The 57671-nt window shown below is 42.3% G+C and carries 52 protein-coding genes and 1 pseudogene (1 of these 53 running past the window's edge); 36 read left to right on the plus strand and 17 right to left on the minus strand.

Going from position 1 to position 57671, the window contains the following annotated elements; all coding sequences use genetic code 11:
- A pseudogene (locus CRJ00_RS05140) lies at positions 1 to 236 on the plus strand (IS110 family transposase); the annotation flags it as partial.
- A 119-nt stretch (positions 237 to 355) separates the two neighbouring features.
- Here CRJ00_RS05140 and CRJ00_RS05145 read toward each other — a convergent pair.
- The gene (locus CRJ00_RS05145; protein WP_099365812.1) at positions 356 to 631 is read right to left on the minus strand and encodes a hypothetical protein; all 276 of its coding nucleotides are present in this window, start codon (positions 629 to 631) and stop codon (positions 356 to 358) included.
- Positions 632 to 869: 238 nt separating this feature from the next.
- Here CRJ00_RS05145 and CRJ00_RS05150 point away from each other — a divergent pair, with 238 nt between their 5' ends.
- Positions 870 to 2726, plus strand: a complete 1857-nt coding sequence (locus CRJ00_RS05150; protein ID WP_099365813.1) for a DNA topoisomerase IV subunit B — start codon at positions 870 to 872, stop codon at positions 2724 to 2726.
- A gap of 79 nt (positions 2727 to 2805) precedes the next feature.
- The gene (locus CRJ00_RS05155; RefSeq protein WP_099365814.1) at positions 2806 to 4587 is read left to right on the plus strand and encodes a hypothetical protein; all 1782 of its coding nucleotides are present in this window, start codon (positions 2806 to 2808) and stop codon (positions 4585 to 4587) included.
- 79 nt (positions 4588 to 4666) lie between these two features.
- On the opposite strand, the gene CRJ00_RS05160 is transcribed toward CRJ00_RS05155, so the two are convergent.
- The 3 genes from CRJ00_RS05160 to CRJ00_RS05170 all read right to left on the minus strand — a co-directional run bounded on the left by CRJ00_RS05160 (position 4667) and on the right by CRJ00_RS05170 (position 7156).
- A complete protein-coding gene (locus CRJ00_RS05160) occupies positions 4667 to 5569 on the minus strand; it encodes a class I SAM-dependent methyltransferase (protein ID WP_257213692.1) in 903 nt (300 codons plus the stop codon).
- Positions 5570 to 5657: 88 nt separating this feature from the next.
- Positions 5658 to 6416: an ABC transporter ATP-binding protein gene (locus CRJ00_RS05165; protein ID WP_099365816.1), complete on the minus strand. Its 759-nt coding sequence runs from the start codon at positions 6414 to 6416 to the stop codon at positions 5658 to 5660.
- Positions 6417 to 6421: 5 nt separating this feature from the next.
- A complete protein-coding gene (locus tag CRJ00_RS05170; protein ID WP_099365817.1) occupies positions 6422 to 7156 on the minus strand; it encodes an MlaE family ABC transporter permease in 735 nt (244 codons plus the stop codon).
- Positions 7157 to 7313: 157 nt separating this feature from the next.
- Between CRJ00_RS05170 and CRJ00_RS05175 the strand changes: the two genes are divergently transcribed.
- Complete coding sequence (locus CRJ00_RS05175) at positions 7314 to 8216, plus strand: LiaI-LiaF-like domain-containing protein (RefSeq protein WP_099365818.1); 903 nt, start codon at positions 7314 to 7316, stop codon at positions 8214 to 8216.
- A 28-nt stretch (positions 8217 to 8244) separates the two neighbouring features.
- A complete protein-coding gene (gene ispG / locus CRJ00_RS05180; protein ID WP_099365819.1) occupies positions 8245 to 10251 on the plus strand; it encodes a (E)-4-hydroxy-3-methylbut-2-enyl-diphosphate synthase in 2007 nt (668 codons plus the stop codon).
- A 259-nt stretch (positions 10252 to 10510) separates the two neighbouring features.
- Here the strand turns inward: ispG and CRJ00_RS05185 are convergent, their stop codons facing one another.
- Positions 10511 to 11293 (minus strand): META domain-containing protein, encoded by a 783-nt coding sequence (locus CRJ00_RS05185; RefSeq protein WP_099365820.1) that lies wholly within the window; start codon positions 11291 to 11293, stop codon positions 10511 to 10513.
- Between the two features lie 176 nt (positions 11294 to 11469).
- Between CRJ00_RS05185 and CRJ00_RS05190 the strand changes: the two genes are divergently transcribed.
- The 10 genes from CRJ00_RS05190 to CRJ00_RS05235 are packed head-to-tail and all read left to right on the plus strand — an operon-like array spanning position 11470 to position 22018.
- Positions 11470 to 12543 (plus strand): complex I subunit 1/NuoH family protein, encoded by a 1074-nt coding sequence (locus CRJ00_RS05190; RefSeq protein WP_099365821.1) that lies wholly within the window; start codon positions 11470 to 11472, stop codon positions 12541 to 12543.
- A 17-nt stretch (positions 12544 to 12560) separates the two neighbouring features.
- Entirely contained in the window at positions 12561 to 13124 is a 564-nt protein-coding gene (locus tag CRJ00_RS05195; RefSeq protein WP_099365822.1) for a 4Fe-4S binding protein, read from the plus strand.
- Positions 13124 to 13666 (plus strand): NADH-quinone oxidoreductase subunit J family protein, encoded by a 543-nt coding sequence (locus tag CRJ00_RS05200; protein WP_099365823.1) that lies wholly within the window; start codon positions 13124 to 13126, stop codon positions 13664 to 13666. The genes CRJ00_RS05195 and CRJ00_RS05200 overlap by 1 nt, the downstream gene beginning before the upstream one ends.
- On the plus strand, positions 13663 to 13968 hold the full coding sequence (gene nuoK, locus CRJ00_RS05205; protein WP_099365824.1) for an NADH-quinone oxidoreductase subunit NuoK: 306 nt from the start codon (positions 13663 to 13665) through the stop codon (positions 13966 to 13968). The genes CRJ00_RS05200 and nuoK overlap by 4 nt, the downstream gene beginning before the upstream one ends.
- 7 nt (positions 13969 to 13975) lie before the next feature.
- Complete coding sequence (gene nuoL, locus CRJ00_RS05210) at positions 13976 to 16006, plus strand: NADH-quinone oxidoreductase subunit L (RefSeq protein WP_257213694.1); 2031 nt, start codon at positions 13976 to 13978, stop codon at positions 16004 to 16006.
- Position 16007: 1 nt separating this feature from the next.
- Positions 16008 to 17612 carry a complex I subunit 4 family protein gene (locus tag CRJ00_RS05215; protein ID WP_099365826.1) on the plus strand — a complete coding sequence of 535 codons (1605 nt, stop codon included), beginning with the start codon at positions 16008 to 16010 and terminating at the stop codon, positions 17610 to 17612.
- Between the two features lie 7 nt (positions 17613 to 17619).
- On the plus strand, positions 17620 to 19227 hold the full coding sequence (locus CRJ00_RS05220; RefSeq protein ID WP_099365827.1) for an NADH-quinone oxidoreductase subunit N: 1608 nt from the start codon (positions 17620 to 17622) through the stop codon (positions 19225 to 19227).
- A 15-nt stretch (positions 19228 to 19242) separates the two neighbouring features.
- Positions 19243 to 19848 carry a DUF4254 domain-containing protein gene (locus CRJ00_RS05225; RefSeq protein ID WP_099365828.1) on the plus strand — a complete coding sequence of 202 codons (606 nt, stop codon included), beginning with the start codon at positions 19243 to 19245 and terminating at the stop codon, positions 19846 to 19848.
- 6 nt (positions 19849 to 19854) lie between these two features.
- Positions 19855 to 20865: a glycosyltransferase family 9 protein gene (locus tag CRJ00_RS05230; RefSeq protein WP_099365829.1), complete on the plus strand. Its 1011-nt coding sequence runs from the start codon at positions 19855 to 19857 to the stop codon at positions 20863 to 20865.
- A gap of 37 nt (positions 20866 to 20902) precedes the next feature.
- Complete coding sequence (locus CRJ00_RS05235; protein ID WP_099365830.1) at positions 20903 to 22018, plus strand: glycosyltransferase family 4 protein; 1116 nt, start codon at positions 20903 to 20905, stop codon at positions 22016 to 22018.
- Here CRJ00_RS05235 and CRJ00_RS05240 read toward each other — a convergent pair.
- The 4 genes from CRJ00_RS05240 to CRJ00_RS05255 are packed head-to-tail and all read right to left on the minus strand — an operon-like array spanning position 22015 to position 26276.
- Complete coding sequence (locus CRJ00_RS05240) at positions 22015 to 22680, minus strand: glycosyltransferase family 32 protein (RefSeq protein ID WP_099365831.1); 666 nt, start codon at positions 22678 to 22680, stop codon at positions 22015 to 22017. The two genes, CRJ00_RS05235 and CRJ00_RS05240, sit on opposite strands and share 4 nt — an antisense overlap.
- 55 nt (positions 22681 to 22735) lie before the next feature.
- Positions 22736 to 23998, minus strand: coding sequence for a glycosyltransferase (locus CRJ00_RS05245; protein ID WP_099365832.1), 1263 nt, complete (start codon positions 23996 to 23998; stop codon positions 22736 to 22738).
- Complete coding sequence (locus tag CRJ00_RS05250; RefSeq protein WP_099365833.1) at positions 23998 to 25032, minus strand: glycosyltransferase family 2 protein; 1035 nt, start codon at positions 25030 to 25032, stop codon at positions 23998 to 24000. Before CRJ00_RS05250 ends, CRJ00_RS05245 begins: the two co-directional genes overlap by 1 nt.
- An 11-nt stretch (positions 25033 to 25043) precedes the next feature.
- The gene (locus CRJ00_RS05255; protein WP_099365834.1) at positions 25044 to 26276 is read right to left on the minus strand and encodes a hypothetical protein; all 1233 of its coding nucleotides are present in this window, start codon (positions 26274 to 26276) and stop codon (positions 25044 to 25046) included.
- A gap of 180 nt (positions 26277 to 26456) precedes the next feature.
- Here CRJ00_RS05255 and CRJ00_RS05260 point away from each other — a divergent pair, with 180 nt between their 5' ends.
- From CRJ00_RS05260 to CRJ00_RS05280, 5 genes are all read left to right on the plus strand, one after another.
- Positions 26457 to 26942 (plus strand): SixA phosphatase family protein, encoded by a 486-nt coding sequence (locus CRJ00_RS05260; RefSeq protein WP_099365835.1) that lies wholly within the window; start codon positions 26457 to 26459, stop codon positions 26940 to 26942.
- Positions 26943 to 26962: 20 nt separating this feature from the next.
- On the plus strand, positions 26963 to 28972 hold the full coding sequence (locus CRJ00_RS05265) for a thioredoxin domain-containing protein (RefSeq protein WP_099365836.1): 2010 nt from the start codon (positions 26963 to 26965) through the stop codon (positions 28970 to 28972).
- 20 nt (positions 28973 to 28992) lie between these two features.
- On the plus strand, positions 28993 to 29496 hold the full coding sequence (locus CRJ00_RS05270; RefSeq protein WP_099365837.1) for an FKBP-type peptidyl-prolyl cis-trans isomerase: 504 nt from the start codon (positions 28993 to 28995) through the stop codon (positions 29494 to 29496).
- A gap of 253 nt (positions 29497 to 29749) precedes the next feature.
- Positions 29750 to 31216, plus strand: a complete 1467-nt coding sequence (locus CRJ00_RS05275) for a sulfatase family protein (protein ID WP_218962188.1) — start codon at positions 29750 to 29752, stop codon at positions 31214 to 31216.
- A 120-nt stretch (positions 31217 to 31336) separates the two neighbouring features.
- Complete coding sequence (locus CRJ00_RS05280) at positions 31337 to 32101, plus strand: hypothetical protein (protein WP_144038105.1); 765 nt, start codon at positions 31337 to 31339, stop codon at positions 32099 to 32101.
- Here CRJ00_RS05280 and mnmD read toward each other — a convergent pair whose 3' ends face one another.
- Positions 32102 to 32767 carry a tRNA (5-methylaminomethyl-2-thiouridine)(34)-methyltransferase MnmD gene (mnmD, locus tag CRJ00_RS05285; RefSeq protein WP_099365839.1) on the minus strand — a complete coding sequence of 222 codons (666 nt, stop codon included), beginning with the start codon at positions 32765 to 32767 and terminating at the stop codon, positions 32102 to 32104.
- Positions 32768 to 32837: 70 nt separating this feature from the next.
- Between mnmD and CRJ00_RS05290 the strand changes: the two genes are divergently transcribed.
- The 5 genes from CRJ00_RS05290 to CRJ00_RS05310 all read left to right on the plus strand — a co-directional run bounded on the left by CRJ00_RS05290 (position 32838) and on the right by CRJ00_RS05310 (position 39549).
- On the plus strand, positions 32838 to 34070 hold the full coding sequence (locus tag CRJ00_RS05290; RefSeq protein ID WP_099365840.1) for a dicarboxylate/amino acid:cation symporter: 1233 nt from the start codon (positions 32838 to 32840) through the stop codon (positions 34068 to 34070).
- Positions 34071 to 34167: 97 nt separating this feature from the next.
- Positions 34168 to 34587 carry a cytochrome c maturation protein CcmE domain-containing protein gene (locus CRJ00_RS05295; protein ID WP_099365841.1) on the plus strand — a complete coding sequence of 140 codons (420 nt, stop codon included), beginning with the start codon at positions 34168 to 34170 and terminating at the stop codon, positions 34585 to 34587.
- Between the two features lie 47 nt (positions 34588 to 34634).
- Entirely contained in the window at positions 34635 to 37109 is a 2475-nt protein-coding gene (locus CRJ00_RS05300) for a heme lyase CcmF/NrfE family subunit (RefSeq protein WP_099365842.1), read from the plus strand.
- On the plus strand, positions 37106 to 37888 hold the full coding sequence (locus CRJ00_RS05305) for a Rossmann-like and DUF2520 domain-containing protein (RefSeq protein ID WP_099365843.1): 783 nt from the start codon (positions 37106 to 37108) through the stop codon (positions 37886 to 37888). Before CRJ00_RS05300 ends, CRJ00_RS05305 begins: the two co-directional genes overlap by 4 nt.
- A 107-nt stretch (positions 37889 to 37995) precedes the next feature.
- The gene (locus CRJ00_RS05310) at positions 37996 to 39549 is read left to right on the plus strand and encodes an FMN-binding glutamate synthase family protein (protein ID WP_099365844.1); all 1554 of its coding nucleotides are present in this window, start codon (positions 37996 to 37998) and stop codon (positions 39547 to 39549) included.
- Positions 39550 to 39563: 14 nt separating this feature from the next.
- Here CRJ00_RS05310 and CRJ00_RS05315 read toward each other — a convergent pair whose 3' ends face one another.
- Entirely contained in the window at positions 39564 to 40004 is a 441-nt protein-coding gene (locus CRJ00_RS05315; protein ID WP_099365845.1) for a MarR family winged helix-turn-helix transcriptional regulator, read from the minus strand.
- Between the two features lie 120 nt (positions 40005 to 40124).
- Between CRJ00_RS05315 and CRJ00_RS05320 the strand changes: the two genes are divergently transcribed.
- Complete coding sequence (locus CRJ00_RS05320) at positions 40125 to 40559, plus strand: hypothetical protein (RefSeq protein WP_099365846.1); 435 nt, start codon at positions 40125 to 40127, stop codon at positions 40557 to 40559.
- A gap of 1 nt (position 40560) precedes the next feature.
- On the opposite strand, the gene CRJ00_RS05325 is transcribed toward CRJ00_RS05320, so the two are convergent.
- Positions 40561 to 41337, minus strand: coding sequence for an amidohydrolase (locus tag CRJ00_RS05325; protein ID WP_099365847.1), 777 nt, complete (start codon positions 41335 to 41337; stop codon positions 40561 to 40563).
- Between the two features lie 56 nt (positions 41338 to 41393).
- On the minus strand, positions 41394 to 42371 hold the full coding sequence (locus CRJ00_RS05330) for a polyprenyl synthetase family protein (RefSeq protein ID WP_099365848.1): 978 nt from the start codon (positions 42369 to 42371) through the stop codon (positions 41394 to 41396).
- A 109-nt stretch (positions 42372 to 42480) separates the two neighbouring features.
- Here CRJ00_RS05330 and CRJ00_RS05335 point away from each other — a divergent pair, with 109 nt between their 5' ends.
- Positions 42481 to 43650, plus strand: coding sequence for a glycosyltransferase family 4 protein (locus CRJ00_RS05335; RefSeq protein WP_099365849.1), 1170 nt, complete (start codon positions 42481 to 42483; stop codon positions 43648 to 43650).
- A 10-nt stretch (positions 43651 to 43660) separates the two neighbouring features.
- A complete protein-coding gene (locus tag CRJ00_RS05340; RefSeq protein WP_099365850.1) occupies positions 43661 to 43990 on the plus strand; it encodes an iron-sulfur cluster assembly protein in 330 nt (109 codons plus the stop codon).
- Between the two features lie 31 nt (positions 43991 to 44021).
- On the opposite strand, the gene uvrC is transcribed toward CRJ00_RS05340, so the two are convergent.
- Positions 44022 to 45821 (minus strand): excinuclease ABC subunit UvrC, encoded by a 1800-nt coding sequence (gene uvrC / locus CRJ00_RS05345; RefSeq protein ID WP_099365851.1) that lies wholly within the window; start codon positions 45819 to 45821, stop codon positions 44022 to 44024.
- 11 nt (positions 45822 to 45832) lie between these two features.
- Entirely contained in the window at positions 45833 to 48100 is a 2268-nt protein-coding gene (locus tag CRJ00_RS05350) for a penicillin-binding protein 1A (RefSeq protein WP_099365852.1), read from the minus strand.
- Positions 48101 to 48229: 129 nt separating this feature from the next.
- On the opposite strand from CRJ00_RS05350, the gene CRJ00_RS05355 reads away from it, so the two are divergent.
- Positions 48230 to 49450, plus strand: a complete 1221-nt coding sequence (locus tag CRJ00_RS05355; RefSeq protein ID WP_099365853.1) for a TCR/Tet family MFS transporter — start codon at positions 48230 to 48232, stop codon at positions 49448 to 49450.
- On the opposite strand, the gene ispF is transcribed toward CRJ00_RS05355, so the two are convergent.
- Together ispF and CRJ00_RS05365 are read right to left on the minus strand one after the other, a co-directional pair.
- Positions 49423 to 49896 (minus strand): 2-C-methyl-D-erythritol 2,4-cyclodiphosphate synthase, encoded by a 474-nt coding sequence (gene ispF / locus CRJ00_RS05360; RefSeq protein ID WP_099365854.1) that lies wholly within the window; start codon positions 49894 to 49896, stop codon positions 49423 to 49425. The genes CRJ00_RS05355 and ispF overlap by 28 nt on opposite strands.
- 220 nt (positions 49897 to 50116) lie before the next feature.
- On the minus strand, positions 50117 to 50938 hold the full coding sequence (locus CRJ00_RS05365; protein ID WP_099365855.1) for a glycogen/starch synthase: 822 nt from the start codon (positions 50936 to 50938) through the stop codon (positions 50117 to 50119).
- Between the two features lie 144 nt (positions 50939 to 51082).
- Between CRJ00_RS05365 and panC the strand changes: the two genes are divergently transcribed.
- The 7 genes from panC to CRJ00_RS05400 all read left to right on the plus strand — a co-directional run.
- The gene (gene panC / locus CRJ00_RS05370) at positions 51083 to 51928 is read left to right on the plus strand and encodes a pantoate--beta-alanine ligase (protein WP_099365856.1); all 846 of its coding nucleotides are present in this window, start codon (positions 51083 to 51085) and stop codon (positions 51926 to 51928) included.
- Positions 51929 to 51995: 67 nt separating this feature from the next.
- Positions 51996 to 52343, plus strand: coding sequence for an aspartate 1-decarboxylase (gene panD, locus CRJ00_RS05375; protein WP_099365857.1), 348 nt, complete (start codon positions 51996 to 51998; stop codon positions 52341 to 52343).
- A 357-nt stretch (positions 52344 to 52700) separates the two neighbouring features.
- The gene (locus CRJ00_RS05380) at positions 52701 to 53063 is read left to right on the plus strand and encodes a hypothetical protein (protein ID WP_099365858.1); all 363 of its coding nucleotides are present in this window, start codon (positions 52701 to 52703) and stop codon (positions 53061 to 53063) included.
- Positions 53064 to 53166: 103 nt separating this feature from the next.
- Positions 53167 to 55512 carry a TonB-dependent receptor gene (locus CRJ00_RS05385; protein ID WP_099365859.1) on the plus strand — a complete coding sequence of 782 codons (2346 nt, stop codon included), beginning with the start codon at positions 53167 to 53169 and terminating at the stop codon, positions 55510 to 55512.
- On the plus strand, positions 55512 to 55985 hold the full coding sequence (locus CRJ00_RS05390) for a thioredoxin family protein (protein ID WP_099365860.1): 474 nt from the start codon (positions 55512 to 55514) through the stop codon (positions 55983 to 55985). The genes CRJ00_RS05385 and CRJ00_RS05390 overlap by 1 nt, the downstream gene beginning before the upstream one ends.
- Before the next feature lie 77 nt (positions 55986 to 56062).
- On the plus strand, positions 56063 to 56692 hold the full coding sequence (locus tag CRJ00_RS05395) for an FKBP-type peptidyl-prolyl cis-trans isomerase (protein WP_144038106.1): 630 nt from the start codon (positions 56063 to 56065) through the stop codon (positions 56690 to 56692).
- A 103-nt stretch (positions 56693 to 56795) separates the two neighbouring features.
- Positions 56796 to 57671: the 5' portion of an NAD+ synthase gene (locus CRJ00_RS05400; protein WP_099365862.1), read on the plus strand. The gene runs 765 nt beyond the window's last position; the window shows 876 of its 1641 coding nt (coding positions 1-876); the start codon lies at positions 56796 to 56798; the stop codon falls past the right edge of the window.

Consider the following 57671-nt stretch of genomic DNA (forward strand, 5'->3'; position numbering starts at 1 on the left):
GTGTAAGGGGAAAGGGACATATCTGCAAGATGGGGATGGGCCAGGTCAGAAAGGTGCTGTACATGGCGGCAATATCCGCCATCAGGAGCAACACCGCCTGCAGCGGGCTTTATGGGAGGTTGATGGAAAAGGGAAAACCCTACAAGGTCGCAATCATAGCAGTGGTGAACAAACTGATCAAACAGGCATTCGCCATCGCAAAATCTGGAAAGGGCTACATCGCAAAAGCGGCCTAATCAGAATATTATTTGGAGAAAATTTAATTTATTATTTGGATATATACACAGTTCATTGCGAGGCCTACCGTCATTGCGAGGAGGCACGACGAAGCAATCTTTCTCTTTGTCATACTACCTTACCCTTTGTCATCCTGAGCGCAGTCGAAGGATCTGTACGGTTGTACACGAACAGATGGTTCGACTACGCTCACCATGACAGAGACAGAAAGATTGCTTCGTTCCTCGCAATGACGCTTTTTTTGTCTTATTCCTTCCCCTACACCTCCCATCACCAATCCCAACATCCCCTCTACCATCTCCTCCACCATCCCTTCCACCACCGCCCAACACCACCTTCTTCCACCATCCCCTTTCCATCCCCTCCACCATCCCCTCCACCTCACCCCTTTCACCGCTTGACCTTCGATGCAAAACCATACTGAAAGTAACCTAAAAGTATGCTTTTCCTATGCAAACCATACAAAAACCCTACTAATACCCTATTAAACCCATACTTTCAGCTTGAAGCATAGGAACAAGTCCTACCACTTCATCAACCATAACAAAATGACTCAAAAAATTTTATATTTTTGCGAAGGTTCATAAATCAACCAAGAAGAATATTCCAGCAAACTCAAAACAACACAACAAATGACAGCATATAACGAAGATAGTATACGTTCGCTCGATTGGAAAGAACATATCCGCCTAAGACCGGGTATGTATATTGGAAAATTGGGTGATGGTTCTGCCTATGATGATGGAATCTATGTCCTTTTAAAGGAAGTGGTAGACAATTCCATCGATGAATTTGTTATGGGTGCTGGAAAAACCATCGATATCACCGTCAATGAGAATCGGGTAACCGTTCGGGATTACGGGCGCGGAATTCCGATCGGTTCTGTGGTGGATGTGGTATCAAAAATAAATACCGGAGGTAAATACGACAGTAAGGCCTTCCAAAAATCCGTGGGATTAAACGGGGTGGGTACCAAGGCTGTCAATGCCCTGTCCAATCAATTCACGGTACAATCCTACCGCCAAGGGGTTACCCGTATTGCCCAATTCAGCAAAGGCGAGCTGTTGGCCGATGAGCAAAAAGACACTACCCAACGAAATGGAACATCCGTCACCTTCTACCCAGACGATTCCATTTTCAGAAACTATAAATACCGTTCCGAATTTGTGGAGAACATGATCTGGAATTATGTTTTTCTAAATTCTGGACTCACCATCAATTTCAATGGTCAGAAGTTCATTTCCGAAAATGGATTAAAGGATTTGTTGGAAAGAAATGTCGACACGGAAAGCATGCGCTATCCAATCATCCACTTGAAAGGGGAAGATATCGAAATAGCGATGACCCACGGCCAGGGTTATGGTGAAGAGTATTATTCCTTTGTGAATGGTCAACATACCACCCAAGGTGGTACCCATCAGGCTGCTTATCGCGAAGCGGTGGTAAAAACCATCCGTGAATTCTATAAAAAAGAGTTTGATGCATCCGACATCCGTTCATCCATCATTGGGGCCATTGCCATCAAGGTGCAGGAGCCGGTATTCGAATCCCAAACAAAAACAAAATTAGGATCCCAGAGTGTAGGCCCAGAAGGACCAACCGTTCGTACCTTCATCAACGATTTTGTGAAGAAGGCTTTAGACGACTACCTGCACAAGAACCCTGCGACCGCAGAAGCCCTGCAAAAACGTATCCTTCAATCAGAAAGAGAACGCAAGGATATCGCGGGGATCAAGAAATTGGCAAACGAAAGAGCAAAAAAAGCCTCTCTACATAATCGAAAGCTCCGGGACTGTAAGATTCATTTCAGCGATAAACACGAGCGTAATTTAGAAACAACCCTATTCATCACCGAGGGTGATTCGGCGAGTGGATCCATCACCAAATCCAGGGATGTACAAACACAAGCCGTATTCAGTCTGAAAGGTAAACCGTTGAACTCCTTCGGGTTGACCAAAAAGATCGTGTATGAAAATGAGGAATTCAACCTTCTTCAACATGCCTTGAACATCGAAGATGGTATCGAAGGGCTACGTTATAACAATATCGTGATTGCAACAGATGCCGATGTGGATGGTATGCACATCCGTTTGCTGATCATGACCTTCTTCCTTCAGTTCTTCCCCGATCTGGTAAAAGCCGGACATGTGTCCATCCTTCAGACGCCATTATTCCGGGTTAGGAACAAGAAAGAAACCATTTATTGCTATTCCGACGAAGAAAGAATCCGAGCCATCAACAAATTAGGCGCAAAACCAGAAATTACCCGATTCAAAGGACTTGGTGAAATCTCGCCGAGTGAATTCGGACTGTTCATAGGTGGCGATATGCGTTTGGAACCGGTTATCCTATCCAAAGACAATAGATTGAGCCAGTTGTTGGAGTATTACATGGGCAAGAACACACCGGATAGACAGCATCATATCGTCAATAACCTGCGTGTGGAATTGGATACCGAAGAAGAAATGACCAAGGAAGCGGTTGTGTGATGAAGATCACTTTTCCTTCCTAATTATCATTACTTTTTAATCCAGGATTTCTTTGCTATTTGCGTCAGTTTAAAATTACATGACGCATTCATTCCATATCCCTGTTTTAGGTTTAGCTTTTTCCGTAGATACGGCCATTAAGGTCGCCCAATTTGGTATTTCATCCGTTGTATCCATTGTGGATGATGAATTACTGGAGCGACTTCGCGCCTACTATTCCAACGAAAACCAGCTTGAATACGAAGCCATTGGGGAACACATGGAAGATGCTCGGGCAAGAAGAATAACCGCCTACCTCAATATGATCCAGGTATTGGTGGACAAGCAACTTGTACACTTAAAAAACTGTGATTGGTTGCAGGATGAAACCGCCAGCAAATATTTTTCGCTGCTACCGGAGCAACATCATTCCAGAAACCTTTTTCAGCAATGGCGGGATACCAATTCTTCAGGCGAAAAGGAAAGATTAAAAACAGCGATCTGCGAGGCCATGCTACCGGGCGATATTGATGTCAACATCATGTCCAAGGTAGATAAGATCAATTATTCCAAAGATGGCGAGATGCTTTCGGAATATTATTCCGATGCTACAGCAGCCGTTCGAGGTTTTGCCAACAGCACCTTACGATCTTCCGTTGTGTTGTCGGCCGGAATGAACCCGAGATTATATGGTCAACTCCAGGAATTCCCCCAATTCTTCCCAGACGAGCATGGGAATTTCACCAAAAAAATAACCTTAAAAGTGTCTGATTACCGATCAGCACTGATCCAAGCGAAATATTTAGCAAAACGAGGTATTTGGATTTCCGAATACCGGATAGAATCGGGCCTTAATTGCGGAGGTCATGCGTTTGCCACCGATGGTTTCTTATTAGGGCCGATTCTTGAAGAATTCAAAATAAATAAAGCTGCCCTGTCGGAAGAGATTTTTCCGTTGTACCAGGCAGCACTAAGCGAAATAGGTCGAGAAATTGAACATGTTCCTGGCATTCGGTTTACCGTTCAGGGTGGCGTGGGAACTACCCAGGAACATCAATTTCTTTTAGACTATTATGGGTTTGATGCCGTAGGATGGGGTTCCCCTTTCCTATTGGTGCCCGAAGCAACGACCGTTGATGAGGAAACCCTGAACAACTTAGCGAATGCCGCTCCAGAGGATTTCTATATCAGCAATGCCTCCCCATTGGGTGTTCCGTTCAATAATTTCCGGAAAAGTACGGCCGAACAATCGCGTTTATCCCGAATAGCCAAAGGTCGCCCGGGATTCCCTTGTACCAAGAAATACCTGGTCTCGGATAGCACCTATTCCGATGAACCCCAATGTACCGCTAGCCGGGTATATCAGGTGAACAAGATCAAGGATTTAGACCAGGCAGGATTGAATGCCCAGGAATATGAAAAAGCCTATCAGAAGATTGTAGAGAAACAATGTCTATGTGAGGGGCTGGCCACACCAGCCTACCTGAAGTACCAGATTCTCAAACCTAGGGAAAGATCGGCAGTGGCCATCTGCCCAGGTCCTAATACGGCTTATTTCAACAAGATCTATACCCTTCAGGAAATGGTAGACCATATCTATGGCAGAATCAATGTTCTTAAGGGGGTCAAAAGACCGTCCATGTTCATTAATGAACTGGAATTATACGTCAACCACCTAAGTAGCTATATACAGGAGAACCTGTTGGATCTGGATGTAAAAAAGAAAAAGTATATCTATAAATTTCAAAATCAATTGGTCGAAGGCATTGCCTATTACAGGTCCTTACAGGATCGGGTGAGCCAGGTTTTTGGAGAGTCTAAGGCAGCTTTTCAGGAACAATTGGCCAATTATGAAAATCAGCTTAAACCGCTCATTGTGTAATTTAATTGCCTACTGTGAAAAATGGAAAGCAGCCGTCGTGATGATGGCTGCTTTTATTTTTTAAGCTATATAAAGCTGTTTATTTAGAGAATTTGCGGAATTTTCCGAATACGCCTAAAGGAAGTTTAGGACCGGCAGTTGCCTGCAAATACAATTCGCCGATTTCCAGGTTCTCCACCTTTGGAAAAGAAGTCTTGATCAGGTTTTCCACGATTACGGATGAGAAACCTAACGAATAGGTATTCAGAATCAGGAAGTGTTCCTTTGGATCCAATAGTTTAACGACGTCCTGCATCATTTCCATGATATGGTCTTCCAACTTCCACTTCTCCCCTTTTGGACCATGTCCATAAGCCGGCGGATCCAGGATGATCCCATTATAGGTATTGCCCCTTTTCAGCTCCCTTTTCACAAATTTCAAGGCATCTTCTACCACCCAGCGGATATCGCTTATGCCGGAGATTTCCTGGTTTTCGTTCGCCCAAGTTACCACCTGTTTGATCGAATCCACATGCGTCGTATCCGCTCCTGCTGCTTTAGCAATCAAGGAAGCCCCACCCGTATAGGCAAATAAATTCAATACTTTTGGATTTGGGGTTTTGAATCCTTTCACAGATTCTGAAATATAATCCCAATTCACGGCCTGCTCCGGAAAAATCCCTACATGCTTGAAGGAGGTCAATCCCAATCGGAATTTAATGGCTACATCCTTGTTTTTGTATTGGATATGCCACCTATCTGGCGATTTAGGGTTCTTTTTCAACCATTCTCCACTTGTTGCAGAACGACCTTTGAATTTGATGTGGTAGCGTTTGTTCCATTCGGCATCGCCTAAAGCTTTCGGCCATACAGCCTGTGGCTCCGGACGGATCAGAATCAGCTCGCCGAATCGTTCCAATTTTTCAAAATCACCACAATCGATCAGTTCATAATCTTTCCAGTGCTGTGGTGTCAGTAATTGTATGGGAGAATTTGTATTCAAAACAGTAAATTTTGGCAAAGATAGCAAATAAGGAATAATATCCTCTATGTACGCAGTTCTACTTCCTCAGGTTCTACTTCCTCAGGTTCTACTTCTTCATGGTATCGCGAGCTGCTTTCATCAAAGGACTCGCAAATACAAATTCGTTCAGCTCCTTATTGTCCGATTTCAGCATATCCTGATTAGAACCTTCCCAATATTTCTTCCCTTTGTACAGGAACATGATATATTGACCGATCCCCATCACGGAGTTCATATCATGGGTTACCACTACAGTGGTGGAATTGTATTCTTCGGTCAGTTCTTGGATCAGTTCATCAATGAGGATGGAGGTGGCTGGGTCTAATCCGGAATTGGGCTCATCACAAAAAAGGTATTTTGGGTTCATGGCGATCGCCCTGGCAATACCCACCCGTTTTTTCATACCTCCGGATAATTCCGCCGGGAACAATTTGTTCTTTCCAGCAAGATTCACCCGCTCCAAACAGAAATTTGCACGATCCAACTTTTCAGATTTGCTCATCTCCGAGAACATATCCAAGGTAAAAACGATGTTCTGTTCTACGGTCATGGAGTCGAAAAGCGCTGAGTTCTGGAAAAGCATACCTATTTCCTTACGGATTGGCACCTTTTCCTCAAAGTCCATCTTGGAAAATTCCTTACCATCAAAAAACACCTTTCCCTTGTCTGGTTGATGCAGGCCGACGATACATTTCAGCACCGTACTTTTTCCAGATCCGGAACCTCCAATAATGAGGCTGACCTTTCCTGGTTCAAAAGTAGCACTGATCCCGTCCAATACGAGGTTATCCCCAAAAGATTTATGAATATCTTGAATTTCAATCATTTACATTACAACATTAAAGCAGTTATCAAATAGTCACAGGCAAGAATGGTAATACAACCAATCACAACTGCTCTGGTACCTGCTTGTCCAACTTCCAAAGCCCCACCACGTACATTAAAACCTTTGTATGCCGGCACCGAAGTGATGATAAAACCAAACACAAAAGCTTTTACCATAGCAACAGCTACCGTAAAACCATTGAATCCGGATCGGATACCTTCATTATAATCATCCACGGTCACAGCTCCGGAGAGCGACCCGCCGATAAGACCACCTACGATAGCACAAAAGATAGCCACCGTTACCAAAACAGGAACCATGATGACCCCAGCTATGATCTTCGGAAGGATGAGGTATCCTGCCGCGTTTATCCCCATGATTTCCAATGCATCGATCTGCTCGGTTACCCGCATGGAACCAATCTGGGAAGAAATGGAGGACCCCACCTTTCCCATCAATACCAAGGCAGAGATGGTAGGTCCAAGTTCCAGAATATTGGAGTCACGGTTTATCGATCCGATAACCGAGGTTGGGATCAGGTCGGAAACCAATTGAAAGGCAATCTGCATGGTCATTACCGCCCCGATAAACGTGGAAATAATCAGGATCAAGCCCAAAGAACCCACACCAATATCACTCATCTCATGGAGGACTTCCTTCCAGTAAATTTTCCATTTTTCGGGTTTCCGAAAAACCTTCTTCAACAACAATATGTAGTCGCCTATATAGTAGAATATCATATCAATATATTTAGCATCCGTTCAAGATAACAATTCTGTGGAATTATTTCACCGACAAATCTAATTCATTTACCGAAAATTTAGGCAACATAGCCTATTTTCAGTTAATTAATTTGTATAATCGTACTAGTTTTGACGACAACAAAACAAATAAACAATGAACAACAAAATAGCAACGGGCATCTGGTTAGTCTTTATTGGACTGGTTGTCCTCCTTCATAACCTACATATCATCGACTTTAACTTTATTGGCGCCATTAAATATTGGCCTTTATTGTTGGTATCCATTGGTATAGGTTTTTTATTGCAGAACCGCAAGAATACCGCTTGGATCCTTGCTGCCTGTAACATCATCATCTGTTCCTTTATCTTTTATCAGGGCGTAACTTCAGAAGACACCATCTTTGATTCGTTTACAGCAGTTAGTGATGATGCCGAATTTATTCCTGCCAACTCGATAGGAAAATCTTCGGAAGGAATCGCTGAACGTATTACCCTTAAATTCAATGGTGGGGCGGCTAAGTACATCATGAATACTGACGTCAATACGGATTCCCTTTTCCGTGCAAGCACCGATAGCCCTAACTCTTCCCTTTCGTTGAGCAATACGGATGAAATCAATAACTTCACTATAAATACGCAGATCAAGTCCAGCAAATACGCCAAGAACAAGATTTTTGTAGGTTTGAACCCGAATCATATCTGGGATCTGGAATACAATATCGGTGCGGCCAGCATCAGTGCTGATTTCAAGAAACTGAAATTGGGATCCTTGAGCATCAATTCGGGTGCGACCAGTTTGGACATGTACCTTCCTGTTCCGATCGAGGGGGATCATTTAATCGATATCAACACCGCTGCTTCCAGCATCAAGTTATTTTTGCCGAAGGGAGCAGATTGTAGCGTTGAAACCGACTCTTTTCTGTCCAGCAATAAATTTGAAGATGTGGATATCAGCGATGATAAGATCCGAAAAACTTCGGGATACGATAAATCCAACAGCCGCTATACGATCAAAGTGGATGGCGCAGCAAATTCATTGACCATTTTACGCTATTAACTTTTAAAAATAGCTAACTTTGTGCGGTATGGACAGCTTGAAATCATCAGAATTAGCAGGGGGATATTGTAATTCAAAAACATCGTATAGTAGGTTTTTGACGAGAGAAGTACAGATTGGGGATATTCCCATGGGTGGAAATCAACCTATCCGCATCCAGAGTATGACGACAGTGGACACCATGGATACCATGGGTTCGGTGGAACAGACCATCAAGATGGTGGATGCAGGATGTGAGTATGTCCGCATTACGGCTCCTAGCATCAAGGAAGCCGAAAATCTAGCAATCATCAAGAAAGAATTACGCTACAGGGGTTATCAAGTCCCTTTGGTGGCGGATATACATTTCACGCCGAATGCTGCGGAAGTAGCGGCGAGGATCGTAGAGAAAGTGCGCGTGAATCCGGGTAATTATGCGGATAAGAAGAAGTTCGACCAGATCGATTATACCGATGCTGCTTATCAAGCGGAATTGGATAGGATCTATAAGAAATTCGCCCCATTGGTGGGTATCTGTAAGGAATATGGTACTGCCATGCGGATCGGAACTAACCATGGTTCGTTGTCTGACCGCATCATGAGCCGTTATGGGGATACCCCAGAAGGCATGGTGGAATCGGCCTTGGAATTCATCCGGATCTGTGAAGATCTGAATTACTACAACCTGGTGGTTTCCATGAAATCTTCCAATCCGCAGGTGATGGTGCAGGCTTATCGCTTGTTGGTCGAGAAAATGGTTGCCGAGAACATGAATTATCCTTTGCATCTTGGCGTTACGGAAGCTGGTGATGGCGAGGATGGCCGGATTAAATCGGCGGTGGGGATCGGGACCTTGTTGGAAGATGGACTTGGCGATACCGTGCGTGTTTCTTTGACGGAAGAACCGGAGAAGGAAGCTCCAGTAGCCATTGCTTTGGTAAACCGCTACAGCAATCGGAAAGCAGCCCTTGTATCTGAACCCAAACGGGAAATCCTGCAATTGGCGACGGTGTCAAAAGAGACCAAAAGATATGAGTCTTCGGAGGTTAACGCCTTTATTGGGGGTTCTTTGGTGCCGAGGATTGTGGTGGATATCACACAGAAAAACCTAAAAGATCCTTTTATCCTTACGGAAGTAGGCTATAAATACGATGCGGTGTTGGATAAATACCATATGGGCGACCAATCGGTAGATTTTGTTTACCTGGGCGATCAATTGCCATCGTTTACTATGCCTGGCAACCTGAAACAGCTATATAATTATAAAACCTGGTTGGGTTTAAGCAATAAGGCGAACATGCATCCGATCTATTCTTTGGAGGAATTTAATGAAGCCAAGGAAAAGGATGCTGCCATGAACCTGATCCATATCAGCAATGATGATCTGCAATCGGAAGCTTTTGCGCAATTGGCCATTGATAAAACTTTGGTTTTTATCTTGGAGACTGATCATCTGCATGGTATGGCGGATCAGCGTCAGTTTTTTGCGAATCTTCAGGAAATCGGAATTGATAATCCGGTGATTTTGAAGAGAAGTTATGCGGTGGAAGAATTTTCGGGACCATTGGGAGATATTATGGATCCGGAGGAACCGATCTCGAAGATACAGCTCTATGCTGCGACTGATTTTGGTGCTTTATTGATCGATGGATTGGGATCTGGGATTTGGTTGGATAGCCCAGCGACTCCAACTGATAAGATTGCTTCAGTATCTTTTGGGATTTTGCAAGCTACAAGGTCTAGGATCTCTAAAACGGAATATATTTCTTGCCCGAGTTGTGGTAGGACTTTGTTTGATCTGCAGGAAACTACGCAGATGATAAGAAGTAGAACTAACCACTTGAAAGGCTTGAAAATCGGGATTATGGGTTGTATTGTGAATGGACCGGGTGAGATGGCTGATGCGGATTATGGGTATGTAGGTGCTGGCCCGGATAAGATAACGTTGTATAGAGGGAAGCAGGTGGTGAAGAAAAATGTTTCTTCGGCGAATGCATTGGATGAGTTGATTGAGATTATTAAGTCTGATGGACTTTGGGTGGAGATGGAAGGGTAGAAAGTATAGGTTATTGGGAGGTTTTAACGTCATTGCGTGTATTTATACGTCATTGGATGGAACTATACGTCATCGTAAGTTTTAACGTCATTGCGAGGAACGAAGCAATCTTTAACCATGTCATGGTGAGCGCAGTCGAACCATCTGTTCGTTTACCAGCGTACAGATCCTTCGACTACGCTCAGGATGACACGGAAAGAAAGTCTAGCTTATCCTAATCGAAAGATTGCTTCGTCGTACCTCCTCGCAATGACGAGAATTACTTCCTCTTAAACCTCATCACCGCAATATCGCCAATTATCAACGTCATTGCATCCCCGTTCACACTCATCACATTCACCTTCTCCAACGTTGAAAAATACAAAGGCTCTCCATCACCCTTACAAGCCATCTTCGTAGAAAAAATTCCACTGAAATTCACTTTCCTACCATCCAAGCTCATATTACTTCCATAATTATTGCATCCCCCATTTCCTGAAACCTTCGAAGATCCAGCCTGAATCACCATAGTCGGCTTCTTCCCTGGAAACAATTCATTGAAAGGTTTATTCGATCCAGCGATATAATCCAACTCCCAAGTCCCAGCAACGGAAACATCGGAAGAAATCTCCTTAAATCGCGCCAAAGGAGCTTTACGACCTTGATTTAAAGACAACACCCCATCTGCAAACGTATAATTATCCGCCTGTTGCAAGGATTGCCCCAAACCCCTCTCAATCTCCATATTCTCGCAGGCCATCATCGTTGATATCCCTCTCGTAAAATGTATTTTATTGTTCTTTGCGAATTGAAATTCCCCATTCAGTGTATTACAACCCCCATTGGCCGAATAACGTCCAGCCTCATGCAAAAACTCCAAATAAGGCATCTTCCCATTTACCTCAGCGGCTACTGGTTTCCCACCCAATTCCACTAATTGCCATTTCTTACCGGTGATTTTAGCGATGTCAGCTGATTCATCTGCTGTAACTTGTTTGGATGTACTACAGCTCGAAAAGATCAAGCTGGCTACAGCTAGCATACTAAAAATTGTTTTTTTCATAGTGATTTTCTTATTTCTTTTATTAATACTCTCCTAAAGACGAAATGTTTGAACGAAGTGCTACTAAATTACCCTAAATAATATCTACTAAACTAGTATATTTTATAATATTTTTGAGGTAATTCGTCCGTTTTCCGTATGTTTGTCCTTAATTAAGAATTAATCTAAAAAGAAGATTGAGTTCCCTTTTTATCCATATCCTTACCCCAGTCGCAATATTCCTTTTTATTGCTTTATTCACGCTTTTTGCAGTATATGCGGAGCGTAAGATTGCAGGTTTTGTACAGGATCGATTAGGGCCAATGGAAACCGGGAAATTTGGATTGCTCCAAACCTTTGCGGATATCCTCAAACTCCTTCAAAAAGAATTTATTTCTCCAGCGGCAGCGGATAGAATCCTCTTTGCCGTTGCCCCTATCCTGATTTTTGTGGCGGTTTTTGTTGGTTTCTCGGTCGTTCCTTGGGCAGCCGATTTTGTTCCAGCAAATACACACACCGGTTTATTTTTTATTATGGCGGTGGTTTCCATCGATGCTATTGGTATTCTGATGGCCGGATGGGGCTCAAATAACAAATATTCCCTTTTGGGATCTATTCGTGCCATCGCGCAGATGATTTCCTATGAATTACCGGTAGGATTATCTTTGATTGCTGCGGTGATGATCACCCAAACCCTTAATCTGAACGAAATTGCCCTCAATCAAGGGATTTATAGTGAACAAGATCTGTTTTTCTTAGGCATCTGGAATGTGAAGGATATAGGGGGTATCTTATCCTGGAATGTTTTCCAGGCACCGCATCTCTTGGTGAGCTATGTCATCTTTTTCATTGCTTCCCTTGCAGAATGCAATAGAGCACCTTTTGATATCCCTGAGGCGGAAAGTGAACTGATCGGAGGTTTCCATACAGAATATGGTGGTATCCGTTTTGCCTTTATTTTCCTGGCGGAATACGCTATGATGTTCTTGGTGGCGATGCTGGGCGTGGTGATCTTCTTGGGCGCTTGGAACAGTCCCCTTCCCAATATTGGAAATGTACGTTTGGCCGATTGGACCACCGGACTTTATTGGGGTATTTTCTGGACATTGATCAAATCTTTGTTCATTGTAGCCGTGCAAATATGGATCCGCTGGACCCTTCCGAGGTTCCGTGCTGATCAACTTATGGTCTTATGTTGGAAGATCTTAATCCCAGTGGCATTTCTTTGCATGGCCATTTCCGGGATTTGGCGAATTACAGTGATGGTTTAAAATATTGATAGGTTGACATGATTATCAAATCTACACTTAAAGGATTGGCTACGGCCATAAAGGGACTCAGCTTAACGGTGGCCCACCTTTTTAGTGCCCGAAAATCAAGAACCTCCCTGGACATTAAACAGGTAAATTATTTCGAAAAACAAGAAGGTGTGACCACCGTTCAATTTCCTTCGGAAAAAATGCCGATCCCCGATGTGGCCAGGTATCAATTGGATGTAGAAATAGACGATTGTATTGTCTGTGATTTATGTGCCAAGGCCTGTCCGGTGGATTGTATTGCCATAGAATCCATCAAATCCCCAGAAGCCATTGGAAAAACCTCTGATGGAAGCGTAAAGAGACTTTATGCAGCCAAATTCGAGATCGATATGGCAAAATGCATGTATTGCGGATTATGTACCGTGGTTTGTCCTACGGAATGCATCGTTATGACGGATAATTACGACCGCAGCACCACAAATCTGGCGGATCTAACCTATACTTTTTCGGACATGTCGGATGCGGAAGTGCAAAAACGCAAGGAAGAATGGACGCGTTTTCAAGCTGAAAAGGAGGCAGCAAAGGCTAAATAATGGAATTAGTATTGTTCTATTCTTTTGCCGTGTTGGCGATCGGTTCTGCCCTTCTGGTAGTTAGCCTGAAAAATACAGCACGTGCCTTATTTCTTTTCTTCGTGGTGTTGTTCGGTATGGCCGGATTGTTCCTGTTTGCCTTAGCTGATTTTGTCGCCATTACCCAGATCATGGTCTATGTGGGTGGCGTATTGATCCTAATGATCTTTGCCTTCATGCTTTCCAACAAGGAACTATTGGCGGATCTACAAAACACATCCTCCAGATTCCTATCCATGCCCAACTGGCAATCCCTTCTCTTAACGTTGGGATTTCTTGCCGTGATGATCTATGGCATCATCGAATGGCAACAACATACCCCGAATTGGATTACCCAAAATATACATAAAGGACAGGTTATTTTACCTTCCGACAATAATATCAACCATTTGGGCATCAAATTCATGACTCATTATCTACTTCCTTTTGAAGTGATATCCATCTTTTTATTGATGGCACTGATCGGGGCGGCCCATCTATCCAGAAAGGAGGATAAACAATGATTACTTTAACTCATTTCTTGGTAGTATCCGCTTGTCTATTCTGTATCGGATTATATGCGGTATTGGCCAAAAGGAACGCCATCATGATTTTGGTAGGGATAGAATTCATCATCAATGCCGCCATTTTGAATCTGGTAGCATTCGGCAGGTATGATAAGATCAATTATGGCGGACAGGTGTTTGCTCTTTTTGCCATAGTGCTGGCTGCTGCAGCTGTTGCTGTCGGATTGGCCATCATTTTGAATGTGTATAGAAAATACAAATCCATTAACCCGGATAATATTACGGACCTAAGAGATTAATGTGCAAATGATGAACCTATCGCCAATCGTTGCCAGCCTACTGGTCGTTATATTACCTTTCCTTGCTTTCCTGATCCAAGCGATGCTCGGCAGGAGATCACAAAAGGGAACCATCTCGCTCCTTGCGATTTTATTGAGCTGTTTGATCAGTGCGACCATAGTCTTTCCAAAAATATGGAACCAGGACACGCAGCATCAAGCCCTTACCTGGTTCAGTATTGGCACAAAAGATTTTCAGATCGGTTTCCTATTGAATAACCTGACTAGCCTGATGCAATTGATCGTTTGTTTGGTGGCTTTGCCCGTTCATATCTACTCGAGAGCCTATATGAAAGGGGATCCAGGCATACATCGGTATTGGATGTACCTCAGCCTATTCTGTTTTGCGATGCTTTTATTAACCATGGCAGACAATCTCTTGTTGATGTATATTGCCTGGGAATTGGTGGGATTTGCCTCCTATTTATTGATCGGATTCTGGTTTCATAAAGAATCGGCGGTTCAGGCCAATAAAAAAGCTTTTATCATCAATAGGATTGGGGATTTAGGTTTTCTATTGGGCATAGCCAGTTTATACAGCTTATACGGAACATTAAATCTGGTGGATTTATTTGGAGAGCATGGTTTTCTCAGTACGGTTCCTCCGGATTCAAGCGGATGGATGACCTTTGCCGGCTGTTGTTTCTTTTTAGGGGCCATGGCCAAATCGGCACAATTCCCGCTACATGTTTGGCTGCCGGACGCCATGGAAGGACCTACGGCAGTTTCTTCCCTGATCCATGCCGCTACGATGGTTGCAGCCGGGGTATTCCTGTTGAGCACGGTATTTCCTTTGTTTAATACCACTGTCTTGCTTATTATTGCCATTATTGGATGCATCACCGCATTTATAGCTGCATATTTCGCCCTAGCGCAACAGGATATCAAACGCATATTGGCTTTCTCCACCATTTCCCAATTGGGTTTCATGATGGTTGCCATTGGTATTGGGGCTTGGGATGCTGCGATGTTCCATCTCGTTACCCATGCCTTTTTCAAATGTCTATTGTTCCTAGCAGCAGGGGCTATTATCCATGAAATGGCACACCTTAAAACCAAACATCAGCTAGATTTCGATCCACAGGATATCCATAATATGGGTGGACTAAGGAAATATATGCCCAAGACTTTCATCCTTATGGCAATTGCATCGCTTGCCTTAGCCGGATTTCCTTTAACTTCTGGGTTTTTATCCAAAGATGCGATCTTAATCAATGCCCTAGAATGGGGCATGCAGCAAGGTGGTCTTTGGCTCTTGATCCCGATTACACTAATCATTGTAAGTTTTATGACCGCCTTCTATATTGGCAGGTTGATGTTCAAAGTGTTTTTTGGGAAATTGAGGATTAACGTGGAAAATCCAGGAATACATGAAGCTCCGGGACAGATGTTAGGTCCTATGGTTTTTCTAGGAATCTGTTCGCTTTTTGTGGTTTTTAGTTTAAACCCTTTATCTTACCAACAAGCTTTTGTGTTGAGGGGATTTGAATTTAATCGGGACTATACCGAACTGCATATTTTGCATACGGTGGTTCCTTTGCTGATGAGTATTGGAAGTATTTTGATCTGGATCTGGGCATACAGATGGTATGCGCAGGGAGAGGCTGGGGGGTCCTTCGACAAGCTCAGGATGACAGAGGGCAAGTCCAGGATGACATTCCCACTTCTTCAATTATCTTTAAATCAAGGCTATCTGAATGAGTTTTATCAAAAGGCTTTTGTAAACAGCACCGTGCAATTCAGTAATGGATTATATTGGTTCGACAAACACATCATCGATGGATTGGTTAACCTAGCGGGATCATTGGTTCCCGCTATTTCCCGCGTATCGGCTTGGATCGATCGTTATATCGTCGATGGATTGGTGAATACCATCGCTGGAAGCACGTATTACCTGGGGCATCTATTACGATGGGTTCAGAATGGAAGGTTACAGAACTATTTGGGTTTTGCCTTCACGGTTTTATTAATTGGAATAATTTATTTGATATTCAAATAAGATGGGACTACTTTCCTTACTTATATTTTTACCGCTACTAGCTGTTCTTGCGATCTTGGTTCTTCCAAATCGCAGCAATGGTTCGTTCAAATACATTGCATTGGCAGCGACATTGATCCAATTTGGACTGTCCGGTTATCTTTACGCCAACTTCCAACCAAGCGAAGCCGCATTCAATGCTGTTTCGGCCTACCAATACGTGGAGCAATTGCCTTGGATACGCATGCAGCTAGGCTCAATGGGTACATTGGAAATCGATTATTTCCTCGGGGTGGACGGATTTTCCCTTCCGCTATTGGTCTTGAGTGCCTTTGTCATGTTGATGGCCATAGGAGCCTCCTGGCGTATTGAAAAGAGCAAAAAAGGATACTTTGCCCTATTGATGCTGTTGAACACCGCCGTGATGGGCATCTTTTGTGCTTTGGACTTCTTCCTCTTCTATGTATTCTATGAGGTGATGCTGTTGCCTTTATATTTCCTAATAGGTATATGGGGTGGTGCAAGACGGGAATATGCTGCCATCAAATTCTTTATCTATACCTTATTTGGGTCCGTTTTTATGCTGCTGGTCATCGTAGGATTATATTTTTCGGTCCAAAACCCAAATACCGGCGCGCATACCTTCAACATGCTCTACATGATGGATCCGGCGAATTATGTCCCAGGTTCCTTCTTTGAAGGCTTAGGAAACAGCCAAGAGATCTTGGGAATCCCGGCAAGAATGGTCGGATTTATCGTCCTATTTGTGGCATTCGCTATTAAAATCCCAATTGTACCTTTACATACCTGGTTACCCGATGCACACGTGGAAGCACCAACGCCGGTTTCTATTATTTTAGCTGGTATCCTATTAAAAATTGGGGGATATGGTGTTATCCGGATCTGTTTGGGCATATTTCCAGATGCCGCCGTAGACGCGAATTGGTGGCTAGGTCTTATCGGTATTATATCCATTCTTTATGGCGCATTCAATGCTTTAGCGCAGACCGATCTGAAGCGATTGATCGCTTATTCATCGGTATCCCATATGGGGTTTGTCTTATTGGGAATCGCATCCCTTACTGCGGAAGGTATTTCCGGAGCCGTTTTCCAGATGTTGAGCCACGGCTTTCTTTCGGCCGCCCTCTTCTTCCTGGTTGGAGTTCTTTACGACCGCGTCCATGATCGTTACATCTATAATTTCAGAGGGCTTGCCTCTTTGATGCCAAAATATACGGCCTACGTGGCCATTGCATTCTTTGCCTCCCTAGGATTGCCTGGGTTCTCGGCATTTATTGGGGAAGCATTTGTCATTATCGGAACGTTTAATGCAGAAAGTCTATCAACAGGAATTCCGCGTTGGATGGCGATATTTGGTTCCCTGGGTATCCTTTTGAGTGCGGCCTATTTCTTATGGACTCTTCAACGGATGTTCTTCGGGGAGACCCGACTAAAAGGTGGGGAAACTTGGGCTAACAGCCTTACTGACCTTTCCGTACGGGAGCAGATCATTCTTTTTCCAACCTTGGCATTGGCACTGCTATTGGGGGTTATGCCATCCTTGGTGTTTGGCCTATTGAACCAATCTGTCTTGAGCCTTTTGAATTTAGTTAATCCTTATTTATAATACTGTGATGGATTTTAGCTACCAAGTATCGGAAAATATAGATCATATCATTGCTTCTCTACCTTTATTCAAGGTGGAATTGGCGCTGGCATTCGGATTTCTATTGACGATTGCGGCTACCCTATTCTTAGATAAGACCTGGAAACAAAGCTCCTTTTATATCAGCATCATTACCTGCTTAGGGGCATTCTTGATCCTTCTATCCCAATACAACCTCCAAAGTTCAGGTTTCTATCAGATGTTGATCCTGGATAAGATGAGCTTTTTCGCTCGGTCCTTTATCCTTGTCAGTCTTCTGATCGCCTGCATCTATTTCCAACAATACTTCAAGGATAAGATCTTCAATAAACGAAAAGGAGATATCTACAGCATTTTATTGGCAGCAGGCATTGGTTTACATATCCTCACTATGACCAGCAATTGGTTAATGGCTTTTATAGCTATTGAGATGGTTTCGATCTCCTCTTATGTGCTGGTCGGTTATTTCTCTGAGAACAAGAAACAGGCAGAAGCTGCGATGAAATACGCCTTGTTTGGATCAGCCTGTGCGGCGGTGATGCTGTATGGCCTTTCTTTGGTCTACGGTTTTACAGGAGATCTTGATTTTTCAAGCCAACAACACATTCAAGGATTGATCGATGCGCCAAAAGTGATGGTCAGCATCGCCTTTCTGTTTGTATTCACCGGCATCGGATTCAAACTAAGTTTTGTTCCTTTTCACCTGTGGGCACCGGATGTTTATGAAGGCTCTCCTACCCCAGTAACGGCTTTTCTGTCTACCATTCCGAAGATTGCCGCTATTGTGCTGTTTGGCCGAATTGCCAGTGCCTGGATCAGTACCCAATTCTATTTCAGCGATCTTACGTTCTTGTTCATAGCAGTGGTGGCTATGGTGACCATGCTCATCGGAAATTTAATCGCCTTAAGGCAGCAGGATGTAAAAAGGATGATGGCCTACTCGTCGATCGGGCATACCGGATTTTTGCTGATGGCCATTATCGGCTATAGCAATGGACATCAGGATATCCTGTTATTCTATATCCTGGCTTACACCCTGATGAACTTAGCGATTTTTGCATTCATCAGCATATTGGAAAAACAAGAAGGAAGCACCTTGCTTTCCTCCTATACCGGATTGGGCAAAACTTATCCCATCCTATTCACCTGTTTTTCCTTCATCGGAATTTCCTTGGTAGGATTACCTCCTACCGCTGGATTTGTAGGGAAATTATTGGTGTTCAGCAGTATTTTCGAGTTGTACCAATCCTCCGAAGATTCCATCTTTTTAGCTCTATTGATCATCGGAGCCCTAACCTCGGTCATCTCCTTGTTCTATTACTTCAAGATCCCTTTATACGCGTTCTTAAGAAACTCCGCGTCATGGCAAGGAACACCCGCGTCATCGGAAGAAACCCCCGTGGCATCAGAAGAAATACCCGCGTCATTGCGAGGAGGTACGACGAAGCAATCTTCCCTTTCTTCCCCTTCTTCCCCTTCAACCGCTCCTTCCCCCTTCAATATCCTCTACCTTATCGGTATCCTACTCACCATCTTGGTCCTTTTATTAGGAATTTTCCCATCTCTTGCGCTAAATATCTTTAGCATCAACAGCTAAATGTTATATTTGTGTATGATTAGTGGAACAGCAAATAAAATCTTTCAGCAAGTAATTCAAGATTACCATGTACATGATCAGATCGACCATCCGATCAGCAATCCCTACGATAGCCAAACACTTGAGCACCTGCTTTATCTGAAATGCTGGATCGACACTGCGCAATGGCATATGGAAGATGTCGTTCGCAATCCAGATATCGATCCTCGCGAAGGATTGTATTGGAAGCGCCGCATTGACCGCCAAAATCAAGAAAGAACAGATACCGTCGAATACATCGACAGCTATTATTTGTCAAAGTTCAAAGATATCCAGCCATTAACAGACGCCAAGATCAATTCTGAAAGTCCGGCATGGGCAATAGATCGATTATCCATCCTCGCACTGAAAATATTCCACATGGAACAGGAAACCCTAAGAACAGATGTTTCCAATGCCCATATTCAAGCTTGTACAGAAAAACTTAACGTGCTATTGGAGCAGCGTAAAGATCTTTCCCAAAGCATCGATGAATTATTAAGCGACATTGAAAGCGGAAAAAAATACATGAAAGTCTATAAACAGATGAAAATGTACAATGATCCGAATCTTAATCCTGTTTTATACGGCACCCAAAAATAATCAAGCATGAAACGCGTCCTGGTGATGAGGTTTTCGGCAATGGGCGATGTCGCCATGGTTGCCTCTGTTTTGAAGGAATTTCAACAACAGCATCAGGATACGGAAATCATCATGGTATCCAGACCATTGTTCTCTGCCTTCTTTCAGGAAATCCCGCGCTTAACCTTTCATGCCATCCAACCGAAGGGCAGGCATAAAGGAGTCTTTGGGCTGTTGAGCCTTTTCAATGAATTGAAGAGTTACAAACCTTATGCAGTAGCCGATTTACATAATAACATCCGATCCAGGTTTTTGGATATGCTGTTTAAAGGAATCGGAAAACGGGTTGCCATTTTGGATAAAGGCAGGGCTGAAAAAAAAGCACTGACCCGTCCTGAAAACAAAATCAAAAAACAACTCCAACTCACTACAGAGCGCTATGCCGATGTCTTCCGAAACATTGGATTTCCGATATCGCTCAGCCATCAATTGGAAAAAGATTTTCGACTCATTCCTCCCGGCATGATGCCTATCCTGGCCGGAACCAAGAAAAAAATAGGCATATCCCCATTTGCCCAACACAGTTACAAGGTATTTCCTTTGGAAAAAATGGAAATAGTCGTGCAGCAACTGGCGGAAAAAGGCTATGAAGTCCTTTTATTCGGCGGAGGAGCAGAAGAACAGAAGATTACCGAAGCCTGGGCAAACAAATACCCAGGAGTACATTCTCTGGTCGGAAAATACAAACTGCAGCAAGAATTGGATATCATCTCCCACTTAGACCTCATGGTCAGTATGGATAGTTCGGGAATGCATATGGCATCCCTTGTTGGCACCCGCTGCATTTCTATTTGGGGAGCTACGCATCCTTTTGCAGGTTTTTTAGGCTTTGGGCAAACCATGGATGATTGTGTCCAAGTCGAACATCCCAACCGCCCAAGTTCTGTTTATGGCAATAAACCCTGCCCCTGCGATGGTATGGAAGCGATCGATTTAATTAGTCCAGAAATGCTATTGGAAAAAATAATATCTTTATAGCGCAATAGGGATTAATAAAGCTTATCAATCGGGATTAATGAAGCTTATCATAGGCTATGATGCCAAACGATATTTTTTGAACAGAACAGGTCTTGGAAATTACAGCCGAGATCTGATCCGTATTTTGGAAGACCATTATCCTGAAAATCGCTATATCAAATACAGCCCAAAGTTCGAAGGGTTCTGGTTCGGTTCTGAAGACTTTAACCAGACCAATAAACTACCCCAAGGATTTATCAACAATCTTTTTCCCAGCCTTTGGCGAAATAGACGCATTGTGGAAGATCTGAAACGCGACCAGGTCCAAGTATATCATGGTCTATCCGGAGAGATTCCTATTGGCCTCAAAGAAGCCAAGATCAAATCCGTAGTCACCATCCACGACCTGATCTTCCTTCGGTATCCCGAGCTTTATAAGCCATTGGATCGATGGATCTACCATCGTAAAGCGAAATATGCGATCGAACATGCAGACCGCATCATTGCTATCAGCGAACAGACCAAAAGAGATATCCTGCAATTCTACCAAGTCGATGAACAGAAGATCGAAGTGATCTATCAGGTCTGTCATCCGGCATTCAAGGAAACTATATCCGAGGATATTCAGAATAGGCTACGCCAAGAAAACAATTTACCTGAACGGTTTATCCTGAATGTGGGATCTATTGAGCCCCGTAAGAATGCCTTTCAGATCGTAAAAGCCATAGAGAATACGGGTATTCCGCTTCTCATTCTTGGCAAGGAAACTCCTTATGCTGATGAAATAAAAGCCTATATCAAAGAGAAGGGCATGGAAAAACAGGTCATTTTTCTAAAAGGTTTCACAATGGAAGAGCTGGCAGCGATTTACAGTATGGCAAGTATTTTTGTCTATCCATCCAAGTTCGAAGGATTTGGCATCCCCATTATTGAGGCGCTATATACCGGAACCCCAGTGATAACTAACCGATCCGGTGTATTCCCTGAAGCAGCTGGACCAGATTCCCTGTACATCAATCCGGAGAACATCCAAGAAATGAAGGAAAAAATAGTTGGTTTATGGAACAACCCTGAAAAAAGGCAAGAAATGAGCGAAAAAGGAAAACGCTATGTCCAACGCTTCAATGATGAAAAAATAGCAGCCCAAATCATGAACTGCTATAACACGCTTTAACTATCTTCTTTTACAACGGTAATCCGTTTCTGCAATTTCTTCCAATGGTTTTTACGATCTCTATAGATCAATAATTTTCCCAATTTGTATTTGAACTGCATGAGGCCTTTATAATCAGGCTCCACCACGCGATAGGCTACGGAAGGATTTTCCTTAATTTCATCTTGTATGGCGCGGGTATAAACAGATGGACCAGTCGTTTTATGCACATCATGCGGATAGGTTTTCTGTTCGATGTTCTCCACGGCATAATCCAAGGTCCTTTTCAGGAAGGGATGTCCCTTATCAAAGACCAATGCCCATTGGGCAAAGTATTCTGGATGGTTTTTCTCCGGACTGATTACCGCGACATCGCTCGCTTGAAGATGTTTGTTTAAAGACACCAATAAATCAGAATCCAGATCCAGATAAACTCCACCATTTATATACAATACCGCATAGCGAAAGAAATCGGCTTTGGCAGCCCCTATCTGCAGTCGGCTATAAGCCTTATACACCCTTTCTTCAAAATTCTCCTGGATAAACCGATCAACCGCTGCATCATCAAAAAACACATAAGCGTAGTCTGGATTCTTCTGCCTGAAAATCCAGATGTAGAATTTGGTCAACCAAGGAATATCCTTGCTTTTGAACGTTTGGTATATGGTTTTTGGAATTGCCATCAGAATATTTTTAACAAAGGTTTGTGCTTCAAAGATAATAAAATCTGAGCTCCCTTTAGGTTTTTTGATGGTCCTTAACCACCATATCCATAAAGTCTTCCCACTGCGCGATTACAAGGGAGTCCTTATACGCTTTCATCTGCTCATGAGCCTCTTTTCCTAACCTATCACGAAGCTGCCTATCCCCCATCAACATACCTAAATAAGCTTTGAATTCCTGCCCATCTGCTGCTAGAAAACCCGATTTTTCATGCTGAATTAATTCGTTCACACCAGAGCAGTCTTTTAAGCCGATAGCAGGTAATCCAACAGTCATTGCCTCGCCAAGCGCTAAGCCAAAGCCTTCGTATTTACTCGGAAAAACAAAAATATCCGCCTCTTGAAGCTTTTCCATAGGTTTGTCGGTAAATCCTGCCAAAAACACCCTATCCTTTAATTTCAAGGAAGCTATCCTTTCCTCCAAATATGCTTTATCTACACCCTCTCCCCATAACCATAAATCCCAGTTCGGGAATTGTTCAGCCAATTCCGAAAATGCTTGGATAGCCAATTCCTGTTGTTTTCCGGCATTGATCAAGGATCCGATATGGACGATCCTATAGCGCTCTTTGGTCTTAAGATGGTCAACGATTTCCAGGTCATCCATCTGTGGAATGGGATTTGGAATCGCTCTCGCCAACCCTTTAAAATTATCCGGCAGGAAAGCTTTATAATTATCAAAAAACACCTGAACCGCATCCAGTTTTGAATAACTTTCCTTCAGGAGCTTCATCTCCTGTTCGCTTCGGTACCATAAAATATCGGTATAATCATAATCTGGCCTTCCATGTACGGTATTGATGATCGGAAATGCTACAGCATCCGAATATGTTATCTCCAATAAAGTAGCAATGGACATGCTGAGGATAATATCGGGCTTTTCTTGTTCGAAAAAGGGTTTCCATACCTTAGATCTGCTCTGCAGGTTATGCAAAAACACCTCATCCCTATTTTTCAACCCGCGCTTGCGCATTAGAGAAGCATTTCGCCATTTTTGGCCCTTCTTCTTCGCCTTAAAATAAATCCAACGGAAAGGATTTCGGCCTTTATAAGTATAAGGTTGTTCCAGTTCAATGGTATCCATACCTTCATGAAAAAGATTGACAAGCCTAACTTTCTGATCCAAAGAGAAAATAGGTTTTCCATCCTTTGGATCATTCGTGGCAATAACGACCTCATGTCCTAGTTTCGAGAAACTATTCGCATAAAAGCTGGCCATCTTTTCAGTTCCACCCTGACTGTTCAAAAAGCCTTGGTTTTGTAGGATCAGAATTTTCATCAATCGTATTTCTTCTTCATCTTAGCCCGAAAACTTTTCTTCCATTTTCGGCTGGGTAACAGTTTACTGACTAAATATAAAGCTTTTACTTTAGCTCTGTTCTTTAATTTTCTTGCTTGATACCAAGCATCAAATTCTTCTGCTGATCGCGCTTGTAAAAAACCGATAAATGCTGCTGAAAGTACGTTCCTATCTCTGTCTGTTAGTCTTGGGAGCACTTTACTATCCATAAAGTCCCGGATCATTTGGAAAAGATGCTGTTTTTGTTCTTGCTGAAAGGGCATGGCCATATATCTGAACTCAAATGGCTCATGTTCGATAAATCGAGCCAGATGAAGGGCTTTTTTATCCCAAAGATTATAGCGTTCATAAAATTCCTCCAATTCCTTCAACCAGATGGGGATTACTTGGAGGACTTTATCAGTCTGTTTTTTTATTTGAGAAGTATTCTGGCCTTCATGCTCCCGGTAAAAATAGGTCGTGTTCAGGTTTATCCCTATTTTATCGGTCAATGCCAATAATTCATGAGAGAACACACCATCCTCCCCTGGCTGAATACCTTTTAGAAATTGAACATCCGGATGCAGGTCTAAAAAGGATTTTTTCATAAAAAGTGCACAGGTTTGAAGAGCCATTACCTGAGGAAATCTATCCAAAAAATAAGCTCCACAAACTAGCAGATCGAACTTCTTTTCAGTAGCCATTGCATAGCTGGACGACAAAAACCCTTGACCAAGGATATCATCTGAATCCAGAAAATAGAGATATTCCCCTTTCGCCATAGCCATTCCTTTATTCCTGGCAACAGAAACCCCTTGGTTTTCCTGTTCCATATAAATTACTCTACGGTCTTTTGCTTGGTACTCTTTGGCTACAACTGCAGATTGATCAGTACTTCCATCATTGACGATAATGATTTCGATTTCGGTCAGGTCCTGTGCTAGAACGCTTTCAACAGCTTCCCCCAAAAATTTTTGTCGGTTAAAAACCGGTATAACAACAGAAACTTTGATATTCTTATAGTTCTCCTTCATGCAATTCCCTTCTAAAAAGCGTCTTCAATTTTTTCGGTATCTACTTTAATTTTGGCAAACTTAAATTGACCAACCTTTGAGCCTAAAATCAATCCAAATTCTATATGATGGTTATTTTTATCCATGGCAAAAATTGTAGAACGGTAGGCTCTCTCCTTCACGATAGGCGCGCCTTCAACCAAAAAATTAATTCCATCTTTGGAATATGCCAAGTATAAAAGATCCGAAGTGTATTTTTTGACATCCCCCACTGCCAATAACATAAAATAATACCCATCCTGATAAGTAACGTCCAAATGCCATACCGAATTGTTGGGATTTAATGTTAGCCATGGCTCATTCAAGAAGTTTACAGCCTTACTAGCCCTGTAGTTACTGAAATCCAATCCATTTAATGAGGATCTGTTGATTACCAATGTCAAATCATCAGATTTAAATCTATTCTGTGTTTTGTTGAACTCTACTTCATAGCTTTTAATATTTCCATCGACGTCTACAAAGGAAGGCGAAAGAATGTGATTATCTTTAGAAGTAGCAGGTGCATTGCTCGTATAAATAACTTCTAAAGGTTCCCAATTAATCCCATCCACTGAGGTTTGCCTCACAATAGTTCGAAGCGCATTCTCCATTAATTTATGGCGATTATTTTGGTTATTTACCCCTCTTTTTTTCAAGGCTGTAGCTTTGATAAAACTTCCCCTGTAATAAAGTTCGAAACGGTTGTTCCTAAACATCCAATCGACATCCGACCAGAACCCCTGCACCAATTCCCCTTTTTTCTCCAAAAAGCTCTCTTTAAAGGATGCTGTTTTTTGGATAGGATTGGAAATTCCTTCCGGCTCTACCCAATTGATACCATCATTGGAAACTACCACAGTCGGGTTTTCATAGCGCCTGGCATAGAAATCATAGCCCACACTTCCAAAATAGGGTGTGAAAACCATCCAAAATTTATAGCCTCGAAATCCGTTTGGAAAATATTGAACATCGGGATGGCAATAACCATCTTGAAAAAAGCCCAGATCCCTTAAAAATTGGCTAGTATGCAAGCCTGGATAATTTCCATTGGCAATCGTCTGGATTTGAACCAGGATAGGTTGAACTAAAAAATCATCTTTAAGGGAATTCACTTTTCTAAATCCAGCCTTCTTCTCTTCCAAAGGCTCCAATTCTTCCAAAGTTTGCTTACATCCGCTCCATAAGAAAACTATAGATGCCAAAAGGATAAAATGCTTCCAATACATTGGTTTGTAAATAATTATTGTCAGTTTTTCGATGGAACGAAAAATCCGTGGGCAAAGCTACTGAGTATTTATCAAAATTTGTATTTATCATTTCTTTTTACAGACAATCTTTAACAATTTCCTAATCTTAAAAGCGTTTATAATAATTATATTGTATGCTTTAACAACAGAAAAGAGGATATGAAAAAAGTATATTTAGTGCGTCATGCCAAAGCAGAGGAACATGGATTTGCCAAGAGTGACTTTTATAGGGATCTACAGGATAAAGGTAGAGAGCGTGCGAACAGGATTGCACAAGAATTGGCGGACAAGCTAACGGTTGACGAAAATACCTTGGTCATTTCTTCTGCAGCCAATAGAGCATTTCAAACGGCAGAGATTTTCTGCCCGATCATTGGTTATCCCATTCAGGATATCCAAACTACGGAGAAGATCTACGAGGCGCATTTCATGGAAATACTTCAAGTGATCAATGATGTCGATGATCAATACGATCAGGTATTGGTATTCGGTCATAACCCAGGCTTATCCAACCTATGCAATTACCTGAGCCATTCGGAGGTCGAATTGGCAACTTCCAATGTCGCTGTTCTCCAACTGGAGGAAGGAATCAACTTCTCCATGCTTGCTGGCGGCACCGCATCGCTCATCGAATTTTTAAAGTAAAATTTTTACCTTAGTAAGGTATGGGAAACAAATTACAGGCAGAACACTCCCCTTATTTAAAACAACATGCACATAATCCGGTGCATTGGTATCCTTGGGGAGAAGAAGCGCTCCAAAAGGCAAAATCAGAAAACAAGTTGATCATCGTGAGCATAGGCTATTCCGCCTGCCACTGGTGTCATGTGATGGAACGGGAAAGTTTCGAGAATGAAGCGATCGCTGAGACCATGAACAAGTTCTTTGTCTCCATAAAGATTGATAGAGAAGAAAGACCAGATATCGACCAGATCTATATGATCGCGGTTCAGTTGATGACCAATGCCGGTGGATGGCCGTTGAACTGCATCTGTCTACCCGACGGTAGACCAATCTACGGAGGGACCTATTTTAAACCTCATGATTGGCAACAGGTCTTGCTTCAGATTGCCCAGATGTGGGAAGAAAAACCAGAGGTAGCCTTGGATTATGCGAACCGATTGACGGAAGGCATTCAAAATGCTGAAAAGCTTCCTATACAGGAAATTCCAGAACAATATACATTCGAAGATATCAAACAGGTGGTCGAACCTTGGAAAAACCATTTTGATGATCAAGACGGCGGTTATCGAAGGGCGCCAAAATTCCCTTTGCCCAATAACTGGTTGTTCTTTTTGCGTTATGGGCATTTGGCAAAGGACCAAGCTGTTTTGGATCACGTGCATTTTACGCTTAAAAAGATGGCCAATGGCGGGATCTACGATCAGATAGCAGGTGGTTTTGCCCGTTATTCCGTGGATGGACAATGGCATGTACCCCATTTCGAGAAAATGCTATATGACAATGCCCAGCTGATCAGCCTTTACAGTGAGGCTTACCAGGAAAGGCCCATGCCGCTCTATAAAACCTTGGTCGAAGAGACCATCAATTGGGCGGTGAGGGAAATGCTGGATGCCAACGGCGGATTCTACAGTGCCCTGGATGCGGATAGCGAAGGGGTGGAAGGTAAATTCTATACCTTTGATTACGATGAATTTGATATCCTAGGTGCCGATGCGGAGTTGGCAAGACAATATTACAATATCGTTAAAAGTGGGAATTGGACGGAAGAACAGACCAATATCCCATTTGTAAGACCAGATGATGAGGATCTTATCCGTGAAGTAGGATTTGAGACCGCACAATGGGATGAATACTTGGGCGAGCTCAAGAAAAAACTGCTGGAATATCGGAGCAATCGGGTCAGACCTGGTTTGGACCACAAGCAATTGACTACTTGGAATGCCCTGATGTTAAAAGGACTTTTAGATGCCTACCGTGTATTTAATAAGGAAAAATATTTAAGCCTAGCCTTGGATACCGCCAAATTCCTGGAGCAATATGCCATGCATGATGGCGAAATGCTTCATCAGCCAGCCGATCAGAACAGGGCAATCCCAGGATTTCTGGACGATTATGCCTTTACGATAGAGGCTTTCATAGCGCTATATGAAACCACCTTTGAGGAAGAATGGTTAGAAAAAGCAAAAAACCTCATGGATAAGGCCATATCTTTCTTCTTCGATGCCAGTCAGGGAACTTTTTACTATACCGGCAACCAAGCAGAAGAATTGATTGCCCGTAAAAGCGAGATCATGGACAATGTTATTCCTGCCTCTACTTCAACGATCGTTCGCCAACTGTTCAAATTGGCACTTTTATTTAATAATAATGTTTACCAAAGCATCGCGGAACAGGTATTTGCGAATGTCTATCCACATATTAAATCTTATGGATCGGCCTATTCCAATTGGGCGATCCAGTTATTGGAACTGCACTATGGTGTCTGGGAAGTGGCACTGACCGGATCGGACGCCCTCGAATGGCGGAAAGAACTCGACGAGCATTATATTCCGAATAAAATTACCCTTGGGGGAACAAAAAGTAAACTTCCTTTGTTAGAGCATAAAGAAGGTTTGGATTCAAAAGCCTACCTTTGTCAACGAAAAACTTGCAGTCTACCTCAATCGTCGATTGCAGATATCATAGAACTTATAAATAATAAACAGGGATAAGATCCCATAAATCAATTAGAATGGCAGTAGAAAACAACAACGTAGTTACGTTAAACTATGTTCTTCATACAATTGAAGAGAATGGTGAAAAAACATTTGTGGAGCAGACAACCACGGAAAACCCGTTAACTTTCTTATATGGTGTTGGTATGATGCTTCCAAAATTTGAAGAGAATATTGCCGGATTGAACGCAGGTGATAAATTATCCTTCGAATTAGAAGCAGCAGATGCATACGGTGAGCGTGATGATCGTGCAATGGCACAATTACCAGCAGATATGTTCCAAGAAATCGGTCTTCCTCCAGTTGGAGAGGTTATTCCTTTGCAGGACAACCAAGGAAATCAATTCCGTGCAGTAGTGGTAGAAGTTACTCCTGAAGCTGTAGTTGCAGATTTGAACCACCCAATGGCTGGAAAAAAATTGAATTTTGACATTGAAATCCTGGATACCAGAGAAGCTACTCCAGAGGAATTATCCCACGGACATGCACATGGTGCTGACGGAACTGAAGGTCACGAATAAAAATTAGATTTTAATCTAAAAGCTATATAAAACGGTTGTAAGGCAAATGCTTTACAACCGTTTTTTTTCGATTTAAAGACTTAGTGCAAGTGAGGTCTAAGTGTAGTGTAAGTGAGTTGTAAGTGCTAAAAGGTACTTACAACTCACTTACACTACACTTACATTATGCTTACACCTAGAAGCATTTGCGTTTTATCTTTCTGTATCCGCTTCTACTTTTTTTTAATATTTTTAAAGAACCAAATTTAAATCCATGAGAAACCACCGATACCTTATGTTATTCCTTTTATTTTTTCCAGCGTTTTTGTTTGCCCAACATAAAGGAACTCGAGTGGATAAAAAAGACCTTCCCAATGTGATCTTGATCTTCATGGATGATATGGGCTACGGCGACCTGGGCGTAACGGGAGCATTGGATTACCAAACCCCCATATTGGATCAGATGGCCAATCATGGCATTCGTTTCACGAATTTCCTGGTTCCTCAAGCGGTATGTTCGGCTTCTCGCGCTGCTTTATTGACCGGCAATTATCCAAATCGGATGGGAGTGCATGGGGCGTATATGCCCAATGCGAAAGCAGGTTTGAAATCCTCAGAAATAACCATCGCTGAAATGCTCAAGAGCAAAGGCTATCATACGTATATGGTCGGTAAATGGCATCTTGGTAATGAACCAGAATTCCTTCCTACAAAACAAGGATTCGATGGATATGTGGGTCTACCCTATTCTAATGATATGTGGCCGGTGGAATTTGATGGTTCCCCAGCCAAAAAAGGCGGTCGAGTTGCGCATTATCCGAAATTACCACTTCTACAGAGTAAGGTTGGTCAGGAAATTCCGGATACCATCGGCATCATCAAGGATTTAAAAGATCAGGCAACCCTTACCCAACGGTATACCAAGGAAGCGGTTGATTACATCAAAAAGCATAAAAAGGATCGTTTTTTCTTATATCTAGCGCATAATATGACCCATGCGCCGATTGCTACTTCAGAAAAATTTATAGGTAAGACAAAACAGGGACTGTATGGAGATGTGATGGCGGAAATTGATTGGTCGATGGGTACTATCCTACAAGCATTGAAGGATGCCAAGATCGAGGACAATACCATCGTGATATTTACCAGTGATAATGGTCCTTGGTTGAATTTTGGAAATCAAAATGGTTCTTCCGGTGGATTCCGGGAGGGAAAAGGTACGAGCTGGGAAGGTGGACAACGAGTGCCATGTATAATCCAATGGCCAAAGATAATCAAGCAAGGAAGGATTGAGAATAACCTCAGCAGCAGTATGGATATCTTTGCCACTTTAGCGGATATTGTAAATTATCAAGAACATCCTTTTCAGATAGATGGACTCAGCTTTTTGCCCAATCTGAAAGATGCGGAGGCCAAACCCCATCGGGATAGGATGTATTATTATTACAACAAGAATGATCTGGAGGCTGTCCGGTTGGAGAATTGGAAGTTGGTATTCCCGCATCGCTATCGCTCTTACGAGGATATCTTGCCGGGGAATGATGGAAATGGCGGAAAATACAATAGTAAAACGGTGGATAGTTTAATGCTTTTCGATTTGCGTAGGGATCCAGCAGAAAGGTATAATGTGATCGAGCAACATCCTGATGTAAAAGAAAAATTGTTACAGATGGCAGAAGAGGCTAGAGCTGATCTGGGTGATAATTTAACCAACAGAAAGGGAGCGAATAGAAGAGATTAAAATTGTGCTTTAACAATTTGATAATAGTGCATTTGTAATCAGCTAATCGATTTTTCTTAGCATTGAATAAGATTTATTTAGGTCGAATCAGAAAAAATCGCACTAATATTAGCTTCATTTATGATGAAAACAAATTCATTTTATTCTTGCCATAAAAATCCTCAATCTAAAGTTTCTAAGGTTCTTTATACTTCGATATTTTTAATATTCTTTACTTTTTTTGGTTTACCACAGCTAACTTTTGCAAATGAACAAGACTCATTAAAGAACTGGACTTACATATGCCATTCAAAAAATTTGCTTTTTAATTCTATAGACACTATTTATCAATTCGATTCTTATGTAATCAGGTTTCCTAATAAGACTATATTCCAGCAAGATGTAACTGTAGCTGAAGAATTAGATATCATTAAGGATACCATTTTTCAAAAATTATGGAGAATTGAAGTCATTGACACCGCAAAAAATAGCTTGTATGTTTATACCGCTGATTTAATCAACCCAAAACTATCAGAAAAAAAAGCTTTAGACTACTCAAAATTGGTTGATTTTAATATTTTCCAATTGAAAAATTTACCAGAAAAAATCAAGTCAAAAAATCTCAAGTTGGGATTTATCAAAGAAAAGATTTATAACGACAAAAAATGTATAGAAATCCAATTTAAATCCCAAGAGGAAATCTATAATTTAGTTATAGATCCATCTATTCAAACTCCATTTAACCTTGAATTTGATTTGGATGAAAAGAACGAAATTCAGGGAGCATTGGTTGAAATAAAATTTAGTGAAGAAAATAAAGAAAAATTTGTCAATAATTTTTTTTACAAAAACAGCATTTCTATGGAAAAGACTTTATTTATCAAAAAATTATTAAAGTTAATTTAGTTATAGCTTCGTAGCTCTAAGCATTTCTCTTTTGCCGGGGGCACCTGCTGCCTTTTCTATACTGAACCCTAAAGCTTTCATGGCTCTTTTTAGATTTCCGGTAATGGCGTAAGTTACAAAGACACCACCTGGGTTCAGGAACTGAACCACATGAGACAATGTTTCCGCGGTCCACATCTCCGGCTGATGGATTTCGGCAAAAGCATCGAAATAAATCACATCAAACTTTTGATCGGTCTGAAAATCCATCACTTTTTGAACCGCAATTTTTAGAAGAATATGTTCGGTAATTGGCGTTTTACCCTGTTGCGCAGTTTCGTATTCTTGGGTAAACGCAGTCCAAAGTTCATTTGCTATATAACTATCATAACCGGACTGAATCAAGAGATCCTTTTCCAAGGGATAGGCCTCAATACCCACATAATCCAAGCCCACCTTATTTTTCATCGCCCAATCCGCACTAAGCAAAAAATTCAAACCTGTTCCAAATCCGATCTCCAGAATGGCAGCAGCCTGTTTATTTTCCTTTTCCAACCAATATTGAAGGCCGGTCTTTAAGAAAACATGGATGCTTTCCTGATAGGCACCATGCTTGGAATGGTAGTGCTCGCCCACTTCTGCATGATATAATGTTTTGGATCCATCGCCGGTATTTACAAATTCCATGTTGCTTATTTTTTGCAAATCTACAAGATTCTCAAAAAAACAATTAATTTAGCCTTAACAAATTACTTAAATGAACAACCTTTTAAAAAATTACGGAAGTATCATCCTACTTTTGTTAGGGATAAGCATCGGTAGTCTTATTGGGCTATTTGCGCCACAATTGGTTGATATCCTGAAACCTATCGGAGATATCTTTCTGAACTTATTGTTCGTTTCTGTAATCCCCTTATTGTTTTTTGCGATTTCTTCATCAATTGCCAATATTGAAGACAGCAAGAAATTGGGACATACCATCGTCATCATGACCATCGTGTTTGTTTTGACCATCGTTATTGCCGCTGTAGCTACCATTGCTGGTTTATGGGCCTTTCCAGTTACAGCGATCAGAGATGCTTCAGCTGTGTTGGAACCCATTACTGGGAATGCCAATGAAACCTGGGGTGACCGCATCGTACGGTTCTTAACCGTGGATGAATTTGCAAATCTTCTATCCCGTAAAAGTATATTAGCCTTTGTGATCTTCGCCCTACTGGTAGGCGTGGCCACCCGAAAATCGGGAGAAGCAGGAAGGCAGTTCACCGCGTTTCTGAATGCGGGTAATAAAGTCATGGAAAACCTATTGACCTTAATCATGAAAGTTGGGCCCATTGGTTTGGGAGCTTATTTTGCCTACCAGGTCAAAACATTGGGACCGGATCTGTTCGGATTCTATGCCAAACCACTAGGCTTTTATTATGGCTTTGGATTGGTGTTTTTTATCCTGGCCTTTAGTTTTTATGCCTTTGTATCACGTGGAACAAAGGGTGTAGGTTCCTATTGGAAACATAATATCTCGCCATCGTTAACAGCATTGAGTACCTGTAGCAGCTTGGCAACATTGCCTGCCAACCTATTGGCGGCCAATAAAATGGGTATCCCGAAGGAAATCGCCAGTATTGTGGTGCCTATCGGAAATACCTTATATAAAAATGGGTCGGCAATCTCTTCCATTTTGAAGATCTATGTAGCCTTTTCTATTTTAGGATGGAACTTTTTTGAACCTGCGACCTTGATCACCGCTGTGGGAATAACCGTATTGGTATCGATGGTTGCTGGCGGAATTCCGAATGGCGGTTTTATCGGGGAAATGTTGATGATCTCCATCTATGGCATCCCGAATGAGGCTGTTCCAGCAATTTTGATCATCGGTGCCTTGGTGGACCCTTTAGCAACAGTATTGAATGCGACAGGTGATACCGTGGCGGGTATGCTGGTGACCAAGTTTTCGGGGGAAAAATTTGAAGAAGACAGCTTGGAAGCCTAGATTAGAACAATTCTAAATAACTGCAAAAATTTGCTATTTTCATTCCTTAGCTTCCTATTTCGTAAATTTGCAGTTGGATAATAGTTTATTGTAGAAAATGAAGAAAAGTTCAATCATTTTAATTGGAATTATTGCGATCGCGATTGCGATGATTTTGGTCATTTACACCGATTCCAGCACTTATTCTACCTTTAGCGAAGCAAAGGAAAAACAGACAGAATTGTACGTGGTTGGGGTGTTAAATAAAGACAAGGAGTTGATGTACGATCCGGTAAAGGATGCCAATCACTTCTCTTTTTATATGTATGATAACGACAGCACGGAATGCCAGGTGGTATTCAATGGTTCCAAACCGCAGGATATCGAGCGTTCGGAGCAGATCGTATTGACTGGCAAAATGGAAGGTAATACGTTCCATGCGAGTAAAATCTTGATGAAATGTCCTTCGAAATACAATCAAGATCAAATGGAGGTTATCGAAACGACAGCGGAACCTAAAACAGCATTCGTTAACTAAGCGATCCCCAATAACAGCAATCGTAAATAAATCAGTCATAACAACACATGGACGTTAAATTCGTAGGAGAAAATCTGCTACCAGGACAGATCGGGCAATTCTTTGTCATCCTTTCCTTTGGTGCAGCTCTATTTTCCCTTATATCCTATTTCTTTGCCGCTAAAAACCCTGAAGAGACTTCATGGAAAAAATTAGGGCGAATCGGCTTCTGGCTAAATGCCCTTTCCATATTTGTGATTGGAGCAACCCTTTTCTACATCATTTACAATCATTTATTCGAATATCATTACGCCTGGGCACATTCATCCACTACCCTGCCTACCCACTATATCATTTCGGCATTCTGGGAAGGTCAAGAAGGTAGTTTTTGGTTATGGATGTTCTGGCAGGTGATCCTGGGTATCGTTTTGGTCTTTAAATCCAAATCCTGGGAAGCGCCGGTAATGACCTTTGTCATGCTCTGCCAGTTGTTTTTATCCTCCATGCTTATTGGTGTGGAAATATTCGGCAGCAGGATCGGTAGTTCGCCTTTTATTCTGTTGCGCGAAGCCATGACCTGGCCTATTCTGAGCGACCCTAACTACTTGAGCATGATCAAGGATGGTCGCGGACTTAACCCTTTACTACAAAACTATTGGATGGTCATCCACCCGCCTACCCTTTTCTTGGGTTTTGCGTCGATGATCGTTCCTTTTGCCTATGCTGCAGCTGGTTTATGGCAAAAAAGATATAAAGAATGGATCAACCCGGGGTTGCCTTGGGCATTATTTGCCGTGATGATCCTGGGAGCCGGAATCATTATGGGTTCTTTCTGGGCTTATGAAGCCTTGAACTTTGGTGGTTTCTGGGCTTGGGATCCGGTAGAAAACGTTTCTATCATTCCTTGGTTCACGCTGATTGCCGCGGTCCATGTAATGATCGCGTTCAAGAATTCTGGCCATGCTTATTTTACCTCTGCATTTCTATGTCTGATCAGTTTTGTATTGGTAATTTATGCCTCCTATTTGACGAGAAGTGGAATCCTTGGTGAAACCTCGGTACACTCCTTCACCAGTTTAGGGATGTCTGGCCAATTGATCATCTTCAACCTGACTTTCCTGGGCTTAATGATCTTCTTCTTGGTAACCCGCAAAAAAGGAATGCCGAGCACACAGAAAGAGGAAGAAATCTATTCCAGAGAGTTCTGGTTGTTCATCGGTGCCTTGGTGCTTACAGTTGCCTGTGTTCAGATGATCGCCACGACCTCCATTCCGGTATTCAATGCTTTGTTCGGTACCAAAGTAGCGCCTCCAATCGATCCTATCCCGCATTATAACAAATGGCAAGGGGCATTTGCGGTAGTGGTGATGCTTTTGACTGCCTTTACCCAATTCCTGAAATACAAACGTTCGGACTCGAAAAAATTCTGGGCAGCCACCCTGGCTTCCTTTGTTTTCGCGATCCTGATATCTGCGGTGATCATCTATTTTACCCATGTATATACCAATGTGATGTATATCCTGATTACTTTCTCTGCAGTTTTCTGTATCCTGGCAAACCTAAGGATCTTGGGCGATGCCTTTAAAGGAAAATGGAGATTGGCCGGATCTGCGGTATCACACATCGGATTTGGATTGTTATTGATCGGTGCCCTTATTGCGGCAGCGACCAATGAGGTGATCTCGGTGAACCAGGAAAACTACATCGCGGTAGCAGGTTTCGATAAAGTAGAAAAACCAGGCGAAAACCTGTTCCTGACCGAAGGCGAGCCTGTACAGATGGGCGAATACAAAATTACCTATGTGGGAGATTCTGTAGCTGCTCCAAATGTGTTCTACAAGATCAAGTATGAAAAGATCGATGAGGAAACCGGGCAGATGTTGGAATCCTTTATCCTAACACCATTTGCCCAGAACAACCCGCAAATGGGTGGATTGATCGGTACTCCAGGTACCAAACACTTCCTGACCCATGATATCTATACCTTGATCACGGCTGCAGCATCGGATTCGCAGGCGGCTGCCACTCCGAAGCAAGAAGGCGAAGGAACCAATTTAGAAGAATACGATGAACCGGCGACCTATAAGGTGGCGGTTGGAGATACCTTACGTTACAGAAATGGTTACTATGTGATTGAAAGCCTAGACCATAATGCAACGGTAGAGAACATGTCCAAGGGCGAGAATGACCTGATGGTCAAAATGAAGATCAAAGTGGTTTCTGCAGAAGGAAAAGAATATCCGGTAGAACCAGTTTTTGTACTGAAAAACAACAATTACTTCGATTTCCCGAAAACGGTGGAAGAGCAAGGATTAATGTTCCGGTTTACGAAGGTATTGCCGGCTGATAAAAAGTTGGAATTAATGGCCTACCAAAAACCATTGCCTCAGAAAAAATGGGTGGTATTCAAAGCCATCAAATTCCCATATATTAATTTCTTCTGGTGTGGTACCATCGTCATGACCATTGGATTCTGTATGGCGATCTATCGCCGTGTTAAGGACGGAAGAAACAAACAAAACCGCGAGGAACTGGTGTCATGAAAATCGTTCTGATAGGCAGCGGAAATATAGCAACCCATTTGGGGAAAGCCATTGTTGCTACAGGACATCATGAAATCATGCAAGTATACAGTAGAACATTAGCCAATGCTGCCGCATTGGCTAATGTGTTATCTGCCCAGGCAATTTCAGATTTTTCGGAGATTAGTAAAGATGCCGATCTTTATCTGTTGGCCGTTAGTGATTCGGCCATTCCTGAGATCGTTGAGCAGCTTAGCCCGGCATGGAGCGGTGTTTTCGTACATTGTTCGGGTGCTACGGATATGCAGGTCTTGCATACCTTGAAAAGATATGGCGTGATCTATCCGGTGCAGAGTTTTTCAAAAGAAGTAGACCTTGACCTTTCTGCTGTACCCTTCGGAATAGAAGGATCAACAGCCGAAATACAGCAGCAATTAATGGATTTTGTTACAGAAATATCTGCTGAGGTATTTCCTTGCAGCAGCGAACAGCGCTTGGCAATCCACGTTTCGGCGGTCTTTGCGAACAACTTTTCCAATGCCTTATTTCAGGTGGCCTATGAGCTTTTAGCAAGCCATCAATTACCTTTCGATCTGATTCGTCCCATCATATCAGAAACCGCTACGAAGGTCCAAAATCACCTTCCTGAGCAGGTTCAGACGGGCCCTGCCATTCGAAATGACAAAACTACGATGCAGAAGCATTTGCAGTTTATCAGTAGCAATCCTGATTGGCAACTTATTTACCAAAAAATATCCGACCTTATTACAAAAACAAGAGCGAAGGACGGAGAAAATTAATAATTCACTAAATCTTCTCGGACGGGATTAATTCTTTTTTTATCAGCAAGTAAATCCTAATTTTGCATCTTAATTAAAGAATTAAAATAAGCAAAATTATAAGCATCATGCCTGTAAGAAATCTCATTCTCGGTATCATGATCGTCATCAATTTGATTATCATCTCTTTTGGTCTAATCTTTACACCAAGATGGTTCTGGTTGTTACTGATCCCAATGCCTTTATTGATCGTCGCGGTATATCACAGCTTTCAAACAAGCCACGCGATTTTGCGCAATTACCCGTTGGTTGGTTATTTCCGTTATTTCTTGGAGTCTATCCGTCCGGAATTACGTCAGTATTTCTGGGAATCGGATACCGATGGTCGTCCATTCAACAGACGCCAAAGAAGTATCGTTTACCAACGTGCGAAGAACCAACGTGAAACCGTTGCTTTCGGTATGCAGACCGACCCACAAACCATCGGAAACGAATGGGCAGCGCACAGTATCTTCCCGGTACATATCGATGACCATAACCTTCGTACCATGGTGGGGAACAGTGCCTGTAAACAACCATATAGTTTAAGTGTATTCAACATCTCAGCGATGAGTTACGGTGCGTTGAGCCGCACGGCCATCACCGCTTTAAATAAGGGTGCTGCCCTACAGAATTTTGCCCATAATACCGGCGAAGGGGGTATCAGCCAATACCACATCAGTGGTGGGGATCTAATCTGGCAAGTAGGTACAGGTTATTTCGGATGTAGGGATGAAAATGGTTATTTTGAACCAAACCTATTCCGCGAAAAATCTACCCGTCCATATGTGAAGATGATCGAATTGAAGCTTTCTCAAGGTGCAAAACCTGGTCATGGAGGTATTCTTCCTGCGGCTAAGAACACCCCAGAGGTTGCTGCTATTCGTCACGTAGTACCTGGAACGGATGTAATGTCGCCTCCTGCGCACTCCGCATTCAATTCTGCCGTAGGCATGATGAACTTCATCCAACAATTACGTGATCTATCGGATGGTAAACCGGTTGGTTTCAAACTATGTATCGGAGATAAACAGGAGTTTATTGATATCTGTCAGGCGATGCAAGAAACGCAGATCATGCCAGACTTTATCTCGGTGGATGGCTCGGAGGGTGGTACCGGTGCGGCACCATTGGAGTTTACCGATAACTTAGGTATGCCATTGTATGATGCATTAGCCTTTGTAACCACGACCTTGATCAACTTTGGATTGAAGAAACACATCAAGATCATTGTATCCAGCCGTATCGTTACGGGGTTTGATATCCTGAAAGTTATTGCTTTGGGTGCTGATGCTTGTTACTCAGCGCGTGGAATGATGTTCGCATTGGGATGTATCCAAGCCCTGAAATGTAATGAGGACGTTTGTCCGGTTGGGGTGGCAACACAACAGCCTCACCTTTACAAAGGATTGAACGTGGATGATAAATATGTACGTGTTGCCCAATTCCATAGAAACACCCTACGCGCAACTGTAGAGATCATGGAAGCATGTGGTTTCAAAACATTGGAGGATGTTTCTGCAGAGAAGTTCTTCCGTAAAGTGGATAACCAGACGACTTTGAGTTTCCAGGATATTTACTTTAAATCTACCGGAAAATTAGTGAATAGCCGTAGCGACTTCGCTCCGGAAGTATTCGACTAACATCATATTGCTGATTACTTCAGATTGTTAAAAACTATCTCTAAGAGTTCTTGAGCCTGTTGCATCGATTTCTTATCGACACCAGACATCGCCTCAGAGATAGTTTTTTCTGCTTGTAGCATACACTTATCTTTGATCTTATGGCCCAATGCAGTTAAATAAATCTGGTTGGTCCGCTTATCTCCACTGCTGTTCACCCTTACCAGGATCTTCTGTTTTTCAAGATTAGAGATCAACCTGGATACGGAAGGTTTATCCCTAAAGGTAAGACGCGCAATTTCCTGTTGGCTCAATCCCTCTGCATCCCATAGAAAATAGAGGATACTCCATTGTTCTGCAGTAATGTTTAATCCGCTCTCCTTGAAGTTACGTTGTAATCTTCGGCCAATTGCTGTTGATACTCTACCCGTTAGAAAGGAATAGAATTCATCAGCATACAGTGTATTGCTAATCATTGTGAAAAAAGGTTAATAAGGTAACAAGTTAACATTGCAATAATAAAATAAAAATAGGTAAAAGCAAATTTTTTTATGGACAACAATGGATTAGCATTCAAAAATGAGTATATTTAGCCTATGGAGAATCCTTTTGGTATAGTTCTATTGGTGGTTGCCGGTATCATTTATAAGATTTATCAGTCTTATAAAGAGGAACAAGCAAAAGCAAAAAAACGTTTGGAAGAGTTAAAGCGCAAGCATCAGACTGTAACAGATTATCCTGAATTCGAACAAAAAAAGCAGCCAGAACGACGTCCAGCGCCGGTTATCAGAGAGGAAAGAAGACCTGCACCAGTTATTAGGGAAGAAAGTAAGCCTGAACCAGCATCAGAACTTCCTGATGAAGTAAAAAGGCTGCAAACCCAAAACCAACAGCGCAGGAATGAAAACCTAAAAGGTAAGTTGAAAAGATTAGAACCTGTTCAGGTAGAGGAATTGGACAAAAACGAACACTTCGATCTTAGACAGGCTGTTATTCAACAAGCTATCCTAAACCGTCCCTACCAGGATTAAACTATAATAATTTAAATTCATCTTGATCGTCCAAGAATGGAAAGCTATTTCGGTTTTCTTCGAGATCCTTTGGATTTAATGTAAAGGTATAGAGGTCTTCATCCTCTGGCTTGTAATAAACGACATCCCCATTTGGAGAAATACACATAGATCCGCCGGAGTAATAGACTTCCTTCCCATCATGTCCTACCCTATTCACACCGATCACAAAGGCCTGATTCTCGATAGCACGCGCAGGAATCAATGCTCTCCAATGTGCAGAACGTTTGTCTGGCCAGCTGGCTGTGTAAACCAATAGATCATAAGAAGCGCCTTGATTTCTCGACCAGGTTGGGAATCGCAGGTCGTAACAGATCATCGGACAGATTTTCCAACCCTTCAATTGGAAGATAATTCGAGAATCACCAGCCGTAAAGACTTTATCTTCATTGGCCATGCTGAATAGATGCCTTTTATCGTAATGTACAAAACTGCCATCCGGCGACATCCATACAAAGCGGTTATAATATTTTCCACCTTCTTCAATAATCAATGAACCAGCCACTACACACTGGAACTTCTGAGAGGTCTCAAAAAGCCAATGCATGGTTTTTCCGGACATCGTTTCTGCGCATTTCTCCACATTGGTGGTGAAACCCGTATTGAACATCTCCGGAAGTATGATCAAATCTGTCTTTTCGCGCAACGCAGACAACCTTAAGCCAAGATTCTGCAGGTTCTTATCCACGTTCTCCCAAAAAAGATAGGCTTGAAATATGGTTATTTTTAAAGGCTCCATTTATATACAATCCACTTATATTACCAAAATATAAAAAACTACACAAAAAACATAATTTACTTCGCTCTATGCATGAGAATATCCGCCAGAACAAACATCTCCTGCTTGCTTTCCGGATCAATGTCTAATGATTCGAGTTGAGCATAAGCTAAATGCATATAACGCTGTTTTACCTCTTCTGCGTATTGATCAATGTTATATTTTGCATATAAGTTTTTCATCCGCCCCACCTTCTCTTCCTTCGTGATTTCTTGGGCAGAAACTAAATCATTGAATTCCAATAAATCAGCCCCTTCCGATAGCTGTTGCGTACGAATATGAAGGATTGTTTTTTTATCGCTTAAAATATCTCCCCCAACCTGTTTTCCAAAGCTGGATGGATCTCCATAGACATCCAAATAGTCATCCTGTAATTGAAAAGCAATGCCCAGGTTTACCCCAAAGTCATAGATTTTTTGCTGTTGTTCCTTGGATGCTGAAGCCAGGATTGCCCCCATCTGCAAAGCGCCTCCCAGTAGCACAGAGGTTTTCAGCTTGATCATTTGTATGTATTCCTCTTCCCTAACGGAAGTTCTTTTCTCAAAATCCATGTCCATCTGTTGGCCTTCGCAGACCTCCAACGCCACTTTGTTGAATACCTCCAACAAAGCTGGGATCTTGTCCGCAGGGGATTTTCCCAATTCCTGATAGGCTTTGACCAACAAGGCATCACCAGATAGAATAGCCACATTATCGTTCCATTTTTGATGAACCGTATCCTTACCCCTTCTCAATGGCGCCTTGTCCATGATATCATCGTGGATCAAGGAGAAATTATGGAAATATTCAATGGCTGCCGATGCTGGCAAGGCAAGCGTTAAATCCTTGAATCCGAACATATTGGACGACATCAATACCAACATCGGACGAATTCGTTTTCCGGCTAGGGAAAGGATATATCGGATGGGGTCGTAGAGGTCTGCTGGATCTGCCGGAAATTCGGCGCGTTGAATATAACTGGAGATGAGTTTGCTGTAGGGATTCTGTTCAAACATACTTATTAAAAAATTGTTACAAAGATAAGCATTTAACATGAATAGCATGGAATAGCCTATTTGAATATTCAGCTTAGTCTATGTAAATTGCGTAAATTATATCCACAGGATGCGAATCTTAATTATTCATAACGAATATCAACATATAGGTGGCGAGGATTTCGTTGTAAAGCAGGAAATAGAAGCATTGCTCCAAAAGCATGAGGTTGAACTTTTTACAGTGAAAAATGTAAAGGGTTTGGCAGGTTATCTGCAGTACCTGAGCTATCCATTAAATTGGAAAGAAGCTAATCGCTTGGAAACACGCATCAAACATTTCAGACCAGATATCATTCATATTCATAATATGCACTATGCCTTGGGGCCATTGTTCATATTGCATATCAAAAAATTAGGAATCCCGATGGTCATGACCCTGCATAACTTTAGGTTGTTATGTCCATCAGCTACGCTTTTCCATGATGGAAACCTCTTTTTGGATTCCATTACCCAGAAATTCCCTTGGCAAGCTGTTCGGAAAAAAGCCTTGGAGAACTCCTATATCAAAACCTTTTGGACGGCGTTTACCTATTGGATTCATCGAAAACGAGGAACTTTCAAAAAAATAGATCGTTTTATCGCCTTATCGGAATTCGCTAAAAATCTATTTCATCGATCGACCTTTGAGGTTCCCATCAAGAATTTCGTGGTGAAACCAAATTTTGTAAAGGAAGTCGCTCCTACCGAGATTATCCAAAGTCAGGCTTTTGTTTATGTAGGAAGATTATCCGAAGAAAAAGGGATCTTACCCTTATTACATGCCTGGACCGCATCCAACCATGAATTAAAGATCTTTGGGACGGGCCCCTTACAGGAAGAGGTAGAAAAAATAGCGAATAGCCATCCGAATATCCATTATTTTGGATTTCAGGATAAGCAGATGATCAGTAACCATATGGCTGGCGCATCAGCGGTAATCGTACCGTCGGTGTGTTATGAATCCATGCCTTTGGCAGTCCTGGAAGCTTATGCCCTTGGCGTGCCTGTTCTGGCCAGCAATATTGGCATATTAAATGAAATGGTTGTACCTTTGTATACAGGAATGTTATTCGATCCGCATAATCACCCTCAGATCATCCAGACCTTAGCAGAGTGGCAAGCTATTCCGGTTGATAAAAAGGAGATCATGAAGATGAACTGCAGGGATACCTTCCTGAAACATTATGAACAGACGCTGGTGATGAACCAATTGGAGCATATATACCAAGAGGTAATTAAAGAGCAGCGCACGAAAATTTAAAGAAATCAACATGAATATCATCGTAATGGATAGATTGGGGCTTGCCCCACAGATAGAAGAGGCATTGGCAACAGTATACGACCCGGAATTGAAACCGGCAAATATCCTGGACTTGGGATTGGTATACGAGATTATTACGAAGGAGAATAAGCAGGCTAAAATTGTTATGACGCTTACAGCTCCCGGATGCCCTGTAGCGGGGGAATTGATGAATGAGGTTCAACAAAAGGTGGCAGCGATCGAAGGAATTGAAGAAGCTATCGTAGAACTTACTTTTGATCCACCTTGGACCAAGGATATGATGAGCGAAGAGGCTAAATTAGAACTGGGGTTCTTATAATTCGCCAACTATAATTAAGGCGCAGGAATTATTATTGCGCTGAAAAATATTGACGAAGTGCTTGTATCTGTTTCAGATTAAGCACTTTTTTTAGTTCCTCATCCGTCGCTTCCTTTATTTTCTTTACAGAACGGAAGCTGGTCAACAATTTCTGAACCGTCACTTTTCCTATACCGGGAATATTGTCCAATTCCGAAACAAAGGTCTTCCGACTTCGTTGGTTTCTATGAAAGGTAATACCGAAACGATGCGCCTCATCCCGTAGGTGCTGAATGATCTTCAGGGTTTCGGACTTTTTATCCAAATAAAGGGGATATTGATCGCCCGGATAATACAATTCTTCCAATCGTTTGGCAATCCCGATCACAGTCACTTTCTTCTCGATCCCAAGAAGCTTTAAACTCTTCAATGCGGCGCCCAATTGCCCCTTGCCACCATCAATAATGATCAATTGAGGTAAGCTCTGGTCTTCATCCAATAACCTCCTGTAGCGACGGAAAACAGCCTCCTCCATCGTTGCAAAGTCATTCGGACCTTCCACCGTTTTCACGTTGAAATGACGATAATCTTTTTTGGAAGGTTTCGCATCCTTGAACACCACAATAGCAGAAACAGGATAGTTTCCTTGTATGTTCGAGTTATCAAAACATTCGATATGCCGCGGGAGAACCGGCAAGCGAAGGTCCTTCTGCATTTGGGTCAATACCCTTTCAACTTTTACCTCAGGATTGAGTTTTTCGTATTGAAGTAATCTTTCTTTCTTGAAATAGGCTACGTTTTTAAGGGACAGATCCAATAATTTCCGTTTCTCGCCCAATTTTGGAACCACAAACTTGATCTGTTCATTGCCTTCGATATCCAATTCAAATGGCACAATGATCTCTCGGGAGAGACTACTATACCTGGACCTGATCTCCGGAATGGCAATCGCCAATAATTCCGCATCGGTCTCATCGAGTCTCTTTTTCAGCTCCACGGTTTGGGTCTGAATGATTACCCCATTAACCACCCTAAGGAAGTTGACAAAAGCATAATTACTTTCTGATGCGATGCTGAACACATCCACATTGCTGATGGAAGAATTGACAACGGTCGATTTGCTTTGGTAATTATCGAGCTTATCGAGTTTGATCTTCAGTTTATGCGCCCTTTCGAAATCCATGCCCTGCACTGCCTCCTGCATCTGCTCTTTAAGACGGTTGGTCACCATACTGATCTTCCCGTTCAGGATATCCTTGATATCAGAAAGGTTCTGATCATAGTCTTCTTCGGATTGATAGCCTTCGCATGGTCCCTTACAATTTCCGATCTGGTATTCCAAACAGACCTTGAACTTGCCTTTGGCAATGTTCTCTTCGGTCAGGCTGAGGTTACAGGTGCGAAGGGGAAAGAGCTCCCGGATCATATCCAATACGATGTGCATCATGCCCACAGAGGCATAAGGCCCAAAATACCTGGAACCATCCTTGATGTATCTACGGGTCCAGAAAACACGGGGAAATCGTTCGTTCTTGATGACAATCCAAGGATAAGTCTTATCATCCTTCAGCATGACATTGTAGCGTGGCTGATGCTTTTTGATGAGGTTATTTTCCAATAACCAGGCATCGATCTCCGTATCTACAATGGTAAAGGCGATCCGATTGATTTTTCGGACAAGAACTTTGGTTTTGCTATTGAGTTGTTGGGTGTTGACAAAATAAGAACTGACCCTATTCCTAAGGTCCTTGGCCTTACCAACATAAATCAGGGTGTCTTCCTTATCAAAATACTGGTAGACACCTGGTTTATGGGGGATTTTTCCTAATTCTTTCTTATAATCAAACTCCATTAAGGATATGCCTAAAATCCTAACCGATCGTCATCCATCAGTTCTGTACTGCCGTTCGATTGGTTTGGATCACGTCCATAATATTGGGAAAAGTTAGAACAATTCATTTCAAATCTGGTGATTCCACCTGCTGGAGGCGGGAAATCCTCCTGGGTGTAGTTTAGCCCTTTATCGGCATAAACTTTCCGCATGTACAAGCCGAATACCGGCATCGCTGCTGCCGCACCCTGGCCATATTGCATACTGCTGAAACTGATACCACGATCCTCAGCACCTGTCCAAACACCGGTCACCAATTCTGGCGTGATACCGATGAACCAAGCATCCGAGTTATCGTTCGTTGTACCCGTTTTACCACCAATTGGATTCTTCAATCCACCGAAGTTTGGATCCCAACGTAATCGACTACCTGTACCACCATCCACTACACCTTTCAGCATATCCACCATGGCGTAAGCCGTTTCACTGTTCAATGCTTTGGATACTTTAGGTGCCTTTTCATAGATCGGAGCACCATTTTTATCCTCAATTCGTAAGATCATTGTTGGTTCTACCCAAGTACCTTGATTTACGAAAGCAGAATAGGCTCCTACCATGTCAAATAAGGATGCATCATAAGATCCCAATGCAATGGAAAGGTTATTCGGAATATTGGAGTTCACACCCATTCTTTTTGTCAGATCGGCTACAGATGATGCTCCCACTTCGGAGATCAAATAAGCAGACGCATAGTTCTGGGAATATTTGATCGCATTTTTTAAGGTTATAGGATCACCTCCCTGTACGGTTCCCTTTGGTGTCCAATCGCCATAAGTTCTCATGTGGTTCGGAATGGAAACACATGGGCCATAACCATTATCGATGGCGTAAGCATAGACAAATGGTTTTGCCGTAGATCCTACCTGACGGGTACCAAGGCGTACCTGATCGTATTTGAAATGTTCAAAATTGATACCTCCAACCCAAGCTTTGATGTAGCCGGTATGAGGCTCCATGGACATCATCGCATTCCGCAAGAACAATTTTGTGTACTTGATGGAGTCCATCGGCGTCATCATGGTATCAATATTTCCCCTCCAGGTAAAGAGGTTCATCTTTACTTTCTTGTCAAATTCCTTACGGATATCCTTTTCCGACATCCCTTCTGATTTCAAGGTATGCCATCTATCCGACCGCTTCATTCCGGTAACCAAAAGGTTGGCATTCTTTCCGGTGAAGGCATTACGACGGCGCCATTGCTTATCAAATTCATTCTGCAGCTTCTTCATCCACTCTTTCTGCGCCTCTTCCGCATATTGCTGCATTTTATAGTTGATCGGTGTATAGATTTTCAATCCATCGCGATCCAGGTCATATGGTGTTCCATCAGGTTTGGTAATCGCCAAACGTTGGAATTCTTTTTTGATCTCTTCCTTCAATACCGCACGGAAATATGGAGCCAATCCATCACCATAATTGGCTTTGGTCAACTTGATACCCAAAGGCTTTTCCTTGCTCTTCTCGAACTCCTCACTGCTGATGAAATTCTGATCGCGCATATTCTGTAAAACCAGATTACGACGTGCTAAAGCCTTTTCTGGATTCGATACTGGCGAATACATGGAAGTACCCTTTAACATCTGCACCAAGACCGCAGCTTGATCTGCCGTTAATTTATCTGGAGTCGTATTGAAATAGGTTCTTGCTCCCGATTTGATACCATAGGTATTGTAAGCTCCGAAATCTACTGTATTGAAATACATCATGATGATCTCTTCCTTGGTATAGTTACGTTCCAAGCGTACAGCGGTAATCCATTCCTGCAACTTCTGCATAATACGTTTGATCGGATTGCGTGCTCTGGATTCTCCGAATAGGTTCAGCGCCAACTGTTGGGTAATGGTACTACCCCCTTGCTTGTTTCCGCCAAGGGTTAAAAGTACCGTTGAAAAAGTTCTGGAATAGTCAATACCTGAGTGTTCGTAGAAACGTTTATCTTCAGTGGAAACCAAAGCCTCCACGAGGAAGGGTGATAATTCACTGTATTTGACGTTAGACCGGTTATGGACATAATAGGTTCCCAAAACGCGGTTATCATCAGTAATAATTTCGGAAGCAAGGTTACTTTTGGGATTTTCAAGATCCTTGAATGTTGGCAATTTACCAAACAAACCGACCCTTACACTCACTAAAAACAACGCTACAAAAGCGATCATTCCCAACAGAAATTTCCAATAATTCCGTGTATATCTTTTTACATCCTCTTCGGTAAGTTTGCTACTTTGTGATTCTCTCTTCATTTGTTATAGTAATGAATAATCAATTACCCACTTAAACTGGATAACCATGAAATGCATAATATCAGTAAGTGTGCCAATTGTTTGTTGAACGCTACAAAAATACCATAATTTTCTTTTACCTTAGTATATATGCCCAACAATAAATCACAAGCTGGCTTACTATTCATTTTCATCACCGTAGTTTTAGATTCGATAGGATTGGGTATCATCATTCCAGTGATGCCAGCATTGATCAAAGAATTGATACATGGCGACTTAAGCCAGGCATCTTCGTATGGGGGTTGGCTGACTTTCTGTTATGCCTTCATGCAATTTTTCTTTGCGGCCATCCTTGGAAATTTGAGTGATCATTTTGGCCGAAGACCAGTCCTGCTTTGCTCCTTGTTCGGTTTCGCTGTGAACTACCTATTGATCGGCTGGGCTCCTAGTATTTTCTGGTTATTTGTTGGACGAATTGTAGCTGGTATTACCGGCGCTAGCCATACGGTGGCTGCAGCATACATAGCTGATGTGAGCACGAAGAAGAACAAAGCCCAGAATTTCGGCCTATTGGGTGCCGCTTTTGGATTAGGATTTATCATTGGGCCTGTCCTGGGCGGTATCCTGGGGCATTATGGACCTCGCGTACCTTTCTTTGCCGCTGCTGGTCTATCCTTCCTGAATTTTGTATACGGGTATTTTGTAGTGCCAGAATCCTTAAATAAAGAAAACCGACGGAACTTCAGATGGATCAATGCCAATCCAATCGGGAGTTTCCGGCATATCGGAAAATATCCCCAGATCCAGACCTTGGTTATCTGCATCTTTCTGATCAACGTAGCGGCGCATGCCGTACAGAGTACCTGGTCTTATTTTACGATGGAGAAATTCCAATGGAACGAACGTATGGTAGGCTATTCTTTGGGTTTTATTGGGGTGTTGCTTACGATCGTGCAAGCAGGATTGATCCGGATCATTATCCCCAAATTAGGGATTGCCAAGAGCATCATCATCGGCTTGCTCCTGAATGCAGGATCATTGATCGCGATGGGTTTAGCCCCTACCTCCGCTTGGCTGTATGTGGCCAGTTTCTTTTATGTATTTGCAGGAATTGCCGGACCGGCCATACAGAGTTCCATCTCTAACCAGACACCGGCCAATGAGCAAGGCCAGATTCAAGGTGGATTGACCTGTGTGATCAGCCTAACGGCCATAATTGGCCCTATCCTGATGACCAGCCTCTTCTCCTTTTTTACAAAAAAGAACGCCTCGGTGTATCTCCCAGGCGCTCCATTTTATCTTGGTGGATTATTGGCATTGTTTGCCGTCATCCTTGTTATCAATTATTTTTCCAAAAGGCAGACCGCATAAGCCACCACGCCCTCTTCACGGCCAATAAATCCCATCTTCTCATTGGTGGTAGCCTTAATAGAGATATCCTCTACTGTAATGCCCGCAGCTTCCGCAATGTTCTTTTTCATTTCTGGAATATAAGGCTTGATCTTCGGTGCCTCTAAACATAACATCGCATCAATATTTCCCAAAGAATATCCTTTATCCTTGATCAATTGAATACAATGGCGTAAAAGGTCCAAACTATTCGCACCTTTCCATTTATCATCGGTATTCGGGAAATGATAGCCAATATCCTCTAGATTTGCAGCACCCAAAATAGCGTCGCAGATCGCATGAGCCAACACATCCGCATCCGAATGCCCAAATGCCCCAGCATGATGATCCAACGTCACTCCTCCTACCACAAATGGATGTCCTTCTTTCATTTGGTGTACATCAAACCCAAAACCTACGCGTATCATGGTTTAGTATTTAGTATTTAGTAGTTAGTATTAAGACTCTGTATAGTTTGTTTGCATTATGACTTTTTATAGTTTGAATATGCCACATTAAAGATAAAAAGAGATTTTTTATCTCGAGAAATGGATACCGCATTAAAAAAGTATTTAATAAATAGACCTATACTTGCTTTTGACAGCCCGCATAGGTCTAAATACTAAATACTCAATACTTTATACTCTACTAAGCTGAGACTTCTTCGTTTACAAACTCGTCATATAATTCGCCGAATGCTTCGTAATCTTCATCAGAAGTCGGTTCGAATGTACGAATATTATGTTCTTGGATGTACGCGGTAATTTCAGGGTTGATGTCAGCATCGCATTTGATAGCGACATCCGTGAAAGAAAGTGCGCCTTTGCAGATATCCACGTAAGATCCGGATGCGTAATCCTTCACTTGATCAGCGGCGATATCTGATTGGCTAGCCATTTCAGCATACTTCGTTCCAAGGCTTGCGTTCTCAAAATCCTCTTTGTAAAGGGAATAGAAAACCTTAGCATCCTTGAATGTAGGATCGTTTTGGTATACAGTTTTTAGGTAAGCCGGTACCATCGCGGTAAACCATCCGTGGCAATGTACCACATCCGGTGACCAACCTAATTTCTTGACAGTTTCCAAAGCTCCTTTACAGAAGAACAAGGAACGTTCGTTATTGTCATCAAAGAATTTCCCTTGCTCATCACGAAAAACCTTCTTCCGCTGAAAATACTCCTCATTATCTAAGAAGTAAACCTGCATTCTTGCTGCCGGCAAGGATGCTACCTTAATAATTAGCGGATTATCATTATTGTCCACCACAATGTTCATTCCCGACAACCTTATCACTTCATGAAGACGATTTCTGCGCTCATTAATGTTACCAAAACGAGGCATTAGAATCCGAATTTCGAATCCTTTTTCCTGCATTGCATGTGGTAACTGGCGTGTTATTTCAGAAATTTTACTTAATTCAAGGAAAGGCGACATTTCATGGGTAATAAACAAGATTTTCGTTTTTGCCATCTCCAACTGTTTTTTTATTTATTGAATAGTAAAATCGGTCTACAAAGATACACATAATTTATCAATTTTACAATTGATTAAAAATCATCGTTTTATAATTTAAAGATTATTCCTCATTTTTGCACCTAATTTTAAATTTCCGCCGTGAAAATATTTCGTACAAAGGGGGAGTTGCAAGCTGCTTTGCAAGATATCCGCCAAGAAGAAAAAACAATAACATTGGTACCCACCATGGGCGCCTTGCATGAGGGTCATTTATCCCTCATCGAATACGCAAAACCAAGGACAGATATCATCGTTTGTAGCATTTTTGTGAATCCAACCCAATTCAATGACCCAAAGGATCTGGAAAATTATCCTCGCCCTATTGAAAAGGACATCGCTTTATTGGAGTCGGTAGATTGTGATATCCTCTTCCTTCCATCGGTGGAAGAGATGTATCCTGAAAACGATCCGGAGTGGCATATTGATCTTGGCAATCTGGATAAGATCTGGGAAGGGGAGCATAGGCCTGGGCATTTCCAAGGTGTTACACAAATAGTCTACAAGTTGTTTTCTTTGGTAGAACCTGACCAGGCTTGTTTTGGGCAAAAAGACTTCCAGCAGGTGATGGTGATCCAGCGGATGATCGATATTAAGGAGCTGCCTATCCATTTGTTGATCTGCCCTACGGTGCGTAGTGAAGAAGGATTGGCATTAAGCTCTAGAAATGCAAGATTGTCGGAACAAGGGAAAGCGGATGCATTGACTTTGTCTAAGGTATTGCGATTTATCAAGGCGAATATCAAGAAGCGATCAGTAGCGGAATTATTGGTAGATAGCAAGGTGATGATTGCGGAGAACCCGGCTGTTACGTTGGAGTATTTGGCGATCTGTGAATCCAGTAGCTTGGAACCGGTATCGGAAATTGAAGCCGGAAAAGAGTATGTTGCCTTGATTACGGCCTGGGTGGAAAATGTGCGTTTGATTGATAATATTATTTTAGCGTAGAATATTTGTTTATTAGCACTTGATTAATTTACAAAGCTATTACACGGGAAAACCCTAACTTTGCATTATGTTTATTGAAGTAATGAAATCGAAAATTCACCGCGCTCGTGTTACACAAGCGGAGTTGAATTATGTTGGAAGCATCACCATTGATGAAGATTTGATTGATGCGGCAGACTTGATCGTTGGAGAAAAAGTACAAATTGTAAATAATAATAACGGCGCCAGATTGGAAACCTATGTCATTCCTGGCGAACGTGGATCCGGAATTCTTTGTTTGAATGGCGCTGCAGCTCGTTTGGTGCAGGTTGGTGATATTGTGATCGTGATTTCTTATGCGACTATTGATCGCGAAGAAGCCAAAACTTTTAAACCAACTGTTATTTTCCCGGATGAGAATAATAAGTTGGTGTAAGGGTTAGGAGTCATTGACAATATTACGTCATTGACAACATCGCGTCATGACAACAACGCGTCATGACAACAACGCGTCATTGCGAGGAGGCACGACGAAGCAATCTTTCTTTAAGTGTCATCCTTTCTTTAAGTGTCATCCTGAGCGAAGTCGAAGGATCTGTTCGGGTACCATACGTAGATGCTTCGACTTCGCTCAGCATGACATGCGGGAAGATTGCTTCGTTCCTCGCAATGACGTAAAAAACCTCCCAATGACGTAAAACACCTCGCAATGACGTAAAACACCTCGCAATGATGCAAAAATCTCCCAATCACGGAAAAAATTCCCTAAATTTATCCCAGATTTCACATCTGCATGCATAAAATACATCCATACCGCCTAATAATCGCCCATTTCCTCTTCTTCTGGATCTGCGGCATCATCATCAGCGGAATTGTCTTTATGCACAAAGAGGTCACCTCCACCGGAGAGATTGTCACCCACATCCACCCTTACGATCTTGGCGAAAAAAAACATCACCAACACCACTCCGATGATGAAATCAAATACCTGGACATTGTTTTCCAGGGCAGTTACCTAAACTGGGAGTCGCAAACTTACACCGCTCCTATCCAACAAGTCCTTACAGAAATCCATTTCGCGGAGAAAACCTTCGCGGAAATCAAACAATACATCTCTTTCAACACCGGAAGAGACCCTCCTACCCATTTAGCATAATCTTATTCCAACCATGAAATCAAATTTTCATGGTCCTTATTGTATTTGTATGTCGCCTGCTTAATCCCAGGCCATACCTTATTGATCATTGCTAAATTTTACTATGAAATCTATTTTTTTCAGGTTAAGCCTGATAATAGCCCTATGTTATTTGGGCCAAACAAACCTATACGCACAAATTCGTGGAACCATCAGTAATCCAAAAGATGAACCCATTGCCAATGCTACCGTACAGGTAGATGGATCCAACCAAGGAACATCCACCGATAGCTTAGGACAGTTCATCCTGGAAGAAGGTAAAACGCCCATAAAAAGCATCAGTATCCGCGCAATCGGTTTTCAAACCATCAAAAAACAACTGACCGCAGCCGATAGGAACAATCCCTTGAACATCACCCTGCAGGAAGACAACCTCAACCTGAGTGAGGTCGTAGTAAGTGCCTCCCGATACGGCATGGAGCGCAAGAAAGCACCGGTGATTGTCAATGTGCTGAGCCCCAAATTATTCAATGCCACCCAGTCGGTCGCGATGTCCGAAACGCTGAACTACCAACCCGGAGTTCGCGTGGAGAACAACTGCCAGAACTGTGGATTTACACAAGTTCGATTGAACGGCATGGAAGGCGCCTACTCCCAGATCCTGATCAATAGCCGCGCCGTTTTCAGTGCCCTGAACAGTGTCTATGGCCTGGATCAGATCCCTACCAGCATGATCGACCGCATCGAGGTAGTCCGTTCAGGAGGTTCTGCCCTATTTGGCGCGAATGCCATTGCCGGAACCATTAACATCATCACCAAAGACCCGGTTGAAAACGATTGGCAACTGAAAACCACCAATTCCCTGATCGGGGGAAAAGCCTGGGACCATAGCTTGGATTTCAACAGCTCCTACGTAGATAATGACCTGCAAACAGGCGTCACCTTCTATGGGATGCATAGAAACCGGGAAGCCTATGATGCCAATAACGATGGTTTCTCCGAAATGACCAAATTGAAGAACCTCACCTTCGGCTCCAAGGCTTTTTACAAACCCTCCGATTTCGACCGGATCACCTTGGACCTCAGTGTGCTCAATGAGTTCAGACGTGGTGGCGACCGATTGGATCTCGCGCCCCATTTTACGGATGTAACCGAACAATTGCGCACAAATTCCTTTATCGGCGGATTGACCTATGACCATTATTCCAAAGATTACAAACATAAAATCTCCCTATATTCTTCTGCGCAATTCACCAACCGGGAAAGCTTTTACGGTGGTTTAGGTGGCGGCAGAACCAAACAGGATAGCCTTTTGGCCTCCAATTCCTATGGAGATACGGATGATTTTGCCATGGTAGCCGGCTCGCAGTATACCTATACATTCGAAAAGGATGTTTTGACTGCCGGTGTCGAATTCAATAGCAACCGCACCAAAGATAATATTCCCGGTTACCAACGTCTGATCGATCAGAAGACCCATGGCCTAGGTAGCTATGTGCAGTACGAATGGAACATCTTGGATAATCTGAAATCCCTATTGGGCGCCCGGTACGATTATACCTATGTAGATGGAAACTATGAATTGGCAGGTCATCAACGAAACTCCTCCGAAAGCTTTGGCACTTTCAGCCCAAGGGTGACCTTATTGTATGACATTACCGATTACCTGCAATTCCGAGGAGGTTTTGCCCGCGGATTCCGTGCTCCACAAGCTTTCAATGAAGATATGCATGTCACCTCGGTAGGCGGACAACAGGTATTCGTGCTGATCGGTGAGAACTTGGAAACCGAATATTCCAACGCATATACCGGATCGTTGAATTTCACGAAGAACTTCGGAACTACCCAGACCAGCCTCTTGGTAGAAGGATTCCTCACCCAATTGAACAATCCATTCACCACCATCATGACCTCTGAAGAGGAGAACCTGATCATCGAAGAGATGCGAAATGGAACAGGAGCGCGTGTCTATGGATCCAACCTAGAGCTGAATATTGCCCCTTCTTCGAGGTACAGCTTTCAGGCGGGAGGAACGATTCAACGTTCAGAATTTAAGGAAGCACAGCTTTTGTTCGAGGGACCAACTGCCAATGAAAATGTAAGCAGTAAGCGGTTCGTCCGCACACCCAATATCTATGGTTACCTAAATGCCAACTGGAAACCATTAGAAGCATTGAGTTTAGACCTCACTTCCGTATATACCGGAAAAATGATCGTTCCGCACCTGGTTGAGCCCGAAAAGATGCTGTTGAAGGAGGCGAATGATTTTTATGAGATCAATACCCGGATTGGCTATACATTTTCCGTGAAGAAAGAATTCAGTATCGAACTTTTTGGTGGGGTCCAGAATATTTTCAACGCTTTCCAAAAGGATTTTGATACCGGCGCACTCCGTGACTCCCAATATATCTATGGACCATCCCGTCCAAGGACATTTACATTTGGAATAAAATTAGGACATTTTCACTAATGAAACTGTTACAAATAGGCATATTATTCATCGGCTTGATTTCTTGGGAAATTAAGGCGCAGCCTTTGACCAAAGAAGCCATCAACTGGATTCCTTTCGAGCAGCTCAGCGATTCGCTCGAAAGGAACCCTAAACCGGTATTTTTATTTTTCCATACGGAATGGTGCAGCTATTGCAAAAAAATGCAAAGAGAAACGTTTAAGGATCCGAAAGTGATTCAAAAGCTCAATGAACACTATTATGCAGTAGAAATGGATGCCGAATCTCTGGACAGTATTTACTTCGATGGGGTACTTTATACAAACCCCCAAACCGTAAAAAAAACAGGTCAATACCATCAGTTGTTTCGTTTATTGATGCAGGATTCGAAAAAGCCAACATTCCCAACCAGTCTCTTTTTAGACCGTGATTTCAAGGTGACCCAAAGAAAATTTAACTATATAAGTATAAAGCAAATGTTAAATATTTTATAATTTTAACAGATTAGGTGTAGCACATTGATACGATTATGCGTTATCTCCTTTAATATTCACAATACTTATAACATTTTATGAAAAACTTTAGACTATTAATCATTGCTTTGTTGGGAGTTATCAGTATCACTTCATGTATGAAGAATGATACCATTGATGATGGTTGGGATTATGCAAAAGAAAAAGCTCGTTACGATTCCACAATGAATAAACAAAAGCCGATCCTAGCAGCTTATGCAGCGGAAAATTATTCAGACAATCGTTATTACAATGATTCAGTAGGCATGTATTTGGATATCCTTACGCCAGCAACAGACGAATCGTATGAATATGTACTTCAAGGTTCCTCTTTCATCTCTCCTCAGATCACGGTAAAATACAAAGGTAAATTATTATTGACTGGTGAAGTGTTTGAAGATGCTACAGGTACTGCTCAACAATTCTATTTGAATCCAAACTCCAATATCAATGTTACTCAAGCTTGGATCAGAGCATTCCTTCCAAGAAACGTAACGATCAATGGAACAGATATTTTATACGGACTGGTTCCTAATGGAATCAAAAAAGGAACTAAATTCAAGTTTATTGCTGCTTCTCCAATTGTATACGACAATAGAGAAAGAAAAGATAATTCGGGTAAAGTGATTGTTCCTAAAGATTCTCCAGTAGAATACGAGGTCGAAGTAATCGATATCAAAAATATATAAGCTCAACAATTCATACTTATATAGTATAAGGCGGTACCTATTCCCTTGGGTGCCGCCTTATTTTTTTAAAATTTATGTTTAATTTTACCTTAAACACATACATATGAAGATTGCATTAGCTCAACTAAACTATCATATCGGTAATTTCGAACAGAACACAAAAAAAATAGTAAAGGCTATAACGGATGCCAAGGAACAAGGGGCAGAACTGATCGTCTTTGCAGAATTGGCAATTGGGGGATATCCAGCCAAAGATCTACTACGAAATACCGCCTTCCTTAAGGCTTGTTATGCCAGCGTGGATGAAATCGCAAAATATTGTGAAGGCATTGCCTGTATCATTGGAGCACCAGTCCCTAACAAGGATGCCGAAGGAAAACCTTTGTTCAATGCTGCCCTTTTATTGGCAGATGGCGAGGTGAAACAAGTGGTCAAGAAAAGCCTATTACCAGATTACGACGTCTTTGATGAATACCGTTATTTCGAGCCTAATCCGTCAAGTAATTGCATCAAGTTCAAGGATCTCACGATTGCATTAACCGTCTGTGAGGATCTTTGGGATGATGATGGACCAAACTCCTATGTTGGCGACCTGATGCAGGACCTTGCTAAGGAACATCCCGACTTGATCATCAATATTGCGGCATCCCCTTTTTCCTATACCCATTTCGAAAATCGGAAAAACGTATTGAGCAGGAATGTCATCAAAGGGAATGCCCCGCTGATTTATGTAAATCAGGTGGGCGCCCATACGGATATTATTTTCGATGGCCGTTCTTTGGCCCTCAACAGAAAAGGTGAATTGGTAAGCGAAATGAAAAGCTTTGAAGAAGACCTACAATTTGTGGAATTAAAAGGCATTGATCTGCACAGTGAGCAGGCGCATCAATCCGTAGAACATCAGGAAATTGCATTGATCCATGATGCGATCATCCTGGGTTTAAGGGATTATTTCCAGAAATCAGGATTTCAGAAAGCC

It is taken from the genome of Sphingobacterium sp. 1.A.4 (genome assembly GCF_002734245.1).
Classification (GTDB): Bacteria; Bacteroidota; Bacteroidia; order Sphingobacteriales; family Sphingobacteriaceae; genus Sphingobacterium; species Sphingobacterium tenebrionis.

Bases quoted from the DNA above. Each gene is read 5' to 3' on its own strand.
- CRJ00_RS05335 (WP_099365849.1), top strand. From the start codon at position 42,481: ATGCGAATCTTAATTATTCATAACGAATATCAACATATAGGTGGCGAG.
- CRJ00_RS05155 (WP_099365814.1), top strand. From the start codon at position 2,806: ATGACGCATTCATTCCATATCCCTGTTTTAGGTTTAGCTTTTTCCGTA.
- CRJ00_RS05265 (WP_099365836.1), top strand. From the start codon at position 26,963: ATGGGAAACAAATTACAGGCAGAACACTCCCCTTATTTAAAACAACAT.
- CRJ00_RS05325 (WP_099365847.1), bottom strand. From the start codon at position 41,337: ATGGAGCCTTTAAAAATAACCATATTTCAAGCCTATCTTTTTTGGGAG.
- CRJ00_RS05165 (WP_099365816.1), bottom strand. From the start codon at position 6,416: ATGATTGAAATTCAAGATATTCATAAATCTTTTGGGGATAACCTCGTA.
- CRJ00_RS05240 (WP_099365831.1), bottom strand. From the start codon at position 22,680: ATGGCAATTCCAAAAACCATATACCAAACGTTCAAAAGCAAGGATATT.
- CRJ00_RS05275 (WP_218962188.1), top strand. From the start codon at position 29,750: ATGAGAAACCACCGATACCTTATGTTATTCCTTTTATTTTTTCCAGCG.
- CRJ00_RS05250 (WP_099365833.1), bottom strand. From the start codon at position 25,032: ATGAAGGAGAACTATAAGAATATCAAAGTTTCTGTTGTTATACCGGTT.
- mnmD (WP_099365839.1), bottom strand. From the start codon at position 32,767: ATGGAATTTGTAAATACCGGCGATGGATCCAAAACATTATATCATGCA.
- CRJ00_RS05150 (WP_099365813.1), top strand. From the start codon at position 870: ATGACAGCATATAACGAAGATAGTATACGTTCGCTCGATTGGAAAGAA.
- nuoL (WP_257213694.1), top strand. From the start codon at position 13,976: ATGATGAACCTATCGCCAATCGTTGCCAGCCTACTGGTCGTTATATTA.
- CRJ00_RS05395 (WP_144038106.1), top strand. From the start codon at position 56,063: ATGAAAAACTTTAGACTATTAATCATTGCTTTGTTGGGAGTTATCAGT.
- CRJ00_RS05255 (WP_099365834.1), bottom strand. From the start codon at position 26,276: ATGTATTGGAAGCATTTTATCCTTTTGGCATCTATAGTTTTCTTATGG.
- CRJ00_RS05175 (WP_099365818.1), top strand. From the start codon at position 7,314: ATGAACAACAAAATAGCAACGGGCATCTGGTTAGTCTTTATTGGACTG.
- CRJ00_RS05295 (WP_099365841.1), top strand. From the start codon at position 34,168: ATGAAGAAAAGTTCAATCATTTTAATTGGAATTATTGCGATCGCGATT.
- ispG (WP_099365819.1), top strand. From the start codon at position 8,245: ATGGACAGCTTGAAATCATCAGAATTAGCAGGGGGATATTGTAATTCA.
- CRJ00_RS05385 (WP_099365859.1), top strand. From the start codon at position 53,167: ATGAAATCTATTTTTTTCAGGTTAAGCCTGATAATAGCCCTATGTTAT.
- panD (WP_099365857.1), top strand. From the start codon at position 51,996: ATGTTTATTGAAGTAATGAAATCGAAAATTCACCGCGCTCGTGTTACA.
- CRJ00_RS05305 (WP_099365843.1), top strand. From the start codon at position 37,106: ATGAAAATCGTTCTGATAGGCAGCGGAAATATAGCAACCCATTTGGGG.
- CRJ00_RS05170 (WP_099365817.1), bottom strand. From the start codon at position 7,156: ATGATATTCTACTATATAGGCGACTACATATTGTTGTTGAAGAAGGTT.
- CRJ00_RS05390 (WP_099365860.1), top strand. From the start codon at position 55,512: ATGAAACTGTTACAAATAGGCATATTATTCATCGGCTTGATTTCTTGG.
- CRJ00_RS05215 (WP_099365826.1), top strand. From the start codon at position 16,008: ATGGGACTACTTTCCTTACTTATATTTTTACCGCTACTAGCTGTTCTT.
- CRJ00_RS05185 (WP_099365820.1), bottom strand. From the start codon at position 11,293: ATGAAAAAAACAATTTTTAGTATGCTAGCTGTAGCCAGCTTGATCTTT.
- CRJ00_RS05310 (WP_099365844.1), top strand. From the start codon at position 37,996: ATGCCTGTAAGAAATCTCATTCTCGGTATCATGATCGTCATCAATTTG.
- CRJ00_RS05350 (WP_099365852.1), bottom strand. From the start codon at position 48,100: ATGAAGAGAGAATCACAAAGTAGCAAACTTACCGAAGAGGATGTAAAA.
- nuoK (WP_099365824.1), top strand. From the start codon at position 13,663: ATGATTACTTTAACTCATTTCTTGGTAGTATCCGCTTGTCTATTCTGT.
- CRJ00_RS05330 (WP_099365848.1), bottom strand. From the start codon at position 42,371: ATGTTTGAACAGAATCCCTACAGCAAACTCATCTCCAGTTATATTCAA.
- CRJ00_RS05320 (WP_099365846.1), top strand. From the start codon at position 40,125: ATGGAGAATCCTTTTGGTATAGTTCTATTGGTGGTTGCCGGTATCATT.
- CRJ00_RS05220 (WP_099365827.1), top strand. From the start codon at position 17,620: ATGGATTTTAGCTACCAAGTATCGGAAAATATAGATCATATCATTGCT.
- CRJ00_RS05260 (WP_099365835.1), top strand. From the start codon at position 26,457: ATGAAAAAAGTATATTTAGTGCGTCATGCCAAAGCAGAGGAACATGGA.
- CRJ00_RS05280 (WP_144038105.1), top strand. From the start codon at position 31,337: ATGATGAAAACAAATTCATTTTATTCTTGCCATAAAAATCCTCAATCT.
- CRJ00_RS05300 (WP_099365842.1), top strand. From the start codon at position 34,635: ATGGACGTTAAATTCGTAGGAGAAAATCTGCTACCAGGACAGATCGGG.
- CRJ00_RS05235 (WP_099365830.1), top strand. From the start codon at position 20,903: ATGAAGCTTATCATAGGCTATGATGCCAAACGATATTTTTTGAACAGA.
- CRJ00_RS05225 (WP_099365828.1), top strand. From the start codon at position 19,243: ATGATTAGTGGAACAGCAAATAAAATCTTTCAGCAAGTAATTCAAGAT.
- CRJ00_RS05270 (WP_099365837.1), top strand. From the start codon at position 28,993: ATGGCAGTAGAAAACAACAACGTAGTTACGTTAAACTATGTTCTTCAT.
- CRJ00_RS05365 (WP_099365855.1), bottom strand. From the start codon at position 50,938: ATGGCAAAAACGAAAATCTTGTTTATTACCCATGAAATGTCGCCTTTC.
- ispF (WP_099365854.1), bottom strand. From the start codon at position 49,896: ATGATACGCGTAGGTTTTGGGTTTGATGTACACCAAATGAAAGAAGGA.
- CRJ00_RS05315 (WP_099365845.1), bottom strand. From the start codon at position 40,004: ATGATTAGCAATACACTGTATGCTGATGAATTCTATTCCTTTCTAACG.
- uvrC (WP_099365851.1), bottom strand. From the start codon at position 45,821: ATGGAGTTTGATTATAAGAAAGAATTAGGAAAAATCCCCCATAAACCA.
- CRJ00_RS05340 (WP_099365850.1), top strand. From the start codon at position 43,661: ATGAATATCATCGTAATGGATAGATTGGGGCTTGCCCCACAGATAGAA.
- CRJ00_RS05380 (WP_099365858.1), top strand. From the start codon at position 52,701: ATGCATAAAATACATCCATACCGCCTAATAATCGCCCATTTCCTCTTC.
- CRJ00_RS05230 (WP_099365829.1), top strand. From the start codon at position 19,855: ATGAAACGCGTCCTGGTGATGAGGTTTTCGGCAATGGGCGATGTCGCC.
- CRJ00_RS05200 (WP_099365823.1), top strand. From the start codon at position 13,124: ATGGAATTAGTATTGTTCTATTCTTTTGCCGTGTTGGCGATCGGTTCT.
- CRJ00_RS05245 (WP_099365832.1), bottom strand. From the start codon at position 23,998: ATGAAAATTCTGATCCTACAAAACCAAGGCTTTTTGAACAGTCAGGGT.
- CRJ00_RS05195 (WP_099365822.1), top strand. From the start codon at position 12,561: ATGATTATCAAATCTACACTTAAAGGATTGGCTACGGCCATAAAGGGA.
- CRJ00_RS05355 (WP_099365853.1), top strand. From the start codon at position 48,230: ATGCCCAACAATAAATCACAAGCTGGCTTACTATTCATTTTCATCACC.
- CRJ00_RS05290 (WP_099365840.1), top strand. From the start codon at position 32,838: ATGAACAACCTTTTAAAAAATTACGGAAGTATCATCCTACTTTTGTTA.